General features: G+C 44.9%; 56 protein-coding genes and 1 rRNA gene (1 of these 57 running past the window's edge). 26 read left to right on the forward strand and 31 right to left on the reverse strand.

Annotated elements, in window-relative coordinates; translation table 11 throughout:
• The 3 genes from rrf to F891_RS00095 all read left to right on the forward strand — a co-directional run.
• Positions 1-87, forward strand: a 5S ribosomal RNA gene (gene rrf / locus F891_RS17080); the annotation flags it as partial.
• A gap of 208 nt (positions 88-295) precedes the next feature.
• Positions 296-1,468 carry a PQQ-dependent sugar dehydrogenase gene (locus F891_RS00090; protein WP_005261479.1) on the forward strand — a complete coding sequence of 391 codons (1,173 nt, stop codon included), beginning with the start codon at positions 296-298 and terminating at the stop codon, positions 1,466-1,468.
• Between the two features lie 459 nt (positions 1,469-1,927).
• Positions 1,928-2,323 (forward strand): tautomerase family protein, encoded by a 396-nt coding sequence (locus tag F891_RS00095; protein ID WP_005261480.1) that lies wholly within the window; start codon positions 1,928-1,930, stop codon positions 2,321-2,323.
• Between the two features lie 268 nt (positions 2,324-2,591).
• Here the strand turns inward: F891_RS00095 and F891_RS00100 are convergent, their stop codons facing one another.
• The 5 genes from F891_RS00100 to ribF all read right to left on the reverse strand — a co-directional run bounded on the left by F891_RS00100 (position 2,592) and on the right by ribF (position 8,190).
• Positions 2,592-3,134 carry an NADPH-dependent FMN reductase gene (locus F891_RS00100; RefSeq protein ID WP_004281216.1) on the reverse strand — a complete coding sequence of 181 codons (543 nt, stop codon included), beginning with the start codon at positions 3,132-3,134 and terminating at the stop codon, positions 2,592-2,594.
• Between the two features lie 136 nt (positions 3,135-3,270).
• Positions 3,271-3,753: an FKBP-type peptidyl-prolyl cis-trans isomerase gene (locus tag F891_RS00105; protein ID WP_004281217.1), complete on the reverse strand. Its 483-nt coding sequence runs from the start codon at positions 3,751-3,753 to the stop codon at positions 3,271-3,273.
• A complete protein-coding gene (gene lspA, locus F891_RS00110; protein WP_005261481.1) occupies positions 3,746-4,285 on the reverse strand; it encodes a signal peptidase II in 540 nt (179 codons plus the stop codon). Before lspA ends, F891_RS00105 begins: the two co-directional genes overlap by 8 nt.
• The gene (gene ileS / locus F891_RS00115; protein WP_005261482.1) at positions 4,278-7,124 is read right to left on the reverse strand and encodes an isoleucine--tRNA ligase; all 2,847 of its coding nucleotides are present in this window, start codon (positions 7,122-7,124) and stop codon (positions 4,278-4,280) included. The genes lspA and ileS overlap by 8 nt, the downstream gene beginning before the upstream one ends.
• Before the next feature lie 64 nt (positions 7,125-7,188).
• Positions 7,189-8,190 (reverse strand): bifunctional riboflavin kinase/FAD synthetase, encoded by a 1,002-nt coding sequence (ribF, locus tag F891_RS00120; protein ID WP_005261483.1) that lies wholly within the window; start codon positions 8,188-8,190, stop codon positions 7,189-7,191.
• A gap of 231 nt (positions 8,191-8,421) precedes the next feature.
• Here ribF and F891_RS00125 point away from each other — a divergent pair, with 231 nt between their 5' ends.
• Positions 8,422-8,985 (forward strand): 5'-methylthioadenosine/S-adenosylhomocysteine nucleosidase family protein, encoded by a 564-nt coding sequence (locus F891_RS00125; RefSeq protein ID WP_005261484.1) that lies wholly within the window; start codon positions 8,422-8,424, stop codon positions 8,983-8,985.
• A 66-nt stretch (positions 8,986-9,051) separates the two neighbouring features.
• Here F891_RS00125 and F891_RS00130 read toward each other — a convergent pair whose 3' ends face one another.
• The 14 genes from F891_RS00130 to ubiG form a co-directional block, all read right to left on the reverse strand.
• Positions 9,052-9,672 (reverse strand): TetR family transcriptional regulator C-terminal domain-containing protein, encoded by a 621-nt coding sequence (locus F891_RS00130; RefSeq protein ID WP_004281222.1) that lies wholly within the window; start codon positions 9,670-9,672, stop codon positions 9,052-9,054.
• 323 nt (positions 9,673-9,995) lie between these two features.
• Positions 9,996-10,802: an ABC transporter ATP-binding protein gene (locus tag F891_RS00135; protein WP_005261485.1), complete on the reverse strand. Its 807-nt coding sequence runs from the start codon at positions 10,800-10,802 to the stop codon at positions 9,996-9,998.
• Positions 10,803-10,823: 21 nt separating this feature from the next.
• Positions 10,824-11,639, reverse strand: a complete 816-nt coding sequence (ssuC, locus tag F891_RS00140; RefSeq protein ID WP_005261487.1) for an aliphatic sulfonate ABC transporter permease SsuC — start codon at positions 11,637-11,639, stop codon at positions 10,824-10,826.
• Positions 11,639-12,814 (reverse strand): FMNH2-dependent alkanesulfonate monooxygenase, encoded by a 1,176-nt coding sequence (ssuD, locus tag F891_RS00145; RefSeq protein WP_005261490.1) that lies wholly within the window; start codon positions 12,812-12,814, stop codon positions 11,639-11,641. Before ssuD ends, ssuC begins: the two co-directional genes overlap by 1 nt.
• Before the next feature lie 36 nt (positions 12,815-12,850).
• A complete protein-coding gene (locus F891_RS00150; RefSeq protein WP_005261492.1) occupies positions 12,851-13,846 on the reverse strand; it encodes an aliphatic sulfonate ABC transporter substrate-binding protein in 996 nt (331 codons plus the stop codon).
• Positions 13,847-13,870: 24 nt separating this feature from the next.
• Positions 13,871-14,827 carry a sulfonate ABC transporter substrate-binding protein gene (locus tag F891_RS00155; RefSeq protein ID WP_005261494.1) on the reverse strand — a complete coding sequence of 319 codons (957 nt, stop codon included), beginning with the start codon at positions 14,825-14,827 and terminating at the stop codon, positions 13,871-13,873.
• Positions 14,828-15,160: 333 nt separating this feature from the next.
• Positions 15,161-16,504 (reverse strand): amino-acid N-acetyltransferase, encoded by a 1,344-nt coding sequence (argA, locus tag F891_RS00160; RefSeq protein WP_004729045.1) that lies wholly within the window; start codon positions 16,502-16,504, stop codon positions 15,161-15,163.
• 132 nt (positions 16,505-16,636) lie between these two features.
• Positions 16,637-17,023, reverse strand: coding sequence for an RcnB family protein (locus F891_RS00165; protein ID WP_005261495.1), 387 nt, complete (start codon positions 17,021-17,023; stop codon positions 16,637-16,639).
• A 242-nt stretch (positions 17,024-17,265) separates the two neighbouring features.
• A complete protein-coding gene (locus F891_RS00170; RefSeq protein ID WP_004281230.1) occupies positions 17,266-17,652 on the reverse strand; it encodes an RcnB family protein in 387 nt (128 codons plus the stop codon).
• A 315-nt stretch (positions 17,653-17,967) separates the two neighbouring features.
• Complete coding sequence (locus F891_RS17985; protein ID WP_004281231.1) at positions 17,968-18,123, reverse strand: hypothetical protein; 156 nt, start codon at positions 18,121-18,123, stop codon at positions 17,968-17,970.
• 184 nt (positions 18,124-18,307) lie between these two features.
• Positions 18,308-18,727 carry a hypothetical protein gene (locus F891_RS00175; protein WP_005261496.1) on the reverse strand — a complete coding sequence of 140 codons (420 nt, stop codon included), beginning with the start codon at positions 18,725-18,727 and terminating at the stop codon, positions 18,308-18,310.
• Positions 18,728-18,883: 156 nt separating this feature from the next.
• Positions 18,884-19,630 carry a YciK family oxidoreductase gene (locus F891_RS00180; RefSeq protein ID WP_005261497.1) on the reverse strand — a complete coding sequence of 249 codons (747 nt, stop codon included), beginning with the start codon at positions 19,628-19,630 and terminating at the stop codon, positions 18,884-18,886.
• A 39-nt stretch (positions 19,631-19,669) separates the two neighbouring features.
• Positions 19,670-20,359, reverse strand: a complete 690-nt coding sequence (locus F891_RS00185) for an HAD family hydrolase (RefSeq protein WP_005261498.1) — start codon at positions 20,357-20,359, stop codon at positions 19,670-19,672.
• Positions 20,356-21,084 (reverse strand): bifunctional 2-polyprenyl-6-hydroxyphenol methylase/3-demethylubiquinol 3-O-methyltransferase UbiG, encoded by a 729-nt coding sequence (gene ubiG / locus F891_RS00190; RefSeq protein ID WP_005261499.1) that lies wholly within the window; start codon positions 21,082-21,084, stop codon positions 20,356-20,358. The genes F891_RS00185 and ubiG overlap by 4 nt, the downstream gene beginning before the upstream one ends.
• Positions 21,085-21,311: 227 nt before the next feature.
• On the opposite strand from ubiG, the gene F891_RS00195 reads away from it, so the two are divergent.
• Positions 21,312-21,926 carry a thiol:disulfide interchange protein DsbA/DsbL gene (locus F891_RS00195; protein ID WP_005094908.1) on the forward strand — a complete coding sequence of 205 codons (615 nt, stop codon included), beginning with the start codon at positions 21,312-21,314 and terminating at the stop codon, positions 21,924-21,926.
• A 53-nt stretch (positions 21,927-21,979) separates the two neighbouring features.
• Here F891_RS00195 and F891_RS00200 read toward each other — a convergent pair whose 3' ends face one another.
• A complete protein-coding gene (locus tag F891_RS00200; RefSeq protein ID WP_005261501.1) occupies positions 21,980-22,681 on the reverse strand; it encodes a TetR family transcriptional regulator in 702 nt (233 codons plus the stop codon).
• A gap of 211 nt (positions 22,682-22,892) precedes the next feature.
• Here F891_RS00200 and rph point away from each other — a divergent pair, with 211 nt between their 5' ends.
• Positions 22,893-23,609, forward strand: a complete 717-nt coding sequence (gene rph / locus F891_RS00205) for a ribonuclease PH (RefSeq protein ID WP_005261502.1) — start codon at positions 22,893-22,895, stop codon at positions 23,607-23,609.
• Between the two features lie 182 nt (positions 23,610-23,791).
• Complete coding sequence (locus F891_RS00210) at positions 23,792-23,989, forward strand: hypothetical protein (protein ID WP_005261504.1); 198 nt, start codon at positions 23,792-23,794, stop codon at positions 23,987-23,989.
• A gap of 100 nt (positions 23,990-24,089) precedes the next feature.
• On the opposite strand, the gene nadC is transcribed toward F891_RS00210, so the two are convergent.
• Positions 24,090-24,935, reverse strand: a complete 846-nt coding sequence (nadC, locus tag F891_RS00215) for a carboxylating nicotinate-nucleotide diphosphorylase (RefSeq protein ID WP_005261505.1) — start codon at positions 24,933-24,935, stop codon at positions 24,090-24,092.
• A gap of 182 nt (positions 24,936-25,117) precedes the next feature.
• Here nadC and ampD point away from each other — a divergent pair, with 182 nt between their 5' ends.
• Together ampD and murJ are read left to right on the forward strand one after the other, a co-directional pair.
• The gene (gene ampD, locus F891_RS00220) at positions 25,118-25,708 is read left to right on the forward strand and encodes a 1,6-anhydro-N-acetylmuramyl-L-alanine amidase AmpD (RefSeq protein ID WP_005261506.1); all 591 of its coding nucleotides are present in this window, start codon (positions 25,118-25,120) and stop codon (positions 25,706-25,708) included.
• 60 nt (positions 25,709-25,768) lie between these two features.
• The gene (murJ, locus tag F891_RS00225; protein ID WP_171057031.1) at positions 25,769-27,319 is read left to right on the forward strand and encodes a murein biosynthesis integral membrane protein MurJ; all 1,551 of its coding nucleotides are present in this window, start codon (positions 25,769-25,771) and stop codon (positions 27,317-27,319) included.
• A gap of 123 nt (positions 27,320-27,442) precedes the next feature.
• Here murJ and F891_RS17110 read toward each other — a convergent pair whose 3' ends face one another.
• On the reverse strand, positions 27,443-27,601 hold the full coding sequence (locus tag F891_RS17110; RefSeq protein ID WP_004647174.1) for a DUF1328 domain-containing protein: 159 nt from the start codon (positions 27,599-27,601) through the stop codon (positions 27,443-27,445).
• Positions 27,602-27,793: 192 nt separating this feature from the next.
• Between F891_RS17110 and F891_RS00235 the strand changes: the two genes are divergently transcribed.
• Positions 27,794-28,246, forward strand: a complete 453-nt coding sequence (locus tag F891_RS00235; protein WP_004647175.1) for a YcgN family cysteine cluster protein — start codon at positions 27,794-27,796, stop codon at positions 28,244-28,246.
• Between the two features lie 19 nt (positions 28,247-28,265).
• Here F891_RS00235 and F891_RS00240 read toward each other — a convergent pair whose 3' ends face one another.
• Positions 28,266-30,404 carry a putative bifunctional diguanylate cyclase/phosphodiesterase gene (locus tag F891_RS00240; protein ID WP_005261507.1) on the reverse strand — a complete coding sequence of 713 codons (2,139 nt, stop codon included), beginning with the start codon at positions 30,402-30,404 and terminating at the stop codon, positions 28,266-28,268.
• 263 nt (positions 30,405-30,667) lie between these two features.
• Between F891_RS00240 and F891_RS00245 the strand changes: the two genes are divergently transcribed.
• A complete protein-coding gene (locus F891_RS00245) occupies positions 30,668-31,936 on the forward strand; it encodes a replication-associated recombination protein A (RefSeq protein ID WP_005261508.1) in 1,269 nt (422 codons plus the stop codon).
• Between the two features lie 309 nt (positions 31,937-32,245).
• On the opposite strand, the gene purC is transcribed toward F891_RS00245, so the two are convergent.
• Genes purC through dapA form a run of 3 tightly spaced genes read right to left on the reverse strand, consistent with a single transcriptional unit; the run spans position 32,246 to position 34,522 of the window.
• Positions 32,246-32,965, reverse strand: a complete 720-nt coding sequence (gene purC, locus F891_RS00250; RefSeq protein WP_004281247.1) for a phosphoribosylaminoimidazolesuccinocarboxamide synthase — start codon at positions 32,963-32,965, stop codon at positions 32,246-32,248.
• 37 nt (positions 32,966-33,002) lie between these two features.
• Positions 33,003-33,608 carry a hypothetical protein gene (locus F891_RS00255; protein WP_004647178.1) on the reverse strand — a complete coding sequence of 202 codons (606 nt, stop codon included), beginning with the start codon at positions 33,606-33,608 and terminating at the stop codon, positions 33,003-33,005.
• Between the two features lie 14 nt (positions 33,609-33,622).
• Complete coding sequence (gene dapA, locus F891_RS00260) at positions 33,623-34,522, reverse strand: 4-hydroxy-tetrahydrodipicolinate synthase (RefSeq protein WP_004647179.1); 900 nt, start codon at positions 34,520-34,522, stop codon at positions 33,623-33,625.
• Between the two features lie 724 nt (positions 34,523-35,246).
• Between dapA and mhpT the strand changes: the two genes are divergently transcribed.
• The 4 genes from mhpT to ppk1 all read left to right on the forward strand — a co-directional run bounded on the left by mhpT (position 35,247) and on the right by ppk1 (position 40,704).
• The gene (mhpT, locus tag F891_RS00265; RefSeq protein WP_004647180.1) at positions 35,247-36,452 is read left to right on the forward strand and encodes a 3-(3-hydroxy-phenyl)propionate transporter MhpT; all 1,206 of its coding nucleotides are present in this window, start codon (positions 35,247-35,249) and stop codon (positions 36,450-36,452) included.
• A gap of 308 nt (positions 36,453-36,760) precedes the next feature.
• Positions 36,761-37,390 carry a bifunctional nicotinamidase/pyrazinamidase gene (pncA, locus tag F891_RS00270; RefSeq protein ID WP_005261509.1) on the forward strand — a complete coding sequence of 210 codons (630 nt, stop codon included), beginning with the start codon at positions 36,761-36,763 and terminating at the stop codon, positions 37,388-37,390.
• Positions 37,391-37,515: 125 nt separating this feature from the next.
• A complete protein-coding gene (locus F891_RS00275; RefSeq protein WP_005261510.1) occupies positions 37,516-38,463 on the forward strand; it encodes a bile acid:sodium symporter family protein in 948 nt (315 codons plus the stop codon).
• Between the two features lie 177 nt (positions 38,464-38,640).
• Positions 38,641-40,704, forward strand: coding sequence for a polyphosphate kinase 1 (gene ppk1, locus F891_RS00280; protein WP_004729074.1), 2,064 nt, complete (start codon positions 38,641-38,643; stop codon positions 40,702-40,704).
• Positions 40,705-40,798: 94 nt separating this feature from the next.
• Here the strand turns inward: ppk1 and F891_RS00285 are convergent, their stop codons facing one another.
• A complete protein-coding gene (locus F891_RS00285; RefSeq protein WP_005105316.1) occupies positions 40,799-42,052 on the reverse strand; it encodes a hypothetical protein in 1,254 nt (417 codons plus the stop codon).
• A 77-nt stretch (positions 42,053-42,129) separates the two neighbouring features.
• Between F891_RS00285 and serB the strand changes: the two genes are divergently transcribed.
• The 4 genes from serB (at position 42,130) to F891_RS00305 (ending at position 46,203) form a co-directional block, all read left to right on the forward strand.
• Complete coding sequence (serB, locus tag F891_RS00290; RefSeq protein WP_005094936.1) at positions 42,130-43,350, forward strand: phosphoserine phosphatase SerB; 1,221 nt, start codon at positions 42,130-42,132, stop codon at positions 43,348-43,350.
• Positions 43,351-43,764: 414 nt separating this feature from the next.
• On the forward strand, positions 43,765-44,100 hold the full coding sequence (gene aciT / locus F891_RS00295; RefSeq protein ID WP_005094938.1) for a ciprofloxacin tolerance protein AciT: 336 nt from the start codon (positions 43,765-43,767) through the stop codon (positions 44,098-44,100).
• Positions 44,101-44,241: 141 nt separating this feature from the next.
• The gene (locus F891_RS00300) at positions 44,242-44,721 is read left to right on the forward strand and encodes an SCP2 sterol-binding domain-containing protein (RefSeq protein ID WP_005094940.1); all 480 of its coding nucleotides are present in this window, start codon (positions 44,242-44,244) and stop codon (positions 44,719-44,721) included.
• A 177-nt stretch (positions 44,722-44,898) separates the two neighbouring features.
• Positions 44,899-46,203: an IS4 family transposase gene (locus F891_RS00305; protein WP_005104965.1), complete on the forward strand. Its 1,305-nt coding sequence runs from the start codon at positions 44,899-44,901 to the stop codon at positions 46,201-46,203.
• A gap of 52 nt (positions 46,204-46,255) precedes the next feature.
• On the opposite strand, the gene dtd is transcribed toward F891_RS00305, so the two are convergent.
• Positions 46,256-46,696 (reverse strand): D-aminoacyl-tRNA deacylase, encoded by a 441-nt coding sequence (gene dtd / locus F891_RS00310; RefSeq protein ID WP_005094942.1) that lies wholly within the window; start codon positions 46,694-46,696, stop codon positions 46,256-46,258.
• A 227-nt stretch (positions 46,697-46,923) separates the two neighbouring features.
• Between dtd and F891_RS00315 the strand changes: the two genes are divergently transcribed.
• The 6 genes from F891_RS00315 to F891_RS00340 all read left to right on the forward strand — a co-directional run bounded on the left by F891_RS00315 (position 46,924) and on the right by F891_RS00340 (position 53,717).
• The gene (locus tag F891_RS00315; RefSeq protein WP_005094943.1) at positions 46,924-48,438 is read left to right on the forward strand and encodes a catalase; all 1,515 of its coding nucleotides are present in this window, start codon (positions 46,924-46,926) and stop codon (positions 48,436-48,438) included.
• A gap of 185 nt (positions 48,439-48,623) precedes the next feature.
• On the forward strand, positions 48,624-49,154 hold the full coding sequence (locus F891_RS00320; RefSeq protein WP_005105317.1) for an ankyrin repeat domain-containing protein: 531 nt from the start codon (positions 48,624-48,626) through the stop codon (positions 49,152-49,154).
• Positions 49,155-49,273: 119 nt separating this feature from the next.
• Complete coding sequence (pncB, locus tag F891_RS00325) at positions 49,274-50,479, forward strand: nicotinate phosphoribosyltransferase (RefSeq protein ID WP_004729084.1); 1,206 nt, start codon at positions 49,274-49,276, stop codon at positions 50,477-50,479.
• A gap of 184 nt (positions 50,480-50,663) precedes the next feature.
• Positions 50,664-51,512, forward strand: a complete 849-nt coding sequence (locus tag F891_RS00330) for a sulfurtransferase (protein ID WP_005094948.1) — start codon at positions 50,664-50,666, stop codon at positions 51,510-51,512.
• Complete coding sequence (asd, locus tag F891_RS00335; RefSeq protein ID WP_004281264.1) at positions 51,509-52,360, forward strand: archaetidylserine decarboxylase; 852 nt, start codon at positions 51,509-51,511, stop codon at positions 52,358-52,360. The genes F891_RS00330 and asd overlap by 4 nt, the downstream gene beginning before the upstream one ends.
• Before the next feature lie 205 nt (positions 52,361-52,565).
• Positions 52,566-53,717, forward strand: coding sequence for an IS4 family transposase (locus tag F891_RS00340; protein WP_005261511.1), 1,152 nt, complete (start codon positions 52,566-52,568; stop codon positions 53,715-53,717).
• Between the two features lie 108 nt (positions 53,718-53,825).
• On the opposite strand, the gene F891_RS00345 is transcribed toward F891_RS00340, so the two are convergent.
• Together F891_RS00345 and argS are read right to left on the reverse strand one after the other, a co-directional pair.
• Complete coding sequence (locus F891_RS00345) at positions 53,826-54,443, reverse strand: SPOR domain-containing protein (RefSeq protein ID WP_004281265.1); 618 nt, start codon at positions 54,441-54,443, stop codon at positions 53,826-53,828.
• Between the two features lie 299 nt (positions 54,444-54,742).
• A complete protein-coding gene (argS, locus tag F891_RS00350; protein ID WP_005094951.1) occupies positions 54,743-56,533 on the reverse strand; it encodes an arginine--tRNA ligase in 1,791 nt (596 codons plus the stop codon).
• 259 nt (positions 56,534-56,792) lie between these two features.
• Between argS and F891_RS00355 the strand changes: the two genes are divergently transcribed.
• Positions 56,793-57,080 (forward strand): DUF2798 domain-containing protein, encoded by a 288-nt coding sequence (locus tag F891_RS00355; RefSeq protein ID WP_004647201.1) that lies wholly within the window; start codon positions 56,793-56,795, stop codon positions 57,078-57,080.
• A gap of 88 nt (positions 57,081-57,168) precedes the next feature.
• On the opposite strand, the gene F891_RS00360 is transcribed toward F891_RS00355, so the two are convergent.
• Positions 57,169-57,671, reverse strand: partial view of a DUF445 domain-containing protein gene (locus F891_RS00360; protein ID WP_005094953.1) — the end only. The gene runs 799 nt beyond the window's last position; the window shows 503 of its 1,302 coding nt (coding positions 800-1,302); the start codon falls outside the window, past its right edge; its stop codon occupies positions 57,169-57,171.

Below are 57,671 nucleotides of genomic sequence, written 5' to 3' on the forward strand. Positions count from 1 at the left end.
CTGATCCCTTCCCGAACTCAGAAGTGAAACCTCTTAGCGCTGATGGTAGTGTGGGGTTACCCATGTGAGAGTAAGTCATCGCCAGCTCATTATTCCTAAAACACCCCCGACCATAAGGCCGGGGGTGTTTTTTTGTGCGCGGGATTTAGTCGAAAGCTTAGACACTAATTCTTTATTAAGAGAAATTCTATTTATAATTTTTAAAATATATCTATTTACTTTTCTATGCTGAATTTAGACCAGAAACTCTGTATCTTGATGTTAATTTGAACAATAAATCAGTATGGAGAAGAGGATGTTGTCGCAATTTAAAATAAAAATTCTACTCAGTTGTTGTGCTTTAGCATTTACTGCCTGTCATGCAGAGAATTCATCTTCTAGAAGTATTCAAGACGCATCTACATCAGCTGCCAAATCGGATGCAGTCTCTTTAAGCATGCAAAAATATAAGGTTGAACAGGTGGCTCAATTTAATGAGCCGTGGGCGATTACTACTTTAAATGATGGCCGACTATTGATTACTGAGCGCAAAGGAAAATTGCAGCTCTTTGATCCAAAAACCAAGAAAAAAATCGAGGTGAAAGGTATACCCCAGGTTGCGTATGGGGGCCAAGGCGGCTTAGGTGAAGTTGCTTTACATCCAGATTTTGCAAAGAATCGATGGGTATATCTGAGTTATGCTGAAAAGGGTCAAGGTGGATATGGTGCTGTGGTCGTTCGTGGCAAACTTGATTTGAGCCAGTCTACCCCCCAACTGAAACAGATTGAACGGATCTGGACGCAAGTGCCGAAATTTTCAGGCCAGGGACATTATGCCCATCGGATTGTATTCGGGTCGGATGGTAAGTTATGGATCAGTTCAGGAGAACGTCAGCAATTCAACCCTGCACAGGACATGCAATCTAATGCCGGTAAGATTATTCGCCTGAATGATGATGGCTCAATCCCTGCCGATAATCCGTTTATGACTCAGGGTAAAATTACCCAGCAGGTCTGGAGTCTTGGACACCGTAATCCTCTAGGCATGGCTTTTGATCCGAAAGGGCAGCTTTGGGTGATCGAAATGGGACCGAAAGGCGGCGATGAACTGAACAAGATTGTCAAAGCTAAAAATTATGGTTATCCACTGGTATCCAATGGCGATCATTATGACGGTAAGCCCATTCCTGACCACAGTACCCGACCTGAATTTGAGGCCCCGGCACTGAATTGGACTCCGGTAATTTCTCCTTCAGATTTAATATTTTATACTGCTAATGTCTTCCCGCAATGGAAAAATAAAGCGATTGCTACCGGTCTGTCTTCTAAGGCGATTGTGATTGTGGATACCACCCAGGTTCCAGTGAAAGAAGTTCAACGTCTGGATATGAAAGAGCGGATTCGCGGGGTTGCTCAGGCACAGGATGGTTCACTGTGGGTGATTCAAGATGGTCCGCGAGCAGGTTTGTTAAAAATGACAGCACCTTAATCATCTGCTTTTAGGTTGCTTATCTAAATATGAAATATTGAATAAGCTAACCATCTGGATAAAAGGATTTTTAAGCTGATGCTGACATGAAAGAAAAAGGCCTCTACATCCTGTGAAGGCCTTTTCATATTCTGTTAAAGGTATAATGTCTGTTATACCGATCAGCATCCTGCTACGTGATTTTTTTATTTTTCTTACAAGACTTCCTGTCTTGGTATGATCTGAATATAGCCTGAAGCGACGCAGCGCAATAGGGCAGTTTAGCTGCATAGATTGTAGGTCAAAGCCGACAGCCGAATTTTAAAAAGATAAATTCAAAAATACTGTTTCAATATGATCTTTTGACCAAATCATACACTGCGGTGATGATTTTGCTGCATTTTAGCGAGAGAATACTCTTTTGATATACATCAACTGATTTAAATAAAACGTCGATAAAATAATAAAAAGGAAACTCCTATGCCTACGATTCAAATTGAAGTTCGGCAACAATATCCTCAAGCAGTTGAGGAACAATTGCTCAACAACGTATTTCATTGTGTACAAACCGCCTTTCAGCTGCCTGAATATGATCGTAATATTCGTCTGGTCGTGCATGAAGCGCATCGTTTTCAGTATATGAGCCATTTAGCTAAACCTGAATATTTCACCTTGATCAGTATTGACTGTTTTGCTGGCCGCAGTCTGGAGACCAAGTGCAATTTGTATAAGCAGATGGTCAAAAGTCTCGTGGAAATCGGTATTCCCGCAGATCATATTCTGATTCATCTGAGAGAAAGTGCATTGGAAAATTGGGGGATACGGGGAGGACAAGCGGCCTGTGATGTTGATCTCGGCTTTAAGGTTGATGTCTGATGTATCCCGATTAGTATTCACGTTACATCTAAAGTTTAAAAACAAAAAAGCCTCAACATCCTGTCGAGACTTTTCTGGATTTGCTTCTCAGATCTGACTCCTGTCTAATCTGTCAACGTCCTGTTGATTGGCGCTTTTTATTTTTGTCGTATCGCTTTGCAGACTTCCTGTCTGTCTATGTACTCACTATAGCCTCGCATAAAACGACCGCATAGCGGCTAAACTCTGCGCTGCATGTAGGCTAAAACGTACAGGACTGTCGTCCACATTAAGCACTGACATATTGAATCAGTCTATCTACCACAGCTTTTAAGTTTTTATTATCAAATTCATTGCCTTGGAAGGAATAATCTTTGTTGCGCGCAAAGATGTCCCGGATTTCAATCACGGCATTGGTATCCACCAGTCCAAGTTGAGTGCCGACTTGACGAATCTGGTCAATTGAACGTGAGCCGTTGGTCGCACCATAACCAATATAAGCTGCCGGTTTGCCTTGCCATTCCTTGCCGAGATAATCCAAGGCATTTTTCAGGGCAGGGCTATAGCCATGATTGTATTCAGGCGTGACAAAAATAAAGGCATCGCCAAGCGCAATCTTGTCGGCCCAGTCTTGCTGTTTGGGTTGATCATAAATTCCGGTCAATGGCGGATGAGCCCCAGAAAATAGCGGAAGATCCCATTCTTTTAGATCGACAATTTCAGTTTCTAAAGTGCTAAAGGCATAACTTTTAATTTCCTGCAGTACCCAGTGTGCCACTTTAATCGCGGTACGTCCCTCACGCACACTTCCAACCACAATATAAATTTTCATGTTTCATCCTTTCTTCTGGTCTGATCATCAAATTAAATTAATCAGATTTCAGAGAGGTGACTAGAGATGATTTGTATCCGGAAAATAAAAAAGCTCCCGAAGGAGCTTTTTCAAAATCAGTCAATTAGCTGATGTTTTACATCAGTTTAATACCTTGCTGACCCGCAGGTGTCACTTTAAAGATTTCCACTTCAAAAGTGATGTTTTTGCCTGCCAATGGATGGTTAAAGTCCACTTCAGTGATGTCATCATTCACCGATCTCACCACGCCATACAAGGTCGCTTTGGCTTTGTCTTCAAACTCGATCATGTGACCTTCGATCGGACGTTCTCCAAATTTTACCGTGTCAAATTTCTGGATGTTTTCTGGATTCCATGGCCCAAAAGCATCTTCTGGTGGCAGGCTCACCGTACGACGGTCACCAGCACGTAAACCAAACAGTGCTTTTTCAAAACCAGGCAGTAAATTACCATCGCCAATTACCAGGCTGACCGGTTCTTCACGGCTACGGGTATTGTCAATTTCCACGCCATTTTCGATAGCAACAGAAAAGTGCAGCTCGACTTTAGAACCGTCTGCAACCCGGGTTTCTTCGTTAGGATGAATAAAATCAGTCATGTTGTGCTTGCGCCCGTTGAATTCGATGTTTTTCTAAGAAAAAGGTATCAATCAGCATCAGAATAGTACCCACAGTAATGGCACTGTCTGCGATATTGAACGCAGGGAAGTGGCTGTTCTGGTAATACACATGAATAAAATCGACCACATAGCCGAGGCTGACCCGGTCGATTAAATTACCGATGGCACCACCCAGAATCAGGGCAATCGCCAGCGGTAAAATTTTCATGTCTTTTGGCATACGCATCAGCCAAAACACGAAGATCACAGACACTAAACCTGCCAGTGAAGTAAAGAAATAGCGTTGCCAACCACCGGCATCGGACAGAAAACTAAAGGCAGCGCCATAGTTATGTAACAGTGTCCAATTTAAAAAGGGCAGCACAGGAACAGGATCTGCATAGTTCAGATTTGTCACTGCAATCCATTTGGTCCATTGATCCAGAAGGATCGCCAGAATGGCCAGCCCAACCCACCATAAATTATGGGGATAGAACTGGAATAAGCCCTTTTTCGTGTGGGTATTAGGCATATTTTCTCTCTTCGCCTTGGCCTGTAGGAAGGTTGATGATACAACGACCGCATAGACCAGGATGTGCAGAATGTGTATTTACATCTGGTAATACATGCCAGCAACGTACGCATTTTTCGCCATCAGCTGCTGAAACTTTCACATTCAAGCCTTCAAGATCAGACGCTTCACCTTGTGCCGCATCAAACGCATTCACGATCACTTGTGATGTGATCAGTACGAAACGAAGCTCATCACTTAACTTATCTAGCACTGCTTTTAATTCAGCATTTGCCCAAAGTTCAACTTTGGCAGACAAGTTAGAACCGACAGTTTTGGCGGTACGTGCAGTTTCAATGAATTTGTTTACTGCAGATTTCACAGCAATGAGCGTTTGCCATTCCGCTTCAGATACTACATTTGCAGTTGAAGCCACAGGAATATCATACCATTCAGCGGTGAACACGTATTTCTCTGATTGCTCAGGGATTAACGGCCACGCTTCTTGTGCAGTGAAGCTCAGGATTGGTGACATCCAACGCACGAATGCTTGTACCAAGTGATACAACGCAGTTTGTGCAGAGTGACGTGCTTGTGAATCCGCTTTGGTGGTGTATTGACGGTCTTTGATGATGTCTAAGTAGAAACCACCTAAGTCGTTGATACAGAAATTCGTTAAAGCAGTGGTGACGATATGGAAGTTCATATCTTCGTATGCTTTCTTAATGGTTTCTTGCACTTCAGATGCACGTTGCAAGATGTATTGATCAAGCGCGATCAATTGATCTACAGGAAGCGCATCTGTCGAAGGTTTGAAGCCATTCAGGTTCGCCAACAAGAAACGAAGCGTGTTACGGATACGACGGTAACCATCAGAGGCACGGCTAAAGATTTCTTTACCTGCGGTCATTTCATAACGGTAATCTGCCGATGCGATCCAGAAGCGTAAGCCATCTGCACCCATATCTTTAATGATGTCTTGCGGCGTGATGACGTTACCGATCGACTTGGACATCTTGCGGCCTTTTTCATCGACCACGAAACCGTGGGTCAATAGACCTTTATATGGCGCACGTTCGTTAATCGCAATCGAGGTCAATAACGACGACTGGAACCAGCCACGGTGCTGGTCTGAACCTTCAAGGTACAAATCAGCAGGATCAGTCAATTCTTCACGTTCACGTAGTACGGCATAGTGCGTTGTACCTGAGTCGAACCAAACGTCTAGCGTGTCACGTACTGCATTGTATTGCTCAGCATCCGCACCGATGAACTCAGATGCATTACGGTTGTACCAGCCATCAATACCTTCTTGCTCGATCAGTTTCGCGACTTCTTCGATCAGTTCAGGCGTACGCGGATGCAATTCATTGGTGTCTTTATGTACGAAGAACGGAATTGGCACGCCCCAAGTACGTTGACGTGAAATACACCAATCTGGACGACCTTCAATCATCGCCTGAATCCGGTTTTTACCCCAGTCCGGTACAAAGCTGATATCGTTTTCAATCGCGTTTAACGCATTTTGACGCAGACCTTTGGCATCCATGCTGATGAACCATTGTGGGGTCGCACGGAAGATAATCGGCGTTTTATGGCGCCAGCAATGTGGGTAGCTATGCTTGATCACCACATGTGCCCAAAGCTTGGTTGCTTCAGTCAATGCCGCAATAATTTTTGGATTAGCTTTGTAGATGTGCTCACCCGGGAAGATTGGTGATGTTGGTAAATACACACCATTACCACCGACTGGGTTTTCTACTTTCAAGTTATACTGTAAACCAACTTTATAGTCGTCCACACCGTGGCCCGGTGCGGTATGTACTGCACCTGTACCGCTAGCATCGGTGACGTGTTCACCCAAAATCACAGGCACTTGGCGTTCAGCGATGAGTGGATGTTGAAGAACTAAATTCTCAAGTTTTGCACCTGTGAATTCAGCAAGCACTTCAAATGCAGTAAAGCCATAACGCTGAGTTGCAGACTCAACCAATGATTTCGCAAGGATGAAGTTTTGTGATGCTTTGTCTTCACCAGTTGCTTTCACCAGTTGGTATTCAAGTTCAGCGTGTAATGCAACCGCCTGGTTAGCAGGCATCGTCCAAGGCGTTGTTGTCCAGATCACGATGTCGGTACGATCAGCAACGTCTACGCCTACACGTACAGATAAATCAGCTAAATCTACAACGGTGAAACCGACGTCAATTGCATCCGATTTTTTATCTTCGTATTCAACTTCAGCTTCAGCCAATGATGAACCACAGTCTAGACACCAGTTGACTGGTTTCAGACCTGGCTCGATATGACCTGCTTTCGCGATTGCACCCAATGAACGTACGATGTCAGCTTCTTGTTTGAAGTTCATCGTTAGGTAAGGATTGTCCCAATCACCGAACACACCCATACGTACGAAGTCTTTCTTTTGAAGCTCAACTTGAGTGTACGCATATTCACGACACGCTTTACGGAAAGTTGAAGCATCAACTTTTACGCCGACTTTACCGACTTTTTCTTCGACTTTCAGTTCGATTGGCAAACCGTGACAGTCCCAACCCGGTACATATGGCGCATCAAAACCATCCATGACACGGCTTTTGATAATGATGTCTTTGAGTACTTTATTGACTGCATGACCCAAATGGATTTGACCATTGGCATAAGGAGGGCCGTCATGAAGCACGTATTTTTTCTTGCCAATACGCGATTCACGAATCTGCTGATAAATGTTGTCGGCATACCACTCTTCTAACCATTTCGCTTCACGTACTGCCAAATTTGCTTTCATTGCAAAGTCAGTACCTGGGAGGTTTAGCGTGGCTTTATAGTCCACTGCATTTTCAGGAGTTTGCTTATCGCTCATGCAAGTCGTCTTCCAATCTAATCAGTTATGTCACTGACACGTTTTACAATAAAAATATGGGATATTAAAAGGGAAATGTGGGGTGATTTCGACGAAACTCAAGCAGTTTCTCGACATCATCATCAATTCCGGCTTTTAGCGCTTCAAGCGAAGGATAGTCCTTTTCGCCATGTAAGTAGTTTAAGAACGTCACCCGCATCAACAGGCCATACAGATTAGCAGAAACATCTGGAAAATGTACTTCTAATCGCCACTCTGGGTGTGCTTGTTTGATGGCTGGACGTGTGCCGACATGACCTGCCCCAAACAGGGCAGTCGGGTCATAACCCGCAATACCGGTTTGCGTTGCAGAGTCGGCTTTTACTTTGTCTTTTAAGGATTGGGTTTCACAAAGGACTTCCACCCCATAAATTCCTTTCAGGCAGGGCTTATGACGGTTGAGCCGTACATTAATGGTCGGGAAATCAATGGTTCGACCAATCTGATCGCCATATTGCACCCGCCCAGTAATGCTATAAGGACGACCCAGCAATTGTGCGGCCAAGGCTAAATCACCAGCTTGCAAGGTCTGGCGAATCCGGGTGGAACTGACCCGTTCACCATCTAGAGCAATGGTATTTAAATTGGTCACTTCAAACCCGTAATTGCGCAGGAATTCGCTGTTGCCTTGGCGGTTTTTACCAAAGTGAAAATCATCGCCTAAGACCAGATGCCGGGCATTCAGTTTTTCTTTTAAAATGTCGGCAAAAGCTTCTGCAGTCAGGCTGCGAAAAGTATGGTCAAATTTCGCCACTGCGATATAGTCCACACCCAGCTCAGTCAGATATTCAACTTTTTCACGCAACGATGAAATACGCGGTGGAGCATCATAACCCTGAAAGTATTCAAGTGGTTGCGGCTCGAAAATCATCACCACAGATTTTAAACCCTGTGCTTTGGCCACCTGTTGCAGCTGACGGATCATCGCCTGATGGCCTAAATGCACGCCGTCAAAATTACCGATGGTCACGGCAGTTTTGGGTAATTCAGAATGAGAAGCTAAAGCATTTAGACGGAGCAGCTGCATGGGCAAATCAAGTGCTTAGAAATATCGAGAGGCTATATATTGCCATAATCTCGCGCTTTCGTCTTGCTGTTGTGTTTTTATGCAATATTTTTCTTGAAAATTCATCTTCCTTGGAATTGAGTCGGCTGGTTTTTCTACGCACTAAGTATGTTTGATCAGAGCACTGGTGCTTTTCATTCAGCCGGTTTTGTTTTCTAATGTCAGGGTTTTTTTTGATATCAGGTGTTTCGAATGTCCGATCTGGCGCTCATCATGGCTCTACCCAATGAATCCAAAGGCTTGTTTGAAGCAGAAGGCATTCAGGTGCATTACAGCGGGATTGGTAAAGTCAACGCGGCCTTTAAAGCCTTTGAGGTGATTCAGAATACTGGTTGCAATACCTTGCTGAATTTGGGTAGCGCGGGGAGTTCGCATTTCAATGCGCATGAACTGGTCGAAGTCACGCAATTTGTACAGCGTGATATGGATGTTTCACCCCTCGGCTTTGAGGTCGGAATGACCCCGATGGATCAGCATTTCCCGGGTGCGATTGAGCTGGATTCTTTCTTTGACCATTTGCCGAAAGGGATTTGTGGGACAGGCGATAGCTTTGAAACCGGTATTTCAAAAGTGGCGTGTAATCTGGTCGATATGGAAGGCTATGCCTTGGCCAAAGTCTGTAAAAAGTTGGGCGTTCGGCTGATTTCAGTGAAATACATTACTGATGGAGCTAATGAGACTGCGCATCTGGATTGGGAAGAAAATCTGTTATTGGGTGCGAAAAAATTATTAGATTTATATCAAATGGTAAAATAAATAGGAGGGTCAAGTTTGCTCGGCGACCATAGCAGCTATGGTCGTGTGCCAATCAGAAGCGCTTGCTTATTTATCCGTGCGTGGAATCACGCCGTATAACATCATATGTACCGTATGCTGGATAATGCGTTGCTGCATGCTGCGGTTACGCAAGGTTTTACCCGTGACCATTTCCATTTGGGTCGCAAAGTCTGCATAGTTCTGGGTAATCGCCCAAATATTCAGAATCAGTAACTCAGGATCAATATCTGCAGAAATCTTGCCTTGCTCCTGCCAGTTGGAAATCACTTTGGCTTTACGCTTGACCAGTTTTTTTAGCGGACCTTTTAAAATTTCCAGAATATGCGGTGCACCTTGAATCACCTCCAAAGCAAATAAACGGGATGCTTTAGGCTGGGTACGCGACACTTCAATTTTTTGCATCAAATAATTGGTGATCGCTTCTTCAGGCTCAAGTTCAGCTTCAAGGGTTTGTAAAGGCGCCAACCATTTTTGTAGAACGGTGGTTAATACCTCGACATACAGGGCTTCTTTATTTTCATAATAATAGAAAATATTCGACTTATGCATTTCTGCAATTTGTGCGATTTCATCCAGACTTGCCCCATTAAAACCATATAGGGAAAATACGTCTAGTGCAGCATTTAGCAGCTGATTGCGTTTTTGAGTACTCTTTTTTTGTTCCATTAGCAAATATAAAAAACAATGAAAAAGGGAATCCTCAATTGTACGGCAAATCATCAGATTTGTGCACACAGTCACAGGCTAATTTTTTGAATAATGATGATTTATTCTCTAGATCAATATTTAAAATAAGCTAAATGCATCTACACCACAAGAAAAATTCAAGTTTCTGAAAATACTTCATTTATTCATCTTTTTTCTTCATCAATGCAAGAGAGGAATAATACTGAAATGAATCTGATAAAAATGCCCTCTTATTGAGATAAAAGTATTTTTTATAAGAATAAGACCCAAAAACATGCTCGATTTTGGGTTGAATTGGGTACTCAGGTCGCTAAAACTGCCTGCAAGACCTGCTGTTCCAGTTCTGCAAATGTCACACTTTTTTGCCGGGGACGTGGCAAATTGACCTTAAACTCTTTGGCAATATGACCTTTGTCCAGCAAGATAATCCGGTCTGCGAGTTGTACGGCTTCACTGACATCATGCGTGACCAGAATGGCGGTAAAGCCTTGCTCGGTCCATAAGCGCTCAATCAGGTTTTGCATTTCCAGACGTGTCAGGGCATCCAGAGCACCGAGTGGTTCATCCAGCAACAGAATACGCGGCTGATGCGATAATGCCCGCGCTAAGGCGGTACGTTGCCGTTGTCCTCCAGAAAGCTGTGAAGGCCACAGTCCAGCTTTTTCTTTTAGGCCGACTTTTTCCAGCATTTGCGAAGCTTTGGCATGCTGCTCCTTCGGTAAACCGAGTTGAACATTCTGTTCGATGCTGCGCCAGGGCAGCAGGCGAGGGTCCTGAAACATCACCCGGATATCATCGGTAGTAATGCCTTCGCGAATATGCCGGGCTGACTTAAACTTGATTTCGCCGTAGCTTTGCTGTTCCAGATCGGCAATCAGGCGCAATAAGGTACTTTTACCACAACCGCTGCGACCAACAATTGCCAGAAATTCACCCGGCTGGATATGCAGGTCCAGATCTTCCAGAACCTTGACCGAACCGTAAAACTTGTGCAGCTGTTCAATGATAATTTCGGCACCGATCACTGCAGCAGGATTGATCTCTTCCGCAGGTTGGTCCAGTGGCACAATCGGGTCATTGGCATGACGCCCTAAACTGAGATCAGTCATCACATGCTCCTCATTTATTCTTTATTTTTGATAGCCGGCATGCCAGCGCAGCAGGAATCGCTCTAAGGCCACGGCCAGAACATCGGCCAGTTTGCCGAGCAGGGCATACAATAAAATACCTACCAGAACCACGTCAGTTTGCAAAAATTCACGTGCATTCATGGTCATATAACCAATACCAGACTGGGCGGAAATGGTTTCGGCCACGATTAACAATACCCAGACCAGACCTAGAGAAAAACGCAGTCCGACCAGAATTGACGGCATCGCACCCGGCAGAATAATTTCTTTATACAGTTGCCAGCGAGTTAAGCCATAGCTTTTGCTCATCTCGATCAATTGCGGATCGACGGAACGAATCCCATGATAGGTATTGATATAAATCGGGAAAAATACCCCAATCGCCACCAGAAACAATTTGGCAGATTCATCAATCCCGAACCATAAGATGACTAGGGGAATGAGTGCCAGTGCAGGAATATTGCGGATCATCTGCAAGGTGGTATCGAGCAGGGTAGAGGCAGTTCTGGATGAACCATTTAACAGACCCAGCAATAGGCCCAAACCACCACCTACCAATAATCCGCTGATGGCACGTCCTGCACTGACTTGTACATGCGTCCATAGTTCACCACTAAGCAATAAGTTCCAGAAGGCTAAAATAACAGCACTCGGTGCAGGCAGAATCCGGCTTTCCAACAGGCCTATGCCAGAGGCAATCTGCCAGATCGCAATCAAAAAAACTGGAACCAGCCAGGGCAGCAGATGCTGTCCCAGAATTGTTCCACGTGAAACCTGCTTTTGGGCCAAGGTTTCAACGGAAACGACTTTTGACATTAAGCAGACTCCTTAATTTTCTCAGCCTGCTTGTTCTCGTCCGGTGTGTAGTTGTTCGCCACGATTTCGCCAAATGGACCGGTCAAGTTTGGTTGAGTGAGTTTTTGCTGGGTTTCCAGTGGAAGTAACGGGAATACCAGTTCGGCAAAACGGATGGATTCTTCCAGATGCGGATAGCCTGAGAAAATAAAGGTGCTGATCCCAAGATCGGCATATTCCTGGATACGTGCAGCGACGGTTTCCGGATCACCGACCAGTGCCGTACCTGCACCACCACGAACCAGACCCACACCTGCCCACAGGTTCGGAGAAACTTCGAGTTTGCTGCGGTCGCCGTTATGCAGTTCTGCCATACGGCGCTGACCGACTGAGTCCATGGATTTGAATTTGGCTTGAGCTGCAGCGATAGTGGCATCATCCACATATTGAATCAGTTCTTCAGCCGCCGCCCAGGCCTGCTCATTGGTTTCGCGTACGATTACGTGTAAACGGATCCCGTAATTCAGTTCACGACCTTTAGCTGCAGCCTTGGCTTTTACCACTGCAATTTTTTCTTTGACTGCGGCCGGTGGCTCGCCCCAGGTCAGGTAGGTGTCGACCTGATCCGTAGCCAGTTCAATGGCATCATCCGATGAACCGCCAAACCATAAAGGCGGATGTGGCTGCTGGATGGGTGGATACAGCAATTTTGCATCATCGACACTTAAGCGTTCGCCATGGAAACTAAAGCTTTGCCCAGTATGCGAGCGTTTTAAAATTTCACGCCAGATGGTGGTGTATTCGGTCGCCGTTTTATAACGGGTTGTGTGATCTTCATAGACGCCATCACCTTTTAGCTCCTGCTCGTCACCGCCAGTCACCAGATTCAGCAGTACTCGGCCATTAGACAAGCGGTCAAAGGTCGCGGCCATACGTGCAGCCAGTGCCGGCGTGGTCACGCCTGGACGCAGGGCCACCAGGAATTTTAATTTTTTGGTTGCATCGATCAGGCTGGCTGCGGTTAACCAAGGATCTTCACAAGAACGGCCAGTCGGAATCAGGACACCTTCATAACCTAAGTTATCCACGGCAACGGCAATCTGCTTCATGTAGGCATGATCTACAACACGTGCGCCCTTGCTGGTGCCTAAGTAACGGCTGTCGCCATGAGTGGGGATAAACCAGAAAATTTTCATGTGATATTCCTTAAATTAAATCATCTTGTTTGTTCATCAATGTGTGGCTGCTGGCGACCAGATCTGTTGCTGGACGCTGATGGTTTTGGGAATCAGTTGAACCTGCTGGAAGAGATCGGCAATATTCTGTTGGGCTTTGATCACTTCCGTCGTTAATGGTTGTACCGGCGAAGGTTTAAGACGACGCTCAAATGCAAGCTTCGCCACTTCTGGTTTCAGACCGGTACTTTTCTGATAAATATCTAGGGCTACAGCCTGGTTTTTAAGAATCCACTGGTCAGAGGCATTTAAAGCCTGAATAAACTTCCCGGGGCTATCCGGATGCTTCTGAATAAATTCAGGATTGCCGATATAAAAGGAATAGGTTTGCGGAAAGTCACTGGATTCAATCAGCACCTTAACCTGGCTGTCGAACTCGGCTGCACCCAAGAAGGGATCCCAGATTGCCCAGGCATCAATGGCTTTTTTATCAAAAGCAGCACGTGCATCCGCAGGGGGAAGCCAGATGGCTTGAATCTCTGACCAGCTTAAGCCGGCTTTTTCCAGGGTTTTGGCCAGAAGTTCATGGGCACTTGAACCTTTCTGCACCGCGATCCGTTTTCCTTTCAACTGTTGAATATTTTGAATGGCACTGTCTTTCGGCAAGACCACGGCCAAAGAGTTTCCAGCCACTTTTTCAAAGGCCACGTAACTCAGGGCTTTGTCTGCCGCCTGTGCAAAAATGGGCGGAGTATTCCCCACATAGCCATAATCCACTGCACCGACTGCCAGTGCTTCCAGCATTTGTGGGCCTGCCGGAAACTCTTTCCATTCAATTTTGGCATTGGGAAATTGTTGTTCTAACAGCTTTTCATCACGTGCCACCAGCAGATTTAAGGCTGATTTCTGAAAGCCAATCGCAATGGTTTTAACTTGTTGCGCTGACGTGGTTTCTGCGGCAGCTGTTTGCTGTGGTTCCTGTTTCTGGCAGCCAGTCAGACTAAAGCTCAATAATGCTAAGCTGATATAAGAAACTGTTTTTATATGACTCATCTTTATTCTCGAATTATTCTGCTGTTATTTAATAATTGCTGCATCAATATTCAGCTTTTGTGGAATCAGCTGCTGCGCATAAAATGCATCGGCGACTTGTTGCTGTTTTTGAATCACGTCAGTGCTGAGAGGTTTAACGCCAAAGCCCATGCGTGAAATAGAGGTTTTCAAGACATCGACGGCCAGACCTGTCGGTTTTTGCAGGAGCTGAGCGGCAGCGTCCTGATTTTTTGCCACCCAGTCCGTGGTCAGATTCAGTTCGTTGACCACCGCCTGTACCACCTGAGGATGGCTTTCTGCGAACTTGCGATCTGCCAGATAGAACTGATGATTGCTCACCACATTTTCACCGCTGGCAATGACACGCGCACCAATTTGATGTTCAGCAGCTGCAAAGAACGGATCCCAGATCACCCAAGCATCGACTGCACCACGTTCAAATGCAGCACGTGCATCGGAAGGTGGTAAATAGATCACTTCGATATCATCAAGGCCAAGCTGGTTGGCTTCCAGAACTTTTAATAGTAAGTAATGCACGTTTGAACCTTTGTTCAGGGCTACCCGTTTGCCTTTCAGATCTTGAATAGACTGAATCGGCGAATCTTTCGGTACAATTAAGGCTTCTGCCTTAGGCGCTTGCGGCTGATTGGCCACATAGACCAGATTTGAGTTGGCCGCCTGGGCAAAAATTGGCGGTGCTTCACCGGCTTCACCAAAAGAGACGCTGCCAACATTCAGGCCCTCAAGCAGTTGTGGGCCGGCCGGAAATTCTACCCATTTCACATTGACCCCTTGCTGTTTTAAGCTGGTTTCCAGCGTGCCGCGTTCTTTTAAAATAGGTAATATGCCGTATTTTTGGAAACCGATATTCAGGGTAATGGTCTCTTCTTTTTTCGAGCAGCCTGAAAGCATCATGACACCAGCCATCGCGGTACCGAGTACCGCAGTCTTTGTTAAAAACTGAACATGAGATTGGCGCATGAATCAAAACTCCCGAAAGTGAAAAGCTAGTGAATGAAAACTTAGACACACGCTAATCGTTTTTGTTTTTCTAAAAAAATAACTATTCAGGAATTTCTAATGAAGAAAAAAGATAAATAAAAAAGCGCAAAACTTATGCAGAAAAGTGATTTATATAAAAATGAAGATTTAATATTTAAATTAATCAAACCTATGAAATTTATAGTTATTTTTTTAAATCTAATCTATTGATATGTTTAGCTAAAAACGAGTAATAGAATTTTAAAATTTAAAGCGAGATTGCCAGATATCTTTATCTAAAATTAAGCTAAAGCACTGAAAGAAAAAGCCACTTTAAAGTGACTTTTTGCAAACAATTGAATTACGTTGATAATTGTAAAATGCCTGACGGGCATCCGGCAGGTCATCGACTGAAGCTGGTTCAAAGCCTTGTTCTAGAAACCAGTGCGCGGTGCGGGTAGTTAAAATAAACAGTTGCTGAATCTGCATGCTTTTGGCTTTTTCTTCTAGATAATGCAGGATCTGGCTACCCCGATTAGACTTGCGATAACTGGGATGTACCGCAACACAGGCAATTTCTGCAGAACGCAATTCATCCCCTGTCGTCGGAATCGGGTAGAGGGCGGCACAGGCCAGAATCATGCCGTCCCGTTCGATTACGGCAAACTGGTTGATTTCATTTTCCAGGCGTTCACGCGAACGATAGACCAGAATGCCTTCTTCTTCCAGTGGACGCAGCAAACCGATCAGGCCACCGACATCCTGAATATCGGCCATCCGCACTTCTTCATAATGCGCGTCGGTGACCAGAGTTCCGGAACCATCCCGGGTGAACAGCTCTTCCAGCAGGGCACCATCATAGGCATAAGAAATCAGATGCACCCGATGTACGCCGTTCATTGAGGCTTCCTGTGCGGCTTTCAATTGTAGTCCTCTTTCAAGCGCATCTTGTTCGACCGGAATAAAATCATCCAGTTGTTGCGGTGTCACTTCGCGTTTGAGTTGGCCGTTACTGTCCATCAGACCATGCTGCTTACCGAGAAAAATCAGTTTATCTGCCTTAAGGCGAATCGCAGTTTTGGTAGCAACTTCTTCAGCCAGCAGATTAAAAACTTCTCCGGTAGTGGAATAACCGGTCGGGCCAAGCACCACAATATTATGACTGTCCAGATGGCGCTGAATCGCATCGGTATCAACCGCGCGCACTTCACCGGTCAACTGAAAATCGATACCATCGCGGATGCCATACGGCTTGGCGGTGACAAAATTCCCTGAAACGGTATCAATCCGGGCGCCATACATCGGCGAATTGGCCAGTCCCATAGACAGCAGTGCTTCAATTTGTAGGCGGATCGAACCGACGGCATTCATCACGCAGCTTAAAGATTCACGTGTGGTGACCCGACGCTGCTGGTAAAAAGGCGTCGTAATCTGGCTTTGAGCCAGATTCTGGTTAATTTGCGGACGTGCACCATGTACCAGAATCAGCCGAATGCCCAAAGAATGTAATAAAGCAATATCGTGAATAATATGCTGAAAGTTATCATTTAAGACGGCTTCGCCATCAAACATGATTACAAAGGTTTTATTGCGGTGCGCATTGATATAAGGCGCAGAATGGCGAAACCAGTGCACATATTGCAAAGTTGTGCTTTGTGACGTTTCTGCTGAAGTCATGCTGTGCCCATTTCAATGATTGAAGATCCAGCTTTGATTCTAATGAAAAAAAATGCAAGTGGAAGTGCAGATATAAAAAAACACCTGAAGGGGACTTCAGGTGTCTGCAAGACGAGCAGTAATGGAGAAAGCTTAGTTAATGATTCGTACAATTTTGTTGGTACGCTCATTGACCAGAACGTAGTCATTGTTGACCTTGTACCATTGCTGGAAACGACCGGTATTTGGCAAACGGCGTGCTTCGCGATCACTTACTTCAAAACGGTTGTTGTCATATTGGCGAGGTAAAGTTTGTCCTACGCGCCAGTCACGGCTTGGATTGACCATACGGTTGTTATGACGGCGGTCATCATTCCAGCGACGGTCGTCATTCCATTTCTTGCTGTCTTTGGCATTCCAGTGTGGCGCCGGTTTATGCGGATTATGGTCATAACGCGAGTCATGCTGTGGTGCTGCCATTGCAGAAGTAGCTAACAAAGCACTTAGAGATAACGCGATTGTAGTTAAGACTTTTTTCATGGCTCTCACCTTAAGATGTATATCTAATTTCGATGAGACTAAATTAGCGAACAAGTACATAGAAAGCGTGAGGGCTATTTAGTTAAATTGTTAAATTCATGAAGAAATTTAGTAGATGAATCACGCAGTTTGAAAACTGGAAAAGCCGCGAGATTTTGGGTTAAAAATTTTCAGCCAGTGAAATAAAAAAGCCCAAACATCGTTGGGCCTTAAAGAAGATTAAATTTGAATGCACTTATGAACTAGTCACCCACAATCCGGATAATGCTGTTGTTTTCAGAATCCACCAGAATATAGTCATTATTGACTTTGTACCATTGCTGCTTGCGGTCAGGTCGAGGCAGGCGATGGTCTTTATATTCAACTTTATAGCCATTGCCACGATAATGCTGCGGCATCACATAACCCGGCTGCCAGCGTAACTGTTGCAGGCGTTTCACCCCGCGTTCTTCACGCATACGGCGGTTATCCTGCTGATCTTCCTCTCGGAACTCACGGGCTTTCTTCTTGTCATGACCATGACGTGAATCCATACGGGATTCATCATTGAAATGAGGGGCAGCGATGACGACATTGCTCAGCATGAATGTACTGCAAGAAATTGCCAGTGCCACCAAAACCTTTTTCATGTTGAACCCTCATTAAATTGTTCATCTTCTACAGCACCTAATGTACGGAAAAATTGCAGAGAAACTGTGAAGAACAGGCACAATTTTTATAACAAATGCAGAGATATTATGATGATGTCATATTTTTACATGACTATATGCGACGGCATCACTTCTATAAAGTAGCCTACCGAGCCATGTCCTTATCTCATCAAAGCAAGGGCCAACATGCAAGCGAAAATCGATGATTTAGCTCAAAAAAACAGCATTGAGTCAGCGAGAAAAAAGTTCATGATTTAATGAAACGACAAAGAATTTTGCCGGTTTAGTTTGAGATTAATTCCATTGCTCTGCCAAACCTTGTAAGGACTGAATCGCGTCAGCCACGGATTCAGCTTGTAGGGCGTCATCGAGTGCCACAATCAATGCTTCAGATAACTGCAACTGTTCAATCCGGTGAATTGTTTCAATTTTACGTTTTTGGTCAGCCATGCTGCGCTCCTGATTTGATCTATCTGTGATTCAAGAAAGCATAGTCCAATCAGTTTAATTTGGAAAACCGTATAATTTTATATATTTAATATGTAAATCCGATTTATTGTTATTTTTTGCAGGATTTTAAGAAAAAAAGGGCACTTTATCGAAAAGTGCCCAAGATTATTCAATGACCCGACTTTTAATAAGCGTAGTTCAGGTCAGTATAATCGTTGAGTGATTTCTGCACATGCGCCTGAATAAAGGCACGTACATCCTCGGCCGTCATGGCTTTACCCTGATTGCTGATGACATGCTCGATTTCAGGTTGTCCTTCAATTTGAATGCGATAAACAAAATGCTTGGCCAGACGATAACAATCGTCTAATTTTTCAATGCCAGTCACATAATAATATGCATGTTCAAAATTCAGATCCTGATGTGAAAATACAAATTGCTCGAACAATTTGAGTTTCTGAGCATTTTCGAGTGCTTTGATGTCATCCACGATACTGGCTTCAAACTTGGTGCCGTATTTCTCTGAAATAGGCTGTTGATCAATCAGCAGCGACACCATGCCATCGTCTAAATGGGTCACCGTAATATTGTTTAATTCAGTCATGATGCACTCGAGTAAAATATAGTGGGGCTTAGTATGCTGTTATTTTAATGAAACTCAATGCGAGCGGGGTGAACTTACTTAAGATTTATGCGCTGAATATGACTAAAAATGAAATAAAAAGGGAGCGATTGCTCCCTGAATGACAGACAGAATAATTTAATCCTGTGCATCAATACTCTGGCCATTCATATGCAGGCTGTCATTACCCATCAAATATAGATAAGCCGGCATGATTGAATCAGGGGTAGGCAGGGTTTTCGGATCTTCATTCAGATAGGCCTTGGCGCGCATGGCAGTCCGCGTTGCCCCGGGATTGATGCAGTTATAACGGATATTCGGATGTACCTGCTCTTTGGCAAATAACTGGCTTACCGCTTCAATGGCAATTTTAGACACCGAATACGCACCCCAGCGTTCGCGGGCTTCGCGGCCTACACCTGAGCTGGCAAAAACCACAGAAGCATGTTCGGATTTGGATAATAACGGCAGCAGGGCCTGGGTCATGACAAAGGGTGCACGCAGATTGACCGCCATCACATCATCCCAGACATTGACCGGATAATCCGCCAAGGGAACCCGTTCGCCTAAAATGCCGGCATTGTGCAGAATGCCGTCCAGACGACCAAACTGACGGTCTAGCGTATCGAGCAAAAGCTCATAATCACGTTCTGACGCACTCGATAGTTGTAGCGGCAAGATGGCAGGTTGCGGCGCACCCAAACTTTCAATTTCATCATAAATGACTTCGAGTTTGTTTAAGGTACGCCCATGCAACACCACAGTTGCGCCATGCAAGGCATAACTGATTGCTGCTGCACGTCCAATGCCATCGCCCGCACCTGTGATTAGGATGATACGATCCTTGAGCAGATCGGGGCGAGGTTGATATGCTGAATATTTCATTATCTACCTCCTCACTTCTTATTATTTAGTGTTAAGCGTTCAAGATACCGCAGTATGCTGCTTCAGTACTAGTGTCTGAATCAATTGATGTAATTCTGTCACAGTATGCACGATATGGTCGGCCTGCCAGGTGTTTAAATCGTCTTTGTATTGCAACGGCAAATAACCATAAGCAGCCAGAATGGTCAACATCTGGGCATGACGGCCGGCATCAATATCTCGGGGATGATCTCCGACATAGATACAGTCTTCCGCGGCAAGATTCAGTTGCTTGGCTGCCAGATACATCGGTTCAGGATCGGGTTTGGTCCGAGTGACATCTTCCGGACATACCAGCACTGCGCAGCGTTCACTCAGGTTCAGCGCTTGCAGTAAAGCCTCGCTGAGCCAGCGCGGTTTATTGGTCACAATCCCCCAAGGAATGTCATTTTCCTCTAGCTGTTCAAGTAATGGATACATGCCATCAAACAGATCGGTATCGACCGCAATATCTGCGCCGTACATGTCCAGAAAGCGCTGACGGTGTTGCAGAAAGACCGGATCTTCTAGTTGCAGTTCCGGATAAACCAGTTTCACCATAGCGCGAGCGCCTTCGGAGACTTGGGTACGAATCAGCTCGGGTGCAACCAGTGAGCGGCTTTCTTCACGGCACATCTGCTGGATAATTCGGATAAAATCGGCAGCGGTATCAATCAGGGTTCCATCTAGGTCAAATAAAACGGCTTTCATGCTGTGGTCTCTGCTGCGCTATCTTTCACGGTATAAACCATGTAGTTCACATCAACATTCGGTGCCAGCCAATAACGCTTGGTCAGCGGATTATAGTGCAGACCGGTCATGTCTTTGAGCTTTAAACCAGCGTTACGAATATCATGTGCCAGTTCAGACGGCTTGATAAATTTGCTGTAATCATGGGTGCCTTTGGCCAGCATGCGCAAGACATATTCTGCCCCGATAATCGCAAATAAATAGGACTTTGGATTACGGTTAATGGTCGAGAAGAATACATGACCACCTGGCTTGACCAGCTTGTGACAGGCCTGAATAATCGATGCCGGATCTGGCACATGCTCTAGCATTTCCATGCAGGTCACGATGTCATATTGGCCAGCCTGTTCCTCTGCCAGTTGCTCAACCGGCACCTGACGATATTCAATATTGTTCACACCTTCCTGTTCGGCATGGATGCGTGCCACATTTAAAGGGGCTGCGCCCATATCAATCCCGAGTACATCGGCACCGCGTCGCGCCATGCTTTCGGCCAGAATACCGCCACCACAGCCGATATCCAGCACTTTTTTGCCGCTTAAGCCTCCGGCATGTTCATCAATCCAGTTTAAACGCAGTGGATTAATCATGTGCAAGGGGCGGAACTCGGAATGCTGATCCCACCATATAGCTGCAAATGCTTCAAACTTGGCAATTTCTTGTGGATCAACATTCAATTGCGACATCGGTGTCACCTCAATCAGTCATGATTAGCTAAAAATATATATGTGCCGAATGGCCAGAGAAACTGATTTAAAACCTTGAAAATCAGTTCGATGGTTTAGTGTAGCGATTCTGGCAGAAAAAGCGATAAAAGCAGCAAAAAAGTTCACAGAATGAAAACGAAACCGGCATAATTGATTTATAGTGAACACATAAACTAAGCATAATGATTTAGAGGACGATAATCCGAATGAAAAAATTCCTTTTAGGCGCTGTTGCCGCATCTGTTTTGGCCTTTTCAGGCAATGCTATGGCCAATTTTGTGGCAGGTCAGGACTATCAGGTGGTTGCAAAACCAGTCAAAGTCGAAAAACCGGGCAGAATTGAGGTACGTGAATTCTTCTGGTACGGCTGTGGTCACTGTTTCGCGCTTGAACCACATATGCAGGGCTGGTTGAAAAAATTACCAAAAGATGTACGTTTTGTACGTACGCCGGCTGCAATGAATCCACTCTGGGAACAGGCAGCACGTGCTTATTATGTGTCTGAAGCATTGGGTGTGCGTCAAAAAGCACATTTACAATTATTCCATGATATTCATGACAAGCAACGTCCAATTTTAGAACAGGCGCAATTGGCCAAGTTCTATACCCGCTATGGTATTTCTGAAGCGAAATTTAACAGCACTTATAAATCTTTCCCGATCACTTCGAAAATTGCCCAAGCCAAAAATCTGGCTGCTCAGTATCAGCTCAGTGGTGTTCCGGCAGTGACCGTGAATGGTAAATATATTGTGCAAGGTAATGATGCCAAAGTCATTCAGGTGGTGAATTACCTGATCGAAAAAGAGCGTAAAGCCAAATAAGTCTGAACTGACGATCACTAAAAAAACCTGCATCATGATGCAGGTTTTTTTATTTAGGCCGGAGGAGTGACCGCTTCATTGAGCACAGGGCTTACGGTTTCAACTGTTTCGGTAGGTCTCCGGTACCAGTGCAAAATGCCACGCAGCAAAAGCTGCATCTGTAGCACGCTTTGGGTTTTAAAGGCATTGGATTGGGCGCGACGTAGCTCTGGATCAGCCTGATGCTGCAGATGAATCCAGCCCATGGCCCAGTTCAGGGACAGCTCAATCAGCATCTGTGCCAGAGCCTGCAAGTCCTGTGGCGCCTGAATATGTCGGGTAGATTGCATCTTGGCCAGTTCATGCATGACATCTTCAGCCAGAAAATGAATTTCCCGTTCAATTCCGGCACGTAATACGTCCGAACCGCCCCAACGTTCTGCAACAAAAAAAATCCAGGGTTCAGGATGATATTCGACCGCCTGAAAAAACAGTTCAAGTCCGGTGTAGGTTCGGGTATTTGGCTGATACAGATAAGCCTGTCCCAGTTGATTGAGTACTCCTTTGATGTGAATCGCAACCTGATCCAGCAACTCCAGACCGAGCTGGTTCATATCCTGAAAATGCCGATAAAATGCCGTCGGTACCAGTCCAACTGCATTCGTAACTTCACGCAGGCTGATCGTGCTGAAAGCACGGCCCTGACTGCTGAATGCCAGAGTGGCATCGAGTAACGCCTGATGACTTTGCTGCTTGCGATCTTCACGTAAGGACATAAATGGGTTTCCTATCACCGGCTTCCCTCAAGGGGAGTTTTAGTCTAGCAAAAATTAAATCAAATCGTAGTGCTACAGATCGGCAGAATTTCGACATTTCGCAGTAGCCTGATGCATTGATTTTGTAAATGAATCACCCGGCTGCCTAATCTTGGCAAAGGCTTCTGCTATACTGAGCCGCAATTATTTTTAACCTCTACAGGACTTATTTATGCGTATCGACCAACGAGCATTAGATCAATTACGTGAAGTGAAAATTACCCGTAACTATACACGTTATGCGGAAGGCTCTGTATTGGTTGAATTTGGTCATACCAAAGTACTCTGTACCGCCAGTGTGGATAGTTCTGTACCACGCTTCCTGAAAGGTCAGGGCCAGGGCTGGGTCACGGCTGAATATGGCATGTTGCCACGTTCAACCCATACCCGTAGTGACCGTGAAGCGGCACGTGGCAAACAGAGTGGCCGTACCCAGGAAATTCAGCGTCTGATTGGTCGTAGCCTGCGCTCAATGGTCGATCTGAAAAAACTCGGTGAAAATACCATTACTATCGATTGTGATGTGATTCAGGCTGATGGCGGCACCCGTACTGCCGCAATTACCGGTGCTGCGGTGGCTCTGGTCGATGCCATGAACGTCTTGCTGGAAAGAAAAAAAATCAAACATGATCCATTAAAAGGTTTGGTGGCTGCGGTTTCTGTCGGTATTTTCAAAGATGAAGTGTTACTGGATCTTTGCTATGAAGAAGATTCAAACTGTCAAACTGATTTGAACGTGGTGATGACTCAGGCCGGTGAATTTATTGAAATTCAAGGTACTGCAGAAGACAAACCATTTACCCGCGCACAATCGGATGCCATGCTGGAAATGGCCGAAAAAGGTATTCAGGAACTGGTGAAGAAACAGCAAGAAGCTTTAGGCTGGTAATTCATCCCATGCTGATAAACGCATCTCCGGATGCGTTTTTTTATGCCTGAAATTTCACTCTGCAACTGTATCCAAAAAATGCATTACAAAACTTCCTGACAAAAATCCGACATGAATCGGCTATATCTGAACCGGTTTTAAACCGATATTGGATCAGGCGAGATCACAATGAGGAATGCGACATGAAACAGTGGCTTTGTGCAATTTCATTGCTGGGCGTGTTTGGATTAACTGCCTGTGACTGGGGCAATAATCGTGAAGATGACGAGCGTTCAGTATTAAATCAGGATCGTGATGAGGATAGCGGAAGATATAACGACCGTGATGGTGACGATGATGACCGCGATCGCCGAGGTAATCGGGACGACGATGATGATTAAGGTCTAAGATAGAAAATTGAGCAAAATATACGCAAAAAATTTTTCTAAAAATAAAAAAAGGGTGCTTCGCACCCTCTACGGTCATCTATCCCATTTAGGCTTAAGCATTGAAACGCATCGACAGATCAATGGCTTTGACATCTTTGGTCAATACACCCATAGAAATATAATCTACGCCGGTACTCGCGACTTCACGTAAATTATCAATCGTGATGTTGCCTGAGGCTTCCAGTTTGCAGCGACCGGCCACATGTTGCACCGCGTCGATCATCTGCTGCTGAGTGAAATTGTCTAGCATCACGATATCGGCATGGGCTTCGAGTGCCTGATTCAGCTCATCCCAAGTTTCCACTTCGACTTCAACTGGTTTGCCCGGCGCAATCTGATGGGCCTTGGCAATCGCCTGGGTAATGCCACCCGCTGCCATAATATGATTTTCTTTAATCAAAAAGGCATCGAACAGGCCCAAACGATGGTTCTGACCACCGCCAATGGCCACGGCATATTTTTGTGCAATACGCAGACCCGGAAGTGTTTTGCGGGTATCTAACAGTTTGGTATTTAAGCCTTGTAGCTCTTTGACATAGTGGGCGGTTTTAGTCGCAACCGCAGACAGCGTTTGGACAAAGTTTAGCGCAGGGCGCTCCACGGTGAGTAGGCTACGTGCAGATCCGGCCAGTTTTAAAAATGCTTGATTGGCTTGAACATGATCGCCATCATTTTTCAGCCAGATCACTTCAACGCTCGGATCATAGGCCTGAATCAAGGCATTTACCCAAGGCTGACCGGCCAAAACCATGTCTTCACGGCTAATGATGGTGGCAGTGGCCTGTTCATCTTCAGGAGTTAGCAGAGCAGTAATATCACCGTCACCGATATCTTCTGAAAGTGCTTGTTGAATATTGATCTGAATCGACTGGTCGAGCAAAGCTTGAGATATGCGCATGAGTATTTCCGTATCTTTTTTAAGCCGTGAAAATTGCGCCTTATCTTAGCACCGTTACATAAAAGATGAGCGATTTTTCATCCAGTTTGCCGGGATGAATTGAGATTTGTCCTTGAAAGTTTTAGCATGAAGCCGGCTGCAATGCTGATCTTGCAGATTTTATTTTTGGGGAGAACGGTTTTATGCAACAGGCAGCTGAGTTTCAGGTCAAGGACGGGCAACTAATCGGTGCACGTCAAATCCCGTCTCCCAATTTTAATCAGCGGCCAGAACAGACCGAGATTCAATTGCTGGTGATTCACAATATCAGCCTGCCACCTTCACAGTTTGGCGGCGGTTATATTGAACAGTTTTTTCAGAATCAGCTGGACTGGTCGGTACATCCTTATTTTCGAACGATTGAAGGAATGCAGGTTTCAACCCATCTGCTAATTTTAAGAACGGGAGAAGTACTGCAATTTGTTAATTTCAATGACCGTGCCTGGCATGCCGGTCGCTCGAGCTATTTGGGCAAAAAAGAATGTAATGATTATTCGATCGGGATCGAACTGGAAGGCAGTGATGACTTGCCTTTTGCAGCTGAACAATATCAGGCCTTGGTAAAAGTCACGGCCTGTCTGCAACAGCATTATTCTAAGATTCAGCAGCATATTGCCGGACATTCGGATATTGCACCGGGTCGCAAGACTGATCCAGGGCCGTATTTTAACTGGGCTGATTTTCGTACACAGTTACAGCATTATAAAAACACCTCAAGCTCGCTTGAGCGATGAAATTAAGCAATGAACTTCTGACAAAAGTTTCATTACAATAGCCACAAATTTATACATTAGGTGAATAGGATGGCGCTTTGGCGTTCGACCGTCATTGTCAGTGCGATGACCATGTTGTCACGCGTACTGGGATTGGTTCGAGATATTGTTTTACTGAATGTCTTTGGTGCTGGTAAAGACTTCGATACCTTCGTAGTCGCATTTCGTATTCCAAACTTTTTCAGGCGTTTATTTGCCGAAGGCGCATTTTCACAGGCGTTTATTCCGGTACTGACCGAATATAAGACCAGTCGCACGCATACTGAAGTCCAGATCCTGATCAGCCGGGTATTTGGCTGTCTGGCCACGGTCATGACCACGTTGACCATGGTCGCGATCATTGCTGCGCCATTGATTATGTATGTCTATGCGCCCGGTTTTCATAGCGATCCTGAAAAATTCGCCCTGGCGACCGACATGTTTCGCCTGACCATTCCTTATTTGCTGTTCATGTCACTGACGGCTTTTGCCAGCAGTATTCTGAACAGTTATGGTTCTTTCAGTACCCCGGCATTTGCACCGGTCTTGCTGAATGTAGCGATGATTGCCGGAGCGCTCTGGCTTACGCCTTATATGGCCGAGCCGATTATGGCACTGGGCTGGGCTGTGATCATTGCCGGTATTTTGCAGCTGGCCATCCAGATTCCTGAATTGTGGCGTAAAAACCTGCTGATTCCACCGAAAATTGACTTCAAGCATGAAGGCGTAGATCGCATCATGAAGTTGATGCTGCCGGCATTATTTGGTGTATCTGTCACGCAAATTAACCTGCTATTAAATACCATCTGGGCCTCATTCATGCAGGATGGTTCGGTGTCCTGGCTGTATAGTGCCGAGCGTATGACCGAATTGCCACTGGGTCTGATCGGTGTTGCAATTGGTACCGTGATTTTGCCGTCGTTATCGGCACGGCATACTGAACAGAACCCAGAAAAATTCCGTGGCATGATGGACTGGGCAGCTAAAGTCATTGTGATGGCAGGCCTACCCGCCAGTATTGCACTGTTTATGCTGTCGACCCCGATTATTCAGGCCCTGTTTGAACGTGGCCAATTCACCTTTGAAGATACCCAGATGACGGCTTTGGCGCTGCAATGTATGAGCGGTGGTGTGATTGCCTTTATGTTGATTAAAGTCTTTGCACCCGGTTTTTATGCAAAGCAGGATACCAGAACCCCGGTGCGGGTCGGTCTGATGGCTGTGGCGGCCAATGCGATTCTGAACGTGATCTTTATCGGTTTCTTCAAGCTGATTGACTGGGAAGCAGAGCATATGGCCCTTGCGTTGGCATCGACGGGTTCAGCCATGGTCAATGCCGGTTTGCTTTATTATTATCTGCATAAGCGTGATATTTTCCGTTTTGGTTCGCACTGGAAAAAAATCTTCCTGCAATTCATGTTTGCCAATGTGGTGATGATTGCGGCTCTGGCCTATGCCCTAAGCTGGTATAACGCAGATGTATCACAATGGATGCGTGTTTTAGAAGTATTGATCTTATGTGTTGTGGGTGTGGTGGCGTACGTTGCAGCCTTGCTGGTAGCGGGTTTTAGACCACGTCATTTAAAACCTTAAGTTCATATTGAAAGAAGTATTTTTGATCAAAATAGATCATTAAAATACCCATAAAAAAACAAGAGCCAGAAGGCTCTTGTTTTTTGAAAGCTAACACTTGCTTTGAACAGGTCTAGCGTAAATCTAGACCTTGCCGCGCGAAAGAAAACCAACGATCGCAAGAATCACCGCAATTACTAACAAGATAATTGCAAAATCCTTAGACAAGCCTGCGACGCCACCGAAACCAAGTAGACTCGCAATTAATGCAATAACAGCAAAAATAATAGCCCAGCGAAACATATATATTCTCCATGTGTTTTTATTTTCAAATTTAGTATAGAAATAAACGATTCCAGCGACTGTTAGTGTTTTGTTGATGAACTGTCTATGATTTAACAATAGTTTACGTGATAGTAATAAGAATTTGAGGCGGTAGGTCTGCAGGGTTCGGGCTGCTATAATAAGCTGATTTTTGAATGTGCCGACCTGATCATGAGCGATACTTTACGTCCCGAATTCTGGAAAAACTATTCACTTGCTGAACTGACACAAGTCGAGTGGGAGGCCTTGTGTGATGGTTGCGGATTATGTTGTCTGATTAAGCTGGAAGATGAAGATACTCAGGAAGTCGCATATACCAAAGTGGCCTGCAAATTACTGGATTGTAGCACTGCGCGTTGTTCCAATTATTCGGATCGTTTGCAATATGTGCCGGACTGTATTCAGCTCACGCCAGAGAAGCTGGAAACGATTCACTGGTTGCCTTCGAGTTGTGCCTATCGCCGGGTAGAGCAGGGCAAAAGCCTGCCATCCTGGCATTATCTGATCAGCGGTTCACGGGAAAGTGTGATTCAGGCACGTAAGTCGGCAGCAGGGCGCTGCCTGAGTGAAAGCGACATTCATGAAGATGACATCGAAGACTATATCGTACGTTGGGTGCGTTAAATCGGCCTGCGTGATGCGTTTATTGATCTGCTGGATGGAGTAGAGCCTGAGCCGAAGCACCGGCCATCGGGCGATAGAAATAGAATCCTTGTCCTATCTGACAGTCACAATGGATCAGGGTATCCAGCTGTTCTGTATTCTCGATTCCTTCCACCAGAACATCCAGTGCAATACTAGAGCCTATCTGAGTAATGGCTTTGACAATAGCCAGGGCAGACGGGTCACTGTTCATGCGTTCTACAAAGTTGCGGTCAATCTTGATGCAATCGACCGGATAGTCCTGCAAGCGAGTCAGCGAAGAATGTCCAGTACCGAAATCATCCAGCGAAATCTGGATTCCAGCCTGTTTCAGCAGGTTGAGGGCGCGAACCACATAATTGGCACCATGCTCGGACAGGCTCTGTTCGGTAATTTCCAGTTCAACTTTGTGGGCCGGAATATCGAAATTGGACAGGCGTGCCAACAGTTTTTCGGCATAGTCATCGCGCAGGAATTCGACCGGTGCAGCATTGATGGAAATCGGTAACAGATCCAGACCTTGTGCCTGCCAGCGACTCATATCTGCAAAGACTTTCAGTTGCATGGTCTCACTGATGCGTGAGGCCAGCTCATAGTCCTGAAAGGCAGCAAAAATTTCGGAAGGTAACTGAATGTTCTGATTCTGATCTTGCCAGCGTAATAGTGCTTCGAAACCAATCACTGCACCATCAGAAAGACGTACTTTAGGTTGGTAATAGGGAATGATCTGATCGGCCAGAATAATCTTGCGAGCCAGAGTCAGCTGCTTGGTTATATTTTCCAGTGACCCACACATTTCCTGATTAAACATGCGGATGCCACCACGACCACTATTTTTCAGGTCATTTAAGGCGATATCAGCACATTTCAGCAGATTAGAGGTATTCAATGCATCACGTGGATAGATGGCACAGCCAATACTCATGGCACTGCTGATGCTATTGCCGACATAATTGATGGGCTGATCCAGCTGGGCATAGGCCATTTGCGCCGTTGCCAGCAGCTGCTCTTCACTTTCCAGATTTTTGACCAGTACGGCAAATTCATCGCCACCCAAACGGGCGATGATGGTATTTGGCCCGAAGCAGGTCTGGAAACGTTTGCCCAAGACATGTAGCAGATGATCGCCGGCAATATGGCCCAAGGTGTCATTAATATGCCGGAAATAGTCCAGATCAATCAGCAGTAAACCCGCCATGGTCTGCTGTTGTTTGGCCTTTAAAAGCACCTGCTTAAAGGTTTTATAGAAGGTACTACGATTATACAGGCCGGTGAGTTCATCCCGTTTAATTACTTCTTTTAAACGCGTTTCTGCAATTTTTTGCTGACTGATATTACGTGATACACAGAGGATATTTTGAGTAATATTCTGCTGATCCAGAATCGGGGTGAGCAGATGATCCCAATATTGGATCGGTTGATCTTTGATCTGGATTTTGCTGGAGAAACGGCTGTTTAAGCCTTGGGCTGCCTGTTTCAAAGCACGTTGCCCGGATTTTCGGGCTTCAGGGGTTAAGCGATTTAACCAGCACAATGAACGGTCCTGATCTTGTTCTGCGGTCTCATTTGCTTGTGCGAGACAGCCAGCTTGGTTGCTATGCTGAATCTCGCCTTCAGGACTGATAATGTTGATGCAGTCTGCGCTGGCATCCAACATGTTTTCCTGGGTTGAAACAATCTGAGAAAGTTGCTGTTGGATTTCAAAATAATCATGCACATCAGTCAGGGAAACGGCCCATTGCAGCAAATGTTCAGGTTCATGATGAAATTTTACCGCTAGGGTACACATGCGATAATGGGTATCACTGCGTTTAATCCGGCACTGGGTTTCAAAGTTCTGATGCTGATCCAGCGCAGCATGCCACTGCGCTAAAAACAGCTGCAAGTCTTCTGCATGAATAAAGCTCTGCCATTGCGGATGACCCTGTTCATTCAGGTTCACGCCAAGATAATCAGTCAAGGCATCGTTAAAATATTGCAGATGTTTTTTGTTGCTGACCCACAAGGGTTGCGGTAAGGCATCGATCAGATTTTTTAACAAAACCGATTCAGACAAGTGAACGTGGGGTGCAATCAGTGATGATGACGTCAGTGGCTTAGACCGACTCACAGCTCCCTGTTCAAATTTATCATGCTTCATGCATTCACCACTACAACCCAAAAGTGCCCAAGGGGCGAGATAAGTTTCTTTTAATTAGAATAAACAATATGAAAATTACACTGTAATTAATTCACAATTAATCATGTTCAAATTATTCGCTTTTATAGAGATTAATTCATTCAGAATTAAAAAAATAGAGGATATCTACATAAATTAATTTTTTATGCTTGATGTTTGCATTCTTGGAATCAAAACTGCTGATGTTAGAATGAGATCAGAATTTAGTTTGAGCCAATAATAACATGTCAGATAGTCATATCCCGCTTCCAGAACGCTTACGGCCACGCGACCTTACACAGATTATCGGGCAGGAACATTTGCTGGGAGAACATGCGCCCTTACGCCAGATGATTGATCAGGGGCATCTGCCTTCGATCATTTTTTGGGGACCTCCCGGGGTCGGCAAAACTACCATTGCCTTATTATTGGCTCAAGCGGTAGACCGGCCTTTTATCAGTCTGTCTGCCCTGAATACCGGCGTGAAAGAGCTACGTGAAATCATTGCCGAAGGTGGCGATTTGCTGACGCCAGTGGTGTTTATTGACGAAATTCACCGTTTTAATAAATCCCAGCAGGATGCATTATTAAATGCGGTCGAGAAAGGCAAAATTACCCTGATTGGCGCCACCACCGAAAACCCGTCTTTCGAAGTGAATAGTGCTTTGTTATCACGTTGTCAGGTGTATAGCCTGAATGCGTTGAGTGCTGAATCGATTCAGACTTTGTTGACGCAAGCCTTGCAAAATGACTCTTTCTTACAGGAAAGACATATCCTGATTGAAGAATTTGATGCCCTGATCCAGTTCGCGGCAGGAGATGCCCGCAAGGCGCTGAATTTACTGGATCTGATTGCCAGTACCTTTGAAGCGGATATGGAAAATATCATTACCAATGCGGTGGTGGTGAAAGTGGCACAGCAAAATATTGCCCGCTATGACAAGTCTGGTGAGCAGCACTATGATTTAGTTTCGGCCTTTATTAAATCAATTCGCGGCAGTGACCCAGATGCGGCCCTGTACTGGATGGCACGCATGCTCAAAGGCGGTGAAGATCCGGTATTCATTGCACGGCGCATGTTGATTGCCGCATCCGAAGATATCGGCAACTCCAATCCAAATGCTTTGCTATTGGCTGGTGAATGTTTCCGTTCTGTGCAAGCCGTAGGCATGCCGGAATGCAGGATTATTTTGGGACAATGTGCGGTTTATCTAGCGACCAGTGCCAAAAGTAATAGTACCTATCTGGCGATTAACAAGGCGATGGAACTCGCAGATAAAACCTCAAATCTGCCAGTGCCTTTGCACTTAAGGAATGCACCGACCAAACTGATGAAAGAACAGGGCTATGGCGTGGATTATCTGTATCCGCATAATTATCCTGAGCATTTTGTGCTGCAAGAATATATGCCGCCAGAATTGAAAAATACCAAACTGTATGAATCAGCACGTAATAAACGTGAAGTTGAAGGGGAGCGTTTACAGCAACGCCGTTGGCAACAGCAACAACAGTAGCAATAAAGCTGGGTATCTCAACTAATTGAACAGAGTAAAAAAAGCCCAATTCAAGGTGAATTGGGCTGAAAGTAGGATGTTTTTTGAGGGAGATAACATCCTAGAGGGTAGAGGAAAAATCTGGTCGGCAAATATGGAGCTAAGTGCATCAATTCACTGATTTGCCTGGTATGAGATAATATTAATGCAGATAGTTTTTGATGTAAAAACGATCATTTTAATAATAAAAATTTATTTTTCCGATTAAAAACCGGAAATAAAAAAACCGAGCTAAAAAGCTCGGTTTTTTCGAATCTGCGCATTTCCAGATTAGATGTTGTCCAGGTTGATACCTAAACGGCCAGCCACTTCTTCATAGGCTTCAACCACGCCGCCTAAACCTTGACGGAAACGGTCTTTATCCAGTTTTTTCTTGGTGTCTTTGTCCCATAGACGGCAACCGTCTGGAGAGAATTCATCACCAAGTACGATACGGTCGTGGAACACACCAAATTCAAGTTTGAAATCGACCAGAATCATGTTACCTGCGTCAAACAATGCTTTAAGCACGTCGTTCACTTGGTAAGTCAATTCTTTCATTTTCGCCAATTGTTCAGCAGTTGCCCAACCTAAAGCAATGGCTTGTGATTCATTGACCATTGGATCGCCAAGCGCATCATCTTTAAAGAACAATTCAAATGTTGGAGGAGTCAGTTCCTTGCCTTCTTCCACACCCAGGCGGCGGCATAAAGAACCTGCTGCATAGTTACGGATCACACATTCAACCGGGATCATATCCAGTTTTTTCACCAGCACTTCATTTGGAGTCAGTAGCTTTTCAAAGTGGGTCTCAATTCCCGCTTCTGCCAGTTTTTCCATGATGAAGGCGTTAAAACGGTTGTTCACCTTGCCTTTACGATCTAGTTGCTCAATTTTTTCGCCATTGAATGCTGAGGCATCATCGCGAAAGACTAAAATCAGATGGTCTGAACTGTCTGTGGTGTAGACAGATTTCGCTTTACCAGTATAGAGCAAGGTTTGTTTTAACATGAGGGAACCTTTTACAAAAAAAAATGCCTAGAAATGTCTAGGCTGGCCAATTTTGGTAAATCTGGTTGAGCAGTTCTGCAGCTTTTTCACGGTCGGCAAAACTGTTATCGGCATTGAACACAGCGAGGTTATTACTCGAACCGACAGAAGATAATCTTAATACATAGGTCTGCTGGTCGACCTTAATCGTGACTTCGTAACGATTTTTGCTCTGCGCAACGATGCTATGATTCAGACTGCTGAGGGTGGCAAGTGTATATTGCCAAATTGTAGCAGAATTTCCCTCAATTTTAAGCAGCGGATTAAGATTTCCGTCAGTGACCAACTGTGGTTGACCCACTGTATTGGTTTCGGTTAGATCAGCTGTATTTGAGTTTTCAGTCTGGGCTTGTGGGCGTGGCAAGGCAAAACGGTTGCCACGCTGGTTTTCAAGCTTCGGTGCATGTTCAATTGCAAGCGGATCAACTGTTGGAGCAGGATACAATGGCGTTGCAGGACGAACCATGGCGCCTTCAGGATATTGTAAAGCTTCCAGGGTAGTAGTCTCTTTATAGTCTAAAGTGCCGTTATTAAAGGCCATTGAACTACAACCTGCCAAACTGAATACTGAAAGTGTAAGGCTAAGTCCTAAACGTAATTGCATAATCTTGTGCTCTTTTATTTAATAACGCCCGCTTCGACCAGTGCTTCATGAAGCGGAGCGCGATATTGTTCTGCAAGTGGTGTTAATGGAAGGCGAATACCCGTACCAATTAAGCCCATGTCATGGAGTGCCCATTTCACAGGAATTGGGTTCGATTCGCAAAATAAAATATTGTGTAAATTTGCAACCTGAGCATTTAACTGTTCAGCTGTGGTTGCATCACCGGCAATGGCGGCAGCACACACTTCGCTCATAGCTTTCGGAGCCACATTCGCTGTGACCGAGATATTACCTTTGGCACCATGACCGATCAGCTGATATGCAGTGGCATCATCACCCGAATAAACAGTCATGTCTTTGCCTACAAGACCTTGTAGCAGTTCAGCACCGCGCGGTACATCGCCAGTCGCATCTTTAATACCGATAATTTGTGGAATATCCGCCAGGCGAATCACGGTTTCATTGGCCATATCCACACCGGTACGGCCTGGAACATTATAAAGAATCTGTGGCAGGTCAACAGCTTCAGCAATAGCTTTATAATGCTGATACAAGCCTTCCTGAGTCGGTTTGTTATAATATGGCGTTACCAGTAAAGCGGCATCTGCCCCTAGCTCTTTGGCTTCGCGGGTCAGTTCGATCGCTTCACGGGTCGAGTTCGCACCTGTGCCGGCAATAATAGGAATACGTTTGTTGGCCACACGAATGATTTCTTTGATCACCTGGGTGTGTTCACTCATACTGAGAGTAGAGGCTTCGCCTGTTGTTCCAACGGCGACAATACTGTTGGTGCCCTCTGCAATGTGCCATTCAACCAGCTTCTCGAGACCCTTCCAATCTACGCTGCCATCTTCAAACATAGGGGTGACGATTGCGACTATGGAACCTTGAATGGTCTGTGCTTGCTGAGTCATTTTAAAAAACTATCCTATTTGTCCATCCGAAAGGAATGAGAAAACATAAATTGGGATGGATTTGTATTTTGATTTATAGCAAATTCAATAGATTTGCATTGAATTGAATATTGCTTATGCAAATTATGACTGATCAAACGCATAAGAACAATATGCTTTAGTAAAAGCTACTGAATTCTTTATACAAAGCCTTTTGGAAACAATCAAGTAATAAATAAGATGATTTATAAAGCAAAATCCTGAGACCAAAGTTATGTCTCCAGTCTAGACAATGGAGGAGATTACCCCAAATGAACCCAATAATGATAAGGCTTGTGCAAAAAGATCAGCTGAAAACTGCCATTTTTATGCCTTTTAATTTTTGATTAATAGTTATATTGGATAAATTGAGACCTCGTACATCTTGATCGTACTCTCGTACCAAAACAAATAAAGCCAAAAACGACTAAGACTAATCTTTTTTAAATATCAATAAATTGAGAATTTTTTTTCTTATCGGTTAATTTTTTAACTTGATGTATAAGCTTTAAACTCTAAGTCTTGAACTTTATGATGTTCTGATTAAGTGTTTTTGCGACTTTATCAGTCAGCATCTTCAATTCATCTACTTCAGCTCCTTATGGAATATCCAAGCAAAACGTTCAACTTATTGATAGTTATTTCTGCAATCAGGCTCATAGATGATGGCTGTCTTTTGTAACGCTGATTGAACAAGGATAATCCAATGGAAAAATCAGACAATAAGCATGCTATCGTCACGGTCGCGATCTGTTTTCTGATTGCGGTGATTGAAGGCTTAGATATTCAGGCAGCCGGAATTGCTGCTGCAGGTATTCGTGAGCATTTTGGTCTCGATAGTTCCCAGTTGGGTGTGTTTTTTAGTGCAGGGATTCTGGGTTTATTACCGGGTGCACTGGTTGGTGGTCGATTTGCGGACCGCATTGGCCGTAAGAAAGTCTTGATCTGGTCAACAGCAATATTTGCTGTATTTACCTTATGTACGGTTTGGGTCAATAGCTTTAACAGCTTGCTGGCAATGCGTTTCCTGGCTGGAGCAGGTCTGGGCGGCGCGATGCCAATTCTGATCACGCTTGCTTCTGAAGCAGTCTCTCCACAAAACCGTGGCCGTGCAGTGGGCTTGATGTACTGCGGCATGCCAGTCGGCGCAGCGATTTTGTCTTTGATTGCGGCGACTGAATTTGGTGCCAACTGGAAAAATGTTTTCTATCTCGGTGGTCTGTTACCGATTTTTGCCATTCCGCTGATGATGCTATTTTTGCCTGAATCGCAGGAATACCTGAAAGCACAGAACAAAACGGCTGCAGAACTTGCCGTTACACCGAAGGGTTCATTTAAGGATCTGTTTAATTCGGACAACCTGTTGCGTACGCTGTGTATCTGGGTGAGCTACTTCTTTACCTTGATGGTGGTTTACATCATGTTGAGCTGGTTGCCATCATTGTTTATGGAACTTGGCTTTACCCGTAAAGATGGTTCAACTGCACAATTCTACTTCATGGTTACAGCGACGATTGGTACGATTATTTTGGGTATGCTGACCGACCGCTGGAAGAAAGCCTATGTGATCCTGTTGATGTACGGCGGTATTCTGGCAGGTCTACTGGCGCTGAATGGTGCAAGCTCGCTGAACCAGATGTATATGGCAGCAGCATTGGCCGGTGCCTTCGTGATTGGCTGTCAGGGTGTACTGTATGCCTTCGGTAGTATCGTTTATCCGACAGAAGTGCGTGGTACTGGTGTTGGTGTTGCATCTGCAGTTGGCCGTATCGGTGCCATGCTGGGGCCAGTCATTGCCGGTCAGTTATTGACAGCAGGTTTCGGTGCTGCGGGGGTCATTACTGCTGCGATCCCATGTATCATCATCTCTGCATTATGTATGCTGTTCCTGGTGAACCGCACTAAAGTGTAAGGTTCAACGATTTAAAAAAGCCTGCTCTTGCAGGCTTTTTTATTTTCTGAATTTAAGAATTAAATACACTGTTTTATTATCAAAAAGACTCATCACTTTATCTTAAAACTTATTTTTTTTGCAGAGATCTAGCTTGATACAAGCCCGGAACTCATCTCATATTTGTCAAAAACAATGAATCTATTGATCTGCTCATATACACATGCCGAGAATACACAGTCATGCCATTTTTAACCGTAGAGCTAAAAATCCTGAGGTATTTTGCGCTATGCTTGGGCATAAATCGAGATTTCAATGGATGAAAACAGATGCAGAATAATGTTGCTTTACTGGTCGTAGACGTACAAAGAGGATTTACCCCGGGAGGCAATCTGGCTGTAGCCAATGCTGACCAGATTATTCCAAATATTAATCTATTGGGGCAGCATTTTAAGCATATTATCCTGACCCAAGACTGGCATCCGGACAACCATATTTCTTTTGCAGACAACCACCCCGGCAAAGTAGCCTATGACAGCATTCAGCTGGATTATGGCACTCAGGTCTTATGGCCAAAGCATTGTGTGCAAGGGACACGCGATGCCGAACTGCATCCGGATTTAAATTTACCGCAAGCACAACTCATCATTCGCAAGGGTTTTCATTCCCAGATCGACAGTTACTCGGCCTTTATGGAAGCTGACCAGAAAACCCCGACGGGTCTTGCTGGCTATCTGCGTGAACGTGGGATTGATACCGTATTTGTGGGCGGGATTGCTACGGACTTTTGTGTGGCCTGGACTGCAATCGATGCCTGCAAACTGGGCTTTAAAACCTATGTGATTGCCGATGCCACCAAGGGCATTGACCTGAATGGTTCCTTGCAACATGCCTGGCAGGATATGCTGTCGCATGGCGTGAAACGTATCTATGTGAAAGATATTGTTCAAGCAGCTTAACACTGGATAGGGATAGAACTTAATATCCCTTTGATCTTATTTATATTTGAATATAAAAATTCAGGCATCAACGGGTGCCTGTTTTATCTTGCTTTTTCTCCCTTAATGTCACCTGGATGAAACCCATGTCAGCCTTGCTCCAGTTTAGCCAATTTGTCCAAAAAACCTTTGCTTTATGGGTCGTATTTTTTTCCGGTATTGCCTTGATGATCCCTGATGCTTTTGTCTGGTTACTGGCTTATATTCCGTGGATGTTGGGCATCATTATGTTTGGCATGGGCATGACCATGACCGTGGGAGATTTTAAAAGTGTCTTGCAAAGTCCGAAAGCTGTGGCAATTGGTGTCGTCGCCCAGTTTGTGGCGATGCCAGGCTTGGCTTATCTGCTGTGCAAACTGTTTCAGCTACCACCAGAGATTGCGATCGGGGTGATATTGGTGGGTTGCTGTCCGGGCGGAACGGCATCCAATGTGATTACCTATATGGCCAAGGGCAATACTGCCTTGTCTGTCGCCTGTACATCGGTTTCTACATTACTGGCGCCCATTCTAACTCCGGCCATTTTCTATGTGTTGGCCAGTCAGTGGATTGAGATCAATGCCTGGTCGATGCTGGTGTCGATCTTACAGGTGGTGTTATTCCCGATTATTCTGGGCTTAATCGTACGGGCGATACTCAAGCAAAAAGTCACAGCCTATATTCAGGTGATGCCGTTGATTTCTGTAATAGCGATTGTGGCAATTGTCGCGGCGATTATTGCCGGCAGCAAAACCCAGATTCTGGAATCCGGTTTAATGATTTTAGGAATCGTGGCCTTACACAATGGTATGGGCTATTTACTGGGTTATTGGACCAGTCGTATATTTCACTTGGCAGAAATAGACTGTCGTGCAGTATCCATTGAAGTCGGGATGCAGAATTCTGGTCTGGGTGTGGCCTTGGCGGCAACCCATTTTGCCGCATCACCACTTACCGCTTTACCAAGTGCCATTTTCAGTCTGTGGCATAATATTTCAGGGCCAGCTTTAGCCACTTATTGGGCTGCCAGACAAACTGAAAAAACAGACACCTAATTGCAGTTTGATGACAGCGCACAACAAGCCAGAGCATGATGTTTTATAATTTTAAAAATTAAAATATTAATTTATATCGATTTATCGGGCTTTGTAACATAAGTGTCATGAAGTCTGCCTAAGATCGCCCCTCAATGATGTGAAACAACAGACTGTAATCAGCAGCATTGAGAGGGCATGGAACAATTTCAGCATTCGTCAGCGACCTATTTTAATCGGGAACTTTCCTTATTTGAATTTCAGCGTCGTGTCTTGGCACAAGCACTCGATCCGAATTTACCGATTTTAGAGCGCTTAAACTTCCTGATTATTTTTTCCCGTAACCTGGATGAGTTCTTTGAAATCAGGATTGCCGGGCTGATGAAACAGCAAGACCTGAATGCGACTACCCGGACGCCTGATGCTGTACCCACCGAGCTGATTCTACAAGAACTGTCCCAGTCCATTCATGCCACAGTTAACAAGCAGTATGAGGTGCTGAATCATGCGATTTTGCCTGAACTTCAGGCGCAGGGTATCCAGTTTCTTCAATATCAGGATCTTCTGGAAAAACACAAGGCGTGGATTGCAGCCTTTTTTGCCAAAGAAGTACAACCGGTACTGACCCCGATCAGCCTGGATCCTTCACATCCTTTTCCACGTTTGGTGAATAAAAGTCTGAACTTTATTATCAGCCTAGAAGGTAAAGATGCCTTTGGCCGTGAAATCGAGATGGCAATTGTGCCGGCACCACGTTCCTTACCCTGCCTGATTAAAATTCCGGAAGATGTCACCGGAAACAATACCACCCAGATCTTTCTGACTGCGATCATCCAGCAGCATATCAGTGATTTGTTTCCCGGCATGAAAGCGACCGGATGTTATGCCTTTCGGGTTACCCGCAATGCCGATCTGGTATTGTCGGAAGATGTTGACGATCTGGCAGTGGCCTTAAAAGATGAACTGTGTTCGCGCCGCTTTGGTCGTGCAGTACGTCTGGAAATTGAAAATGACTCTCCACAGAACATCATCGACTATTTGCTGGATGAATTTAATCTGACGGAACAGGAACTGTACCGGATTGATGGACCAATCAATTTGTCCCGCCTGAGTACCAGCTTTGAGCGTCCGGAATTAAAGTATCCGCATTTTAGTCCTGTGATTCCCAAAATTTTCCGTAAACAGAAAAGTATTTTTGAAATTTTAAAAGCACAGGATGTGCTGCTGCATCATCCTTTTGATTCATTCCAGCCGGTGATTACTTTACTGCGCGAAGCGGCCAAGGACCCAGCGGTGCTGGCGATCAAGCAGACGCTATACCGCAGTGGTCCGGATTCGGAAATTGTTCAGGTGCTGGCAGAAGCCGCACGGAATGGCAAGGAAGTCACGGCCGTGATTGAACTGCGGGCGCGTTTCGATGAAGAATCTAATATTATGGTGGCCAATATTCTGCAAGAAGCCGGCGCGGTCGTGGTCTATGGCATCGTGGGTTATAAAACTCATGCCAAAATGATTCTGATTGTCCGGCGTGAAAATCAGGAATTACTGCGTTATGCGCATTTGGGTACCGGAAACTATCATGCCGGTAATGCCCGTATGTATACTGATTACGGCCTGATGACCACACAGCCGGATATCTGTGAAGATGTGCATCGCATGTTCCAGGAACTGACCGGCATGGGCAAAATGGCCAAACTGAAAGCCTTGCTGCATGCACCGTTTACCCTGCATAGCGAACTGCTGAAACTGATTGAGCAGGAAAAGGCATTTGCCCTGGCCGGCAGAGCCGCGCATATCATCATCAAAGTGAATGCACTTACCGAACCGCAATTGATTGCTGCCCTGTATCAGGCTTCGCAGGCTGGGGTAAAAATTGACCTGATTGTGCGTTCAATCTGCTGTCTGATTCCACAAGTTACCGGTATGTCTGAAAATATCCAGGTCCGTTCAATCGTAGGACGTTTCCTGGAACATACCCGGGTTTATTATTTTGAACATGGCGGTGCCAAGAAACTGTATTGTGCCAGTGCCGACTGGATGGGCCGTAACCTGTTTTCCCGGGTGGAAACCTGTTTCCCGGTGCTGGATCCAGAGCTGAAAAAACGGATTTATAAAGATGGCCTGATCAGCTATTTAAAAGATTGTCACAATGCATGGGAGTTAGATGCCGAGGGTCAGTGGCATAAAGTCCCTTGTCAGGATCCGGCTCAGCCTTATAATGCCCAGCAATATCTGCTGGAACAAAAACAGTTAAAAATTTAAGAGATAGGCCAAGACACACTGGCGTATTTGTTTTATATCCATAAAAAAGCCGGATGTTGGATCCGGCTTTTTTAATTGCAACATTCAGGGATATTTATGAGGCTTTGGACTGTTTGGATTTTAGAATTTCAGTTCTAAAAGTCTGTGCCAGCTCGGCGCTTTCAGCATCCATGCCATTCACCACAAAAGCATGACGGGTCAGGACATTGGTTGGATTCGGCATGCTGACCAGCTGGAAGTGATCACTCACATCTTTCAGCAAGGTGTTCGGTACATGTAAGGCACTTTCTTTCGCGACCAGATGCTGAGTCAGACGCTCCGCGGCCTGTACCGAGCTGAGCTGCATCTCCTCGACTTTAGAGGCAATCGCGCTGCGGGTTTGTAGCACAAAACGTTTTTCTTCACGATAGCGTCTATACAGCACTTCCGAAAGCAGCTGGAACACGGCACTGATCATGGTCAGGCAGGCCAGGGCATTCGGTTTGTCTGCTGTGATACTGATGGTGGCACCTTTTTCATCAAATTTATGTACGGTACAAATATCAGAACTATTTAACTTATAGCGTTGCACACAGAGTTCGGTGGCTTTATTCAGGAAAATCTGACAAAGATTGAAATAAGGCACCGAAACGGTTTTATTCACGCTATCCAGTAACTGTTTTGGATCGTAGAACTGGATGTTTAAGCTCAGGCTATCGCTCTCCAGTATTGCCGGCTTATGTTCCTTTTCTTTGGCTTTGTTTTTCACTGCCTGTTGGGCCTGGGCAATCGCCAGTGCCGCATTATGCTTTTCCTGTTCCAATGCCTGGGTCAGGGTCTGAATCTCGAATTTCAGCCGCGATTCGTTATTGATGCGCGCCAGATATTCGGTGCGGCTTGGACGTGCTACAGCACGATAAGCGACCCAGAGCAGACTATGAATGATGAACGAGAACAGAATCGCCAGCCATTGTGTGCGCAGAATTTCACCAATACTTGGTTCAATCAGGGTGATTTCAATCACACCGACTTTTTTCTCGTTTTGCAGCGCATCACGGACAAAAACTTCCCCCTCGCGGGTTTTGGTCAGTCCGCCAGTGGCTAAAACCTGAGCTTTCGCATCCAGAATCCGGATGGAAGCCACACTTGGATTGGTGGCATAACGATTTGCCAGCAACGCCAGAGAAACGCGGTTGGGCGGTTCAAGCTCAGACAGGCTGTCTGTCACCAGTTGACTGGTGATCAGCTGTCCCTGATTGGCACGGTTTTCATTCAGTTGGTGAGTGGTTGCCAATACCAGTAAAAAGGTATGCAGAGCAAAACTTACAATCAATAGGCTAGCAAATAGCCCTTGTCTAGGCGCATTCAACGTAAACTTCCAAGGCAATTCTGTTCAATTTCGATTATGATTCTAACAATAGTTGTAGCTCAGACCCGAGTCAATTCATGCGAGAAATCATTCTTATATCATTCTTAGGACCTGACCAGCCTAATCAATTTACACGATTAATGCAGGTTTTGTCCGCCCATTCCTTACAGATTTTAGATGTAGGGCAAGCGGTTATTCATAATCAGTTAACCTTAGGTATTGTTGTAGCCTCTGAAGACCAGACAGCGACAGCATTAGCCATGAAGGAGATCCTGATTCTAGCACATGATATCGGGTTAACTGTGCGCTTTAAACCGATCTCTGCGACTGAATATGATCAGTGGGTCAAAGAGGGTGGACGCACACGTTATATCGTAACGGCATTGGCCCCTGAATTAAATGCCTCTCATCTGCAAGCCGTGACCCAGATTGTCTCGGGTCAGGGCTTTAATATTGAAACCGTGACCCGTCTGTCTGGCCGCCCCATTTTAGATGGCCAGAGCGCAGGGCCAAAACGTGCCTGTGTCCAGTTCGGTTTAAGTGGACAAATGCTAGATGCAGCTGCCATGCGTGCGGCCTGCTTGAGCCTGTCCAATGAATTAAATGTCGATGTTGCGGTGCAGGAAGACAATGCTTATCGCCGTAACCGTCGTCTGGTTTGCTTCGATATGGACTCAACCCTGATCGAGCAGGAAGTTATTGACGAACTGGCAATTGAAGCCGGTGTTGGTGAACAGGTCGCAGAAATTACCGAACGTGCTATGCAAGGCGAGCTGGACTTCCAGCAAAGCTTCCGTGCACGTGTCGCCTTGTTAAAAGGCATGGACGCTTCGGTACTTCCGAAAATTGCCGAGCGCCTGACGATTACCGAAGGAGCTGAACGCCTGATTTCGACTTTAAAAGCACTAGGTTACCGTACTGCAATTCTTTCTGGCGGTTTTCAGTATTTTGCGGAATATCTGCAAACTAAACTGGATATTGATGAAGTGCATGCCAATGCGCTCGATGTGCAGGATGGCGTGGTCACTGGTGAAGTCAAAGGCCATATCGTCGATGGCGCACGCAAAGCACTCTTGCTCGGTGAAATCGCCCAGGAGATGGGAATTTCCCTGGAACAAACCATTGCAGTCGGTGATGGCGCCAATGACTTACCAATGCTCTCGATTGCAGGACTCGGTGTGGCTTTCCGTGCCAAGCCGCTAGTACGCCAAAATGCCAATCAGGCGATTTCTAGCGTCGGTCTGGACGGTGTGCTTTATCTGCTCGGTGTACATGATAAAGACCTGAACCGTGCATAAATACAGGCTTTGATTGATTTTAAACGCGACCTCCGGGTCGCGTTTTTTATTGCTTATGATCTGAGTGATATAAGGAATAGCTGAAATGTGGCTACAAAAACATCGATCATCTTAAACGGAAAAATAATTTTTTCACTTAAAAAAACTACTGATAATTTTGTAATGACACGCCAACATTGGCGCAGTCATTGATCCACAAAAATGTGAAAAGCAAAAAATGTAATGACAATATAATATCGCGACAAAGTATGTCGTTAGGCTGGATGACAGGACTTTTTTTATGCAAAAAACTCAGCATAATGCAGGCATAGAGATACAAATCAACAGATTTCATTTTATTGATTTAACGAAATTCAATAGATAGAAGCGTTGCAATATCAAGCGGGAACTATCTATCTGGATGGAGGGGTTTATATGGTAACAGCGCATTTAGCAACGATTGTGGGCTTCAGTTTAGTCGCTGTAGCTGTGCTTGCTGTGTTCTTCTCGCCTTATCGTCGCTGGTTAAGCTTTATGGCGGCCGGGATGCTGGTATGGGGCCTGATCGAGGTGATTCGTGTAGGAACTCAAACTTGGTTTGAGCTACCAATGACGTATAGTTATCTGAGCGCGTTAACTGCGGTCATGATGGTGGTGACTGGCCTGTTGTTGCGTGAAGATCGTCGTGCTGAGCGTGCTTTGGCAAAACGCCGTTGCATCGAACATACGCCGGTGTATGAAGACGACCAGCAGCAGCTTTCAAGCCGTTAATTCTACAAGTTGCAATGAAAAAAATGCACCCATGTGTGCATTTTTCAATTTGGAAATATGATACAAACTGCATAATCCACCTAGCCCAGAACTATGCTAGGATATTTGTCAATTTTCGTACAATTAGAATAGGCATCCTCCATGAAACTGTCGTCCATTCCTGTGTTAAAACTTCCTCTGGTTGACCTTAGTACTGATCCACTTGATTTGCTGGTCGCAGGTCTTGCGTTACGTATGAAGCAGTTAGCACGTACTAGCCCGAAATTTATTGAATTGGTACATGAACGCCAGTTTCGTATCCAAATCGGAACAGATGAGGGAATGGCACGTCAGATCGTTGTGAATAATGGTCATATCGATACTGTTTCAGGTGATGCAGAAAAAGCTGATTTTGTACTGCAATTTGCTGACAGTGAACAGGGTGTAAAAACATTGCTTAAAGGTGATCCAACTGCATTCATGAGTGGTATGCAAAGTGGCACGATTAAAATGGAAGGCGATTTTGGTCTGCTGGTCTGGTTTAACCAGGTCGCGAAAATGATTCCGCCTAAACTGCCAAAACCGGTCAAAGAAAAAGTGAAAATGGCACGTCAGTTTATTAAAGAGAAAACTGGTAAATAAGTTAAAAATCTTTCATCCAACCTTTTCTTTCTACCTTTGGGAGAAACACAAAGAGGGGGGTGAAAGGATAAAAGATTTTTAAAAGAAAAAGCCCTCATTAGAGTAATGCCAGTCAGTTAAGCAGACATTAGAAAAATGTAGTAAAAATGAGTGTATGCCAATACGCTCATTTTTTTTATGACTTTATCTGAAAATTTAGATTGCACCCTTCAACATTCTTTGCCTTCACTCAGCCATTTCAGTGAACTCATTGATTTAAACTGGATTAAAGAAAGCCTACATCAAACAGGTAAGGCTTCTATCAGGAGAAGAAAATTACCTGCCGAACATGTGGTATGGCTGGTAATTGGGCTTGCCCTATTTCGAGATCAACCGATCGGGTATGTCGTAGAGCAACTAAAACTTGTGTTTGGTACAACAGAATATTGTGTCCCCAGTGCAGCAGTGCAAGCACGACAACGTTTAGGACGAGAGCCCTTGAATACCTTGTTTTCTCTACTCAGCCAAGCCTGGTTTGAAGAATCCCAACAGCAATACTCAAACTTTCATGGCCTTAGTGTATGTGCTGTTGACGGGGTGGTTTGGTCTATGCCTTATACAGACGAGAATTTTGAACACTTTGGCTCATCTAAGGGTAAAACCGCTGCAGCCCCTTATCCACAAGTGAGAGCAACCTGCCTGGTAAATACCAGCACCCATGAAATCATTGATGCCCAAATAGGTAGCATGGATCAGGGTGAACTTACACTGGCAAATCGATTATGTCCTCCATCGCATAGTATTACCTTGTTTGATCGAGCCTATTTCTCTGCTGATTTCTTGATTGACTGGCAAACACGAGTAGAAGCCAGTCATTGGTTAATGAGAGCAAAAGATAATTTACGCTATGAGATCATTAAACGTAATTCCCCGCATGACTTTCAAATCAAAATGCCTCTTTCAGCTAGAGCCAGGAAGCTAAATCCATCATTAGGAGAATATTGGGAAGCGCGTTTGATTGAAGTTGAGCAGGCAGGGAAAATTAGACGTTATATCACTTCATTAATGGATTCAAAGGCATATCCACTGATAGGCTTGGCGAAGCTTTATGCCCAGCGCTGGGAAATAGAAATGTGTTACCGAGAAATCAAAAGTGATTTACAGGAAGGTAAGCATTTGAGGAGCAAGCAACCTGATTTAATTTATCAAGAATTATGGGGGGTCTTCATTGCCTATAATATTCTAAGAAGACAAATGAAACATATGGCTCAACGTGCAAAAGTCAGTCCTTTGAGAATCAGCTTTCATATCGCCTCTATCAGCATCCTGAATATATTAAGATTTGATTCTTTAGACTCCGCAGGGAATTTACCTAAACATCTAGAAAGTTTACTGGAGAAATCGAGGAGGTATGTTTTGCCTGAGAGAAGGGTTAGAAGTTGCCCACGAGTTGTGAAAGGAAAACCGCAGAAATACCCAAGAAAATGCCAGTCAATTTCTTAACTGACTGGCATTACTCATTAGAGGGCTTTTTTCATTCTAGAACAATGACAGTTTATTCAACTTCCAGATTAAACGTCACCGGCCCATCATTGACCAGATGCACTTTCATGTCGGCGGCAAAAATACCGGTTTGCACATGTTCAAACTGGCTTTGGGCATATTCTACCAGCTGCTCATAAAGTGCTTTAGCCTCGGCAGGCGGCATAGCTGGGCCAAAGTCTGGACGTAAACCCTTCTGGGTCTGTGCCATCAAGGTAAATTGTGAAACCAGCAATAAACCACCGTCGGCCTGGGCAACGTTCCAGCCCATTTTACCCTGTTCATCATCAAAGAAGCGGTATTTCAATATTTTATCAATCAGCTTTTTGCCTTTTTCCAGATTATCGTCTTTGCCTAAACCTAGAAAAACCAGAATTCCTTTTTCAATTTCCCCAGTGGTTTCACCCTCGACCACGACTTTAGCTTCTAAAACTCTTTGTAATAAGGCACGCATTTTACATATGGACTGCTAATGATAGATGGACGTGATTGTAGCAAGAATAAAATCTGGAGCAGTATGAGATGCTGTTTTTATGAGCTTTAAATATATGAAAATCAATTGATTAATTTTTTTAAATCCATTAAAGCGATTGAATTAATAAAAATAATCTGTTTTATCTATTTATTGTGTTGGCGTATCTTAGCCCATGCAGGAAAGGTAATAAATTGAGAGATTTAGAAATGTTTAAGCGTTCATTACTGGTTGCAATGATTGCAACTGTCACAGCTGCACAAGCTGCTCCTTTAACTAAAGACAATGGCGCGCCAGTCGGTGATAACCAGAACTCGATCACTGCGGGTCCAAATGGTTCAGTACTCCTTCAGGATGTTCAACTGGTACAAAAATTACAACGTTTTGGTCGTGAGCGTATTCCTGAGCGTGTCGTACATGCGCGTGGTACAGGGGCATATGGTGAATTCGTTGCGACCAAAGATCTATCTGATCTTACCCTCGCTTCATTGTTCAAAGCGGGGACTAAAACTCCAGTTTTCCTGCGTTTTTCTACCGTAATTCACGGTAAGGGTTCACCAGAAACTCTACGTGACCCACACGGTTTTGCATTGAAATTCTACACTCAAGAAGGTAACTGGGACTTGGTCGGTAACCAGACACCGGTATTCTTTATCCGTGATGCAATCAAGTTCCCGGACTTCATTCATGCCATGAAGCCAAGCCCAGTAACGAATGTCCAAGATGCTAACCGTGTGTTTGACTTCCTGTCGAGCCAGCCATGGGCAACCAACATGCTGACTTATGTGTATGGCAAGCAAGGTGTTCCAACTAGCTATCGTGAACAGGACGGTTTTGGTGTTCACGCTTACAAACTGTATAACGACAAAGGCGAATACAAGTACGTGAAATTCAACTTCCGCTCTAAACAGGGCGTGAAAGGCCTGAACGTGAAAGAAGCGGCTGAACAGCAGGGTAAAGATTTCAACCACTTGACCAATGATCTATATAACAACATCTATGCGGGTAATTTCCCGAAATGGGATCTATATATTCAGGTGATTGATCCTAAAGATCTAAACAGCTTTGATTTTGATCCGTTAGATCCAACCAAAATCTGGCCAACTGAGCTGGTACCAGAAACCAAAGTCGGTACTTTGACCCTGAACCGTATGCCGAAGAACTTCTTCAATGAGACTGAACAGTCTGCATTTGCGCCAGGTAACCTGGTTCCGGGCATCGAGCCATCAGAAGACCGTCTGCTACAAGGCCGTATCTTCTCTTACTCAGATACCCAAATGTACCGTTTAGGCGCGAATCACCAGCAAATTCCGGTGAACCGTCCAGTGGTAAATGTGAACAACAATAATCAGGATGGCTACATGAATATCTCTGAGCGTGACTCGGATGTGAACTATGAGCCAAGCCGTAAAGAGCCAAAAGCTGCCACTGAAAAAGCACGTGCGGTACAAACACCATTATCTGGTCATGTACAGCAAATTGGCGTGAAAGAGCAGAACTTCAAGCAGGCAGGTGAGCTGTACCGTTCATACTCGGCTAAAGAAAAAGATGACCTGATCATGAACCTTGCTGCTGATTTAGGCGCAGTGAAAGATTCAGAAACCAAGCACATCATGTTGTCTTACTTCTATAAGGCAGATGCGGACTACGGTACACGTATGACCAAGGCGGTAAACGGTAACCTGGCGACTGTTAAAGCCAAAGCTGCAAAATTAAAAGACTAATCCCGATTGGTCTTGAGGAACTGGTGACTAGGGCATAGCGCATCACCTCCAAAAAGTCCTGTAATACTCCAAACCTTTCCTGCACCCTAGGGGGAGTTTTACAGGCACTCCGTTTTTTATCTCATCTCAGGATAATTCAGTCTTTCAAGACTTAAATTCCCCTTCGATTTCTGCTGGAGTTCATCATGAAAGTTATGTCATCTATGTTTTTAGCCAGTATTCTCACGATAGGTTCCGCATTCGCAAACGTGACTGTCGCGAAGGAGATCTCCCCCGCTAAAAGCGTGGACAATATTCAGATGAACTCACAACAGGAACTGGTCGACCTGTTCTTTGCTGCCGCCAAAATTGGCAATAGCGAAGTTATCAACGAATTTTTAAAACATGGCTTTCCGGTCGATGTACGCAATAAAGACGGTTATACGCCACTGATGATGGCAACGTATTATGGCCATCAAGCGATAGTCAGCAGTTTGCTTAAACATGGTGCCGACCGCTGTGCTCGAGACAATCGAGGCAATACGGCCTTGATGGGGGCTTTATTCAAGATGGAATTTGCGATTGCCAAGCAGTTGCGTCAGGTGGACTGTGATGTCCAGGCGCAAAAAACCGGACAAAAGACCACAGCCGAATTTGCCAAGGTCATTGGCCAGGAAAAACAGCTACAGAAACTGATTCAGGAACAGGAAAAAGCTCAGACCAACACCCAGAAATAAACCGGGTTATGCTTCTGATACTTTTGTCGCAAATACAGCCAGCTGTACGTAAATCCTGCATTATTGCATGACTTTTTATGCTTTAATGCAGAGATAAGCACAGCGATATTCCCTTAGTTATGGCCCCAATTATCCATTCTCTGTTAGATACTGACTTGTACAAATTCACTATGTTACAAGTGGTCTTACACAAGTTTCCGCAAACGCATAGTGTCTACCATTTCCGTTGTCGTAATCTGGAAGATACAGTCTATCCACTGACGGATATTCTGGATGACCTGAATCATCAACTGGACCTGCTGTGTCAGCTAAAATTCAAAGAAGATGAACTGCAATATTTAAGAAGCTTACGTTTTATCAAAAGCGATTTTGTGGATTATCTGGAACTGTTCCAGCTCAAGCGCCGTTTCATCAAGGCCAGTATCGACAGTCAAGGCCGTCTGGATATTGTGGTGGAAGGCCCGATGGTTCAGGCGATGATGTTCGAGATCTTCGTACTGGCGATTGTCAATGAACTGTATTTCAGCCGCATTCGCACGCCTGAAGTGTTGGCTGAAGGCGAACACCGTTTAAAAGCCAAAATCGAGCTATTAAAACAGTATGATGCTGCGCAAAACCCCAATGATCCACCATTCTTGGTGTCAGATTTTGGTACGCGTCGCCGTTACAGTTTCGATTGGCAAAAGCATGTGGTCGAAGAATTTCACAAAGCCGCACCGCATGTGTTCCGTGGGACCAGTAATGTACTGTTAGCCAAAGAGCTGGGCATTACCCCGATTGGTACCATGGCGCATGAATTCCTGCAAGCTTTTCAGGCGCTGGACGTACGTTTACGTAATTTCCAGAAATCTGCACTGGAAAGCTGGGTACAGGAATATCGTGGTGACTTGGGTATTGCCTTGACCGATGTGGTGGGGATGGATGCATTCCTGCGCGACTTTGATCTGTACTTTGCCAAGCTGTTTGATGGCTTGCGTCATGATAGTGGCGACCCTTATGAATGGGGTGACAAGGCCTATGCGCATTATAAAAAGCTGAAAATAGACAGCAAAACCAAGATGCTGACTTTTAGTGATGGCCTGAATCTGGAAAAAGCCTGGAAATTGCATCAGTACTTTAAAGACCGTTTTCAGGTCAGTTTTGGTATCGGAACCAACCTGACCAATGATATGGGGCAAACCCCACTCAATATTGTGCTGAAACTGGTGGAATGTAACCGTCAGTCAGTAGCCAAAATCTCGGATAGTCCGGGCAAAACCATGACCGATAATGATACGTTCTTGGCCTATTTGCGTCAGGTTTTTGAGATCAATGAACCTGCTTAAGTCAGTTTGAAAAATTCATAATTTTTAAGAACCGTTTCTATATAGAGGCGGTTTTTTTATGCAAGCTTATTTAACACCAGGGTTTAGCTAAAATCTTGCTAATCATCTGCAAAGAAAGCACATCAGTGTAAAAACCAGCTGTGCTAAGATCAACAGGATTTGACCAATAATAGCCATGATAACGATGACCGCTGCAGCTTTTAATTTTGGCCTGCTGATTGAGGCAGAAGATTTAGTTCCCTATTTGGGCCATGAAAAACTTCGTATTGTCGACCTGAGCCGTGCCTCTGTGTATGAGCAGCTGCATATTCCGCATGCCTTGCATTTAAAGCCTAAACTTCTGGTGCGTCAGGAAGAAACGGCGATGGGACTGTTACCGGATACCGAAGGCTTGCAGGCTCTCATTGATTATCTGAATATTTCTCCTGAGCATCATGTGGTGGCTTATGATGATGAGGGCGGGGCATGGGCAGGGCGTTTGCTCTGGAACCTACATTGTCTGGGTTTTGAAAATACCAGTCTGTTGAATGGCGGGATTCATGCCTGGCTCGGTGCTGGTTTGCCGACTTCTTCCAGTCAGGAGCAGTTTGCACCAGTGAAGAACGTATTGCAGGTTAATCTCGAGCATCAGGCGAATTTTCAGATTGGCTATGATGAACTGCGCCAACAGGTTGAAAATCAACAGGTTCAAATTTGGGATTGCCGCACGCAAGATGAATATACTGGCCTACGTTTAGCGGCTCGACGCGGCGGTCACATTCCGGGAGCACGTCATTTTGAATGGAGTACTGCCCTTAATCGCGAAAATCATTTAAAATTACAGCCTTTACCACGTACTCAGCAGCGTCTGGAACAACTGGGCTTTGATTTGAATCAACCCGTTGTGGTGTACTGCCAGTCCCATCACCGCTCAGGTTTGGCCTATATTCTGGGTCGTTTACTGGGCTGGAAAATTCGAGCCTATGATGGTGCGTGGAGTGAATGGGGCAACCGCCTCGATAGTCCAATCGCTACAGGGGAGCTGCCATCTTGAGCATCACATCACGTTTAAAACAACAGTTTTTTATTAAAGCTCAACGATTAGTACCGCAACATCGCTTGTCTCGGGTGGTGGGTAAAATTGCCGCCAGCGAAAACCCGATTATCAAAACTGCTGCAATTACTGCCTTTAAGGCGCAGTATGGCATTGATATGTCGATTGCTGAACAGGCCAATGCCCTGAAATTCAAGTCATTTAATGAATTTTTTACCCGCGCCCTAAAAGAAGGTATCCGTGCGGTTGATCCAGATGCTACGAGCATTGTTTCGCCTGCAGATGGTGCGATTTCCCAGCTAGGTAAAATTGAAAATGGCGATGTGTTTCAGGCCAAAGGCCAGAAATTTACAGTTGAAGCACTGATTGCTGATCCGCAACTGGCCGAGCCATTCAAAAACGGTGAATTTGCGACCGTATATTTGTCGCCACGTGATTATCATCGGGTGCATATGCCATTTGCTGGCACCTTGACTGAAACGTTATATGTACCGGGCGAGCTATTCTCGGTCAATCAGGTGACCGCAGAAAATATTCCGGGCCTGTTTGCACGCAATGAACGTATGGTCTGTCTGTTTGATACTGAAATCGGCCGTATGGCGGTGGTATTGGTCGGTGCGATGATTGTGGCGGGTATTGAAACCGTGGCAACCGGCAAAGTGAAGCCTTCAGGCCGGATCGAACTTAATCAGCATGATCTGTTCCTGGAAAAAGGGGCAGAACTGGGTCGTTTCTACCTCGGTTCAACAGCAGTGATTTTATTCGAAGAAAATAAAATGCAGTGGGATGCCGTATTCAAGGCCAATTCTTTGGTGAATATGGGTGAAGCGCTGGGGCATACAGTTTAAAGATTTTACCCTCCCTTTATTAAATGGAGGTTGGAGGGATTAAATATTTTCTCGTTTAGAATAAATAAAAATCCCCCTCAGTCCCCCTTTAAAAAAGGGGGATTTCCTCCACTGCTGTCCCATAGTTTGATTTAAATAAAAAACCTGAGTCCAAATCGTTAAAATATGAGTGCAAACAAACACTTTAACGACCAGGATTCAGGTTTTGTCACATCAGAATACCGTATTTCATCAGCTTATTAAACCCGTCGTGCGACAGGATTTTGAGCAACTTGCTAAAGTACACCATGTTGGACAGAAATTTAGAGCGGCTTCAAGATGGGATCAGTTTATTGCCATCTTGATGTCTCAACTTTCCTGCAGGCAAAGTCTGAGAGATATTCAATCCAATCTGGAGTGCCAACAGGACAAACTGAGTCATTTCGGAGCAAAGTCTATTCCCCGAAGTACACTGGCACGAATCAATGAGCAGCAGCCTGCTGCCTTGTATCAACAGCTCTTTTACAAGTTGCTTAAATACTATGAACACTCAAAAGTAGCCCATAAATTTCGCTTTAAGAATCCATTATATTCCCTGGATGCCAGTCATATTGACCTGTCGCTTTCCTTATGTGAATGGGCCAAAGTTCACGACTCAAAAGCCAGCATGAAACTCAGCATAGGATTGAATCACAGCAATGATATTCCTGAGTTTATTGCAGTTGAAAATGGTAAAGAAAATGACATGTTACAAGGCCGAAAATTCCAGTTTCCCGCTGGCAGCATTGTAGTTTTTGATAAAGGCTATGTCGATTACCAATGGTATGCAAATCTGACTGCTCAAAACATTGGATTTGTCACACGTTTTAGGCCTAAATCTGTGTATCAGGTGATCCAGCAACATCCAGTGCTTGAATCCAAAGGTATTCTAAAAGATGAAACCATTCAGCTGAATAGCGCACATGCCCTAAAAAGAAAAGCCCCAGTGTTAAGAAGAATTGAATATAGAGATCAGCAAAGTGGCAAGCACTTTAGCTTTCTCAGCAATAACTTTCATTTAGCCGCCTCCACCATTGCGGCGATTTATAAAGATCGTTGGAAAGTTGAGCTGTTCTTTAAGGCGATTAAGCAGAATCTCAAATTAAAAGCGTTTCTAGGCCGCAGCAGGAACGCAATTCAGACACAAATCTGGATTGCGATGATCGCCTATTTATTGGTGAGTTTCGCTCAACATTTAGGGAAAACAGGTTGGACAGTTCAACGTTTACTCAGAATAATTCAAGTGAATTTGTTTGAAAGAAGAACTTTAAAAGCTTTATTTTCACCCGATAAAATACCCATAAAACAAGAGGAAGCTCAAATGAGCTTCCTCTTGTGAAAAATTGTGGGACAGCAATGGGATTTCCTCTCCTATTAAGGACACGGTTAGAGAGAGATCCAAATAAAAAAAAAGCACCCTCAGGCGCTTTTTTTTATTTCTAGAAATTTATCGTTTCACGACGATGGAATCGATCCCGCTATTCTGCAAGGTTTGCTGTGCGATAATCGCGGCTTCTGCAGAATCATAAGGGCCTGAAACCACGCGATACCAGACTTTGCCATTTTCTACACTGCGTACCACATCGGCAGATAAACCATTGAGAATAATTTCAGCACGGCGGGCATCGGCCTGATCCGGGTCATCAAAGCTGCGGACTTGCAGAATATAACTGGCCGGAGCGGCAACAGGCGCTTCACTGGCTTCTAAGCCAGGCTCAGTTGTGGTCGCCTCAGGTGGAGCTACTTCAGGTCGAGGCGCTTCTACAATTACTACCGTATCCTGATTTTTGTTTTCAGGGACGGCCTGTTCAGGAATAGGCGTCACTTGTTGCTGTGGTAACAGGTCATAAAAACGGTAATCTTTATTGGTATCTTCTTCTTGGACAGATTCAGCACTTGTTTGAGTTTTCGGTTTGACCGGTTCCCATGGCTTCCAGAGCATCAGTGCCATTAAAAAACTTAACACGATTAAAATGATCACGAGTGTGCCGAGCCAGGTTGGAATAAGTGGCTTTTTAGGCTTATTCGGTCTTTCAGATACACCGCGCTGCGTTTTTCCAAACACTTGGGATTTTCCTCTTATTAATCGGGACATATAGAAAAGGCATAACAGCAGTTATGCCCCTACTATCACTTCATCCTATGTGATCAGGATACAAAAGTCATCCTCTAGATCACAAATCACACAGAATTTTAATTTATCTGTATCTTCAAGCACATAGCTGAAGTTACAAAATGTCTGCTCAGCAGATAAACGGCAGTGTTTTGCTTACATGCTCGCTTCGAGCCTAGCTCTTGTCTTGCATCAATGTAAAAGCAGTGCTTTGACTATTTACCTTCTTGCATCAATGTAAAAGCAGTGCTTTACATTGATTCAGGAGCTGACACACCTAAAAGTTCTAAACCGTTACGCAGTACCTGACGCACGTTCACTGATAACAATAAGCGTGCTTGGGTCAATTCAGCATCATCACCGAGTACTTTATTGTCGTTGTACCAGCCGTGGAACAAGGCTGCCAGCTCTTTCAGGTAATTACCGATTTGATGTGGTTCATAGCTGTTTGCAGCACGGACCAGAATTTCCGGATAGGCCGCTAGTTTGGCCAGGATTTCAGTTTCAGCATCAAGCTCCAGCTTAGCCGCCAAATTACGTGCTGCTGTAGCATCAAAGTTGACATTGGTAGACGCTGCTTTTTCTAACATACGACAGATACGGGCGTGTGCATACTGGATGTAATACACTGCATTGTCCTTGCTTTGTGACACAGCAAGATCCAGGTCAAAATCAATGTGCTGTTCAGACTTACGCATTACGTAGTAAAAACGTGCAGCATCATTGCCAACTTCTTTACGCAGATCACGCAAGGTCACAAACTGGCCTGAACGGGATGACATTTGTACCATCTCGCCGCCACGCCATAGGCTCACGAACTGAACCAGAAGAACCGTTAATTTTTTCGAGTCATAGCCCAGCGCATCAATGGCCGCTTTTACACGTGCGATATAACCGTGGTGATCTGAACCCCAGATATCGATGATATCGGTATAGCCACGTTGTAACTTGTTCAGGTGGTAAGCGATGTCAGACGCGAAGTAAGTGGTCTGACCATTACGACGTTTCACGACACGGTCTTTTTCATCACCGAATGCAGTGGATTTGAACCAGATGTTGCCATCCAGTTCATACAGGAAACCACGCTGATCTAAGGTCTGTAAGGCTTCTTCAATTTTGTCTGTCAATGATTCTTCGCTGAACCATTGATTGAAGGTTACACCAAATTCGCCTAGGTCATCTTTAATATCATCTAAGATAGCTTTAAGCGCGGCTTGCAAGAATACGCGGTAGCCTGTGCCAATTAACGCTTGTGAATTAAAGATCAAACCATCGATGTGTTTTTCTTTATCGCCAGACAATATGACTTTATTGCCATCTGCATCTAATTCAGCTGCAAACTGTACATCTTCAGGCACGTTTTTATACACGTCAGCCACAGGACGTACATAGGCGTCGCCATCCTGATCAATAATGCTTTGCGCGATTTCTTTAACGTAGTCACCTTGGTAGGCATTTTTCGGGAACACCAGTTCCTGACCCGTTAATTCTAAGTAGCGCAGATAAGTCGAAGTCGCCAGAATGTCCATTTGACGGCCAGCATCATTGACATAGTATTCGCGGTCGACTTTAGCACCAGTCGCTTCAAGCAAATTCGCAACCGTCATACCATACGCGGCACCACGACCATGACCTACGTGCAGGCTAGAGGTCGGGTTGGCAGACACGAATTCAACCTGGATACGTTTATCCGCATTGACCTGGGTACGACCATAAGTCGCCTGTTGTGCCTGAATTTGATCAAGGACTGCAAAGCGCTGGTCAGCATTCAGGAAGAAGTTAATAAAACCAGGACCGGCAATTTCTGCCTTGCTGATATCCGCCACTTCAGGCAGGGCAGCAAGAATTTTTTCCGCTAAATCACGTGGCTTCATACCCGCAGCTTTCGACGCGATCATGGCAATATTCGACGCAAAGTCACCATGGCTTCGGTCTTTGGTACGCGTCAAATTACTTGTATTGTTCCAGTCAGATGGGAGTACGCCTTGTGCCTGTAAAGTGTGCACTGCATGATCGAGAGCTGCTTGTATTGCCGTATTCATAATCAGTCGAAAATAGAGATCGCAGAAAAACAGCAAATATAGCAAATTTCAGGCTGTTTAGGTAAAAGCATTTCTAGGGAATAAAAAGTAGAGGATCACTTCGTCAGAAGTTTTTGACTAAAGAAAGGGAAAATCAACGGATTAATCCCGTGAAAATAACACCAGTTTTCAGCTCAACATTTCAGATGAAAAAAACAATGCTTCACCCTACAGAATTTGGCTTATATTAGTCATCTGAAAACAGTAAAAAGAGCATGTCGTGGCTGCATCACAACGTCCGACCATTATCGGTCATATTCCTAAACTCCCTGCAAAATGGGCATTGATTATTGTGCCTTTTATCCTGTCCTGCCTGATGAGTGGCATTATTTCCATGATCAATATGCTGCGTAATCTTGGCTGGATTGATGGATTTATGGCACTCTGGTTTCATAACTGGATGATTTCCTGGGCGATTGCTTTTCCGATTGTGGTGACCTTATTGCCATTCGTACGCAAATTCACTGGGCTGTTGGTCGATATGTCCGGACCTCAGCCACCCAAATGATCATTTTTTAAATCTTAAATTTGATCTGGCTGGAGTCAATTCTTGAGCATTTTAAAAGTCGGGCTATATGGGGCGAATAGCATCATTTTTAAATTAAATGCTCCACCGCCGCCCGGATGATCCCGAGCACCAGACCGATACAGGCACCGACCACGACCCCATTGACCCGGATCATATGCAGGTCGCCGCCGACTTCATTTTCAATCTTGTCGATCATCTCGCTTGAATCCCATTCGTGAATGCGCTCGCTGATAAAGCGAATCACTTTTTCACTGTACTGGTCACTCAGGTCAACCGCGATAGAGCTCAAACGTTTATTCAGCAGCTCACGAACCGAAGCATTCGAGATGATATTTTCTCCGACCTGTTGAATGGCAATTCTGAGATTTTCCGCAATACCCGAATCAGGTTTTTGCAAGTCTGCCTTGATTGCATCACATAAAATCACCACGGCACCGCTGATAAAATTCAGTACCTGTGGACTATCCAGTAAGGCATCTTTGGTTTCATTCAGACGCTGGCTGGCTTCACTGTCATTATCTGCCAGCTGCAACATCCAGCTATGTCCCATGCTCTCAATTTTAAGTCGCC

It is taken from the genome of Acinetobacter sp. CIP 101966 (assembly GCF_000369725.1).
Taxonomy (GTDB): Bacteria; Pseudomonadota; Gammaproteobacteria; order Pseudomonadales; family Moraxellaceae; genus Acinetobacter; species Acinetobacter lwoffii_Q.

What these genes read in the sequence shown, in the direction of transcription:
- F891_RS00090 (WP_005261479.1), top strand. Translation starts at nt 296, where the DNA reads ATGTTGTCGCAATTTAAAATAAAAATTCTACTCAGTTGTTGTGCTTTA.
- F891_RS00095 (WP_005261480.1), top strand. Translation starts at nt 1,928, where the DNA reads ATGCCTACGATTCAAATTGAAGTTCGGCAACAATATCCTCAAGCAGTT.
- F891_RS00100 (WP_004281216.1), bottom strand. Translation starts at nt 3,134, where the DNA reads ATGAAAATTTATATTGTGGTTGGAAGTGTGCGTGAGGGACGTACCGCG.
- F891_RS00105 (WP_004281217.1), bottom strand. Translation starts at nt 3,753, where the DNA reads ATGACTGATTTTATTCATCCTAACGAAGAAACCCGGGTTGCAGACGGT.
- lspA (WP_005261481.1), bottom strand. Translation starts at nt 4,285, where the DNA reads ATGCCTAATACCCACACGAAAAAGGGCTTATTCCAGTTCTATCCCCAT.
- ileS (WP_005261482.1), bottom strand. Translation starts at nt 7,124, where the DNA reads ATGAGCGATAAGCAAACTCCTGAAAATGCAGTGGACTATAAAGCCACG.
- ribF (WP_005261483.1), bottom strand. Translation starts at nt 8,190, where the DNA reads ATGCAGCTGCTCCGTCTAAATGCTTTAGCTTCTCATTCTGAATTACCC.
- F891_RS00125 (WP_005261484.1), top strand. Translation starts at nt 8,422, where the DNA reads ATGTCCGATCTGGCGCTCATCATGGCTCTACCCAATGAATCCAAAGGC.
- F891_RS00130 (WP_004281222.1), bottom strand. Translation starts at nt 9,672, where the DNA reads ATGGAACAAAAAAAGAGTACTCAAAAACGCAATCAGCTGCTAAATGCT.
- F891_RS00135 (WP_005261485.1), bottom strand. Translation starts at nt 10,802, where the DNA reads ATGACTGATCTCAGTTTAGGGCGTCATGCCAATGACCCGATTGTGCCA.
- ssuC (WP_005261487.1), bottom strand. Translation starts at nt 11,639, where the DNA reads ATGTCAAAAGTCGTTTCCGTTGAAACCTTGGCCCAAAAGCAGGTTTCA.
- ssuD (WP_005261490.1), bottom strand. Translation starts at nt 12,814, where the DNA reads ATGAAAATTTTCTGGTTTATCCCCACTCATGGCGACAGCCGTTACTTA.
- F891_RS00150 (WP_005261492.1), bottom strand. Translation starts at nt 13,846, where the DNA reads ATGAGTCATATAAAAACAGTTTCTTATATCAGCTTAGCATTATTGAGC.
- F891_RS00155 (WP_005261494.1), bottom strand. Translation starts at nt 14,827, where the DNA reads ATGCGCCAATCTCATGTTCAGTTTTTAACAAAGACTGCGGTACTCGGT.
- argA (WP_004729045.1), bottom strand. Translation starts at nt 16,504, where the DNA reads ATGACTTCAGCAGAAACGTCACAAAGCACAACTTTGCAATATGTGCAC.
- F891_RS00165 (WP_005261495.1), bottom strand. Translation starts at nt 17,023, where the DNA reads ATGAAAAAAGTCTTAACTACAATCGCGTTATCTCTAAGTGCTTTGTTA.
- F891_RS00170 (WP_004281230.1), bottom strand. Translation starts at nt 17,652, where the DNA reads ATGAAAAAGGTTTTGGTGGCACTGGCAATTTCTTGCAGTACATTCATG.
- F891_RS17985 (WP_004281231.1), bottom strand. Translation starts at nt 18,123, where the DNA reads ATGGCTGACCAAAAACGTAAAATTGAAACAATTCACCGGATTGAACAG.
- F891_RS00175 (WP_005261496.1), bottom strand. Translation starts at nt 18,727, where the DNA reads ATGACTGAATTAAACAATATTACGGTGACCCATTTAGACGATGGCATG.
- F891_RS00180 (WP_005261497.1), bottom strand. Translation starts at nt 19,630, where the DNA reads ATGAAATATTCAGCATATCAACCTCGCCCCGATCTGCTCAAGGATCGT.
- F891_RS00185 (WP_005261498.1), bottom strand. Translation starts at nt 20,359, where the DNA reads ATGAAAGCCGTTTTATTTGACCTAGATGGAACCCTGATTGATACCGCT.
- ubiG (WP_005261499.1), bottom strand. Translation starts at nt 21,084, where the DNA reads ATGTCGCAATTGAATGTTGATCCACAAGAAATTGCCAAGTTTGAAGCA.
- F891_RS00195 (WP_005094908.1), top strand. Translation starts at nt 21,312, where the DNA reads ATGAAAAAATTCCTTTTAGGCGCTGTTGCCGCATCTGTTTTGGCCTTT.
- F891_RS00200 (WP_005261501.1), bottom strand. Translation starts at nt 22,681, where the DNA reads ATGTCCTTACGTGAAGATCGCAAGCAGCAAAGTCATCAGGCGTTACTC.
- rph (WP_005261502.1), top strand. Translation starts at nt 22,893, where the DNA reads ATGCGTATCGACCAACGAGCATTAGATCAATTACGTGAAGTGAAAATT.
- F891_RS00210 (WP_005261504.1), top strand. Translation starts at nt 23,792, where the DNA reads ATGAAACAGTGGCTTTGTGCAATTTCATTGCTGGGCGTGTTTGGATTA.
- nadC (WP_005261505.1), bottom strand. Translation starts at nt 24,935, where the DNA reads ATGCGCATATCTCAAGCTTTGCTCGACCAGTCGATTCAGATCAATATT.
- ampD (WP_005261506.1), top strand. Translation starts at nt 25,118, where the DNA reads ATGCAACAGGCAGCTGAGTTTCAGGTCAAGGACGGGCAACTAATCGGT.
- F891_RS17110 (WP_004647174.1), bottom strand. Translation starts at nt 27,601, where the DNA reads ATGTTTCGCTGGGCTATTATTTTTGCTGTTATTGCATTAATTGCGAGT.
- F891_RS00235 (WP_004647175.1), top strand. Translation starts at nt 27,794, where the DNA reads ATGAGCGATACTTTACGTCCCGAATTCTGGAAAAACTATTCACTTGCT.
- F891_RS00240 (WP_005261507.1), bottom strand. Translation starts at nt 30,404, where the DNA reads ATGAAGCATGATAAATTTGAACAGGGAGCTGTGAGTCGGTCTAAGCCA.
- F891_RS00245 (WP_005261508.1), top strand. Translation starts at nt 30,668, where the DNA reads ATGTCAGATAGTCATATCCCGCTTCCAGAACGCTTACGGCCACGCGAC.
- purC (WP_004281247.1), bottom strand. Translation starts at nt 32,965, where the DNA reads ATGTTAAAACAAACCTTGCTCTATACTGGTAAAGCGAAATCTGTCTAC.
- F891_RS00255 (WP_004647178.1), bottom strand. Translation starts at nt 33,608, where the DNA reads ATGCAATTACGTTTAGGACTTAGCCTTACACTTTCAGTATTCAGTTTG.
- dapA (WP_004647179.1), bottom strand. Translation starts at nt 34,522, where the DNA reads ATGACTCAGCAAGCACAGACCATTCAAGGTTCCATAGTCGCAATCGTC.
- mhpT (WP_004647180.1), top strand. Translation starts at nt 35,247, where the DNA reads ATGGAAAAATCAGACAATAAGCATGCTATCGTCACGGTCGCGATCTGT.
- pncA (WP_005261509.1), top strand. Translation starts at nt 36,761, where the DNA reads ATGCAGAATAATGTTGCTTTACTGGTCGTAGACGTACAAAGAGGATTT.
- F891_RS00275 (WP_005261510.1), top strand. Translation starts at nt 37,516, where the DNA reads ATGTCAGCCTTGCTCCAGTTTAGCCAATTTGTCCAAAAAACCTTTGCT.
- ppk1 (WP_004729074.1), top strand. Translation starts at nt 38,641, where the DNA reads ATGGAACAATTTCAGCATTCGTCAGCGACCTATTTTAATCGGGAACTT.
- serB (WP_005094936.1), top strand. Translation starts at nt 42,130, where the DNA reads ATGCGAGAAATCATTCTTATATCATTCTTAGGACCTGACCAGCCTAAT.
- aciT (WP_005094938.1), top strand. Translation starts at nt 43,765, where the DNA reads ATGGTAACAGCGCATTTAGCAACGATTGTGGGCTTCAGTTTAGTCGCT.
- F891_RS00300 (WP_005094940.1), top strand. Translation starts at nt 44,242, where the DNA reads ATGAAACTGTCGTCCATTCCTGTGTTAAAACTTCCTCTGGTTGACCTT.
- F891_RS00305 (WP_005104965.1), top strand. Translation starts at nt 44,899, where the DNA reads ATGACTTTATCTGAAAATTTAGATTGCACCCTTCAACATTCTTTGCCT.
- dtd (WP_005094942.1), bottom strand. Translation starts at nt 46,696, where the DNA reads ATGCGTGCCTTATTACAAAGAGTTTTAGAAGCTAAAGTCGTGGTCGAG.
- F891_RS00315 (WP_005094943.1), top strand. Translation starts at nt 46,924, where the DNA reads ATGTTTAAGCGTTCATTACTGGTTGCAATGATTGCAACTGTCACAGCT.
- F891_RS00320 (WP_005105317.1), top strand. Translation starts at nt 48,624, where the DNA reads ATGAAAGTTATGTCATCTATGTTTTTAGCCAGTATTCTCACGATAGGT.
- pncB (WP_004729084.1), top strand. Translation starts at nt 49,274, where the DNA reads ATGGCCCCAATTATCCATTCTCTGTTAGATACTGACTTGTACAAATTC.
- F891_RS00330 (WP_005094948.1), top strand. Translation starts at nt 50,664, where the DNA reads ATGACCGCTGCAGCTTTTAATTTTGGCCTGCTGATTGAGGCAGAAGAT.
- argS (WP_005094951.1), bottom strand. Translation starts at nt 56,533, where the DNA reads ATGAATACGGCAATACAAGCAGCTCTCGATCATGCAGTGCACACTTTA.